This window comes from Pseudomonas sp. PDM25 (assembly GCF_019219045.1).
GTDB lineage: Bacteria > Pseudomonadota > Gammaproteobacteria > Pseudomonadales > Pseudomonadaceae > Aquipseudomonas.
Window position 1 is genome coordinate 56,444 of record NZ_JAHUWL010000009.1, and the last position, 55,270, is coordinate 111,713.

Consider the following 55,270-nt stretch of genomic DNA (forward strand, 5'->3'; position numbering starts at 1 on the left):
GTTTTGGATCGACCTTGTAGAAACCTCGTGGCTCGCCGAGGAAGTAATCCTGCACACCCAAGGCACCATTGACGTAGTCCCCGACCGCGAAGCCCGGATTACTTGATGCAACGACTTTGCCTACGCCCAATGCGCGCATCACTTCGCCGATACCGACCGGCGGGATGTAGGACTTGCCCTCGTTCATCCAGCCACGCATGGCCGGGTCCAGGGACAGGTATTCGTTTTTGACCAGGATCTGACCCGTAGCCGGTTCGCCGACCGGTACTTCTTGATAGGTGAAGGTCTCGCGGGTCGCCGCGCCCACCGGACGTTTGGCGAGCAGGAACTGGCGATTGGTCTGGGTAGTCATGACAGGCACTCAAGATGAATGAAGACTTGTTGATAGACCTTCATGAACGATGCCGCAAGTTTGGCTGATTCGGCGAATGCATATCGATCCAGTGCAGTGATAGTCGAGCCGGTGGTTTTATCACTGTCACTCATGGGCGCCCAACCGGCCTTCTGATAGTGCTGCCGCGCCGCAGGCCCTTGTGGCTAGATTGAGAACACGCGATCCCCCGCATCTTCTCTTCGAGGACATAACAATGAGCATGACGTTTTCTGGCCAGGTCGCCGTTGTAACGGGCGCCGCCAATGGAATTGGCCGCGCGACCGCCCAGGCGTTCGCCGCTGAAGGCTTGAAAGTGGTCGTGGCCGACCTGGACGCGGCGGGTGGTGAAGACACGGTGGCGCTGATTCGTACCGCTGGCGGTGAAGCCACCTTCGTGCGCTGCAACGTCACGCTGGAAAGCGATGTAAAAAATCTGATGGACGAGGTGGTCAATACCTACGGCCGTCTCGATTATGCCTTCAACAACGCCGGCATCGAGATTGAGAAAGGCAAACTGGCCGAAGGTACGGTCGATGAGTTCGACGCGATCATGGGCGTCAATGTCAAAGGCGTCTGGTTGTGCATGAAGTACCAGTTGCCATTACTGCTGGCTCAGGGCGGCGGTGCAATCGTCAACACCGCATCGGTAGCCGGCCTCGGGGCTGCGCCGAAGATGAGTATTTATGCGGCGTCGAAACATGCGGTGATCGGCCTGACCAAATCGGCGGCCATCGAATACGCCAAGAAAAAGATTCGGGTGAACGCGGTGTGTCCGGCAGTGATCGACACCGACATGTTCCGCCGTGCCTATGAAGCCGACCCGAAGAAAGGCGAGTTCGCCAATGCCATGCACCCGGTCGGACGCATCGGCAAGGTCGAGGAAATCGCCAGTGCGGTGCTGTACCTGTGCAGCGATGGCGCAGCGTTCACCACGGGGCATTCGCTTGCGGTGGACGGTGGAGTTACGGCGTTTTGAAACCAGGCAGTTAAACGTAGGAAAAAACCCGCATTCGTGCGGGTTTTTTTTCGGTTCCTTAAAGGCGCCGGACAATGTGTTTCAAATGGTTAGAACTGAGGGTTTTGGTGGCGTTGTCGCACATCAGATCGACCGCTCCTGTGATTAACTGTTTCCCGCAAAACGGACAGGAGTTTGCTTGCTCATGGAGTTGAGAATCGATCGACAGGCATTGGTGCCGGTCGTACAGCAAATCGTCGACGCGCTAGCCTGCTGGCTTCGCCGTGGCGAGGTGCCGCCGGGAACGCGTTTGCCTTCCGTGCGGCAAATCGCCCGGATCAATTTGCTCAGTCAGGCCAGCGTCGCTGAGGCCTGTGAGCGTCTGGTGGCTCAAGGGGTGCTGGCGTCGCGCCAGGGCGCCGGTTTCATTGTCGCCATGCCAGCGCTGGCCGCTCAGGGGCAACAGGATGGCCCCTGGTTCGAGGGGGTAGAGGTGAAGCAGGGCGGCATCTCGGGCGAACTCAAACTGGGATGTGGCGGACTGCCCGAGAGCTGGCGCGAAACTGACGACCTGAGCTACGCGATCCGTCAGGTCAGTCGCACCGACATGACCGGCCTGTTCAACTACAGCACGCCGCTGGGTCTGCCAGCCTTGCGCCAGCAGATCCACAAACGCCTGAAACATCTGGATATCGTGGTGGAGGAAAGCCGGATCCTGACAACGGCCGGGGCCAGTCAGGGGCTGGACCTGATCGTGAGGACCTTGTTCAAGCCGGGTGATTGCGTGGTAGTGGAGAATCCCGGTTATTCCTTGCTGTTCGATTTGCTCAGGTTGCACGGGGTCAGCATGTTCGAGGTGCCTCGAACCCCGCGCGGGCCGGACATTGAAGCGCTTGAGGCACTGCTGGTTAAGTACAGGCCTTGCGGGATCTTTATCAATAGCTTCTATCACAATCCCACTGGCAGCAGCCTGGCGCCGGCGGTGGCGCAGCGGGTTGTGCAACTGGCCAAAACCTATGGCCTTCTGGTAATCGAAGACGATGTCTATGCGGATTTTCACAGCGGCCCCGGTACGCGCCTCGCTGCGTTGGGTACCGATGACAACGTGATCTACGTGGGCAGCTACTCCAAAACCCTCAGCAGTTCGTTGCGGGTCGGTTTTGTCGTGGCCGGCGCTGAGGTCATTTCGCGGCTGGCCGAGGTCAAGATGATCAGCAGCATGGGTGCTTCACGGTTTTGCGAGTCGGTGCTGGCAAGCCTTTTAGCCAGCGGTGCCTACCGTAAACTGGTCCAGCGCCAGCGCCAGCGTTTGAGCAATGACAGGGAGGCGGCGTTGCAAGTGCTTGAAGACGCCGAGTGGGAGGTGTTCGGCAAGCCCGTCGGTGGCTTGTTCATCTGGGCGCGATCGCGGATGTCCGACTACGCTCTGGTGCGCAAACAAGCCCAGCGTTTCGGTGTCCTGTTGTCTTCTGCGACGGCATTCAGTCCCACCGCGCAGGCCAGTGACTGGCAGCGTATCAATGTGGCCTATGCCTGTGATCCGCGAGCCCGGGCGTTTTTTCAGGCCACCGCTCCGGATCGACCTCAAGCGTTCTGAAAACGACGCAAGCGTAGCTTTTTGCCATTATTCCGACGCCAGAGACTTGTGTTGATACAGGCCCGTTGCGAATCTGCGTCAACAGACTATGTCAGGGGACTAAGTGCAATGATTTCGGCCGTGCAAGGACGTTTTGCCAACCTCGGTATGGCGAAAAAACTGGGTGTCGGGTTTGTACTGGTGCTGCTGTTGACCGCCTTGGTGGCGGCCATCGGCGTATGGTCCCTGCAAACCATCAGCCAGCGCTTCGACGGACTCAAGCAGATGTCGTCGCTCAACAGCGGTTTGCTCAAGGTGAGACTGCTCGAGCAGGAATACGCCTTGCACGGCAACCCGAAAACCGCTGATGCGCTGCGCGAGGGCGTTGACGGCCTGATCGCCCTGGCAACCCAACTGAAAGCGGCGTCTGCGGCCAACGTGCCGGTGATGAATGACGTCGAGCAGTCCCTGGGGGCTTATCGCAAGGCCTTCGACGAGTTCGTTTCGCTCAGCCAGGCCAAGGACCTGGCACTGGAGATGGCCAGTTGGTCGGTGTCCAGCGTGGCCAACAACCTCGACGTGTTGCAGGCCGGGCTGGCCGATGACGGCGCCTATGCCTTGAAGGAATCCGAAGGCAAGGACGGTGGGCAGTTCATCGAACAAGCCAATCAGGTCAGCCAGGTGTCGCGGTTGATGTTGCAAGCCATGAACGAAGCCCGTGTGCGTCTTGACCAGAGCCGCAAGGGCGACGACAGCGCAGGGCAGGGCAAGATCGAGCAGGCCGACCAGGCACTGACCCAGGCCGAGCAGCTGAAAACCACGGTCAAGGATGAGGGGTACCAGACGGTCCTCAATGAAGTGGTCGGGCACATTGGCGGATTCAGCGAAAAACTCGCCGAGTACACCGGCTTGCTGGCGCAGGAAAAAACCGTCTATGAGCAACTCCATCAGCGCGCTTCTCAGGTGGTGGAGCGGGTGGATCAGGCTTATGTCGCCGAAGACCAATCGATGCAGGCGGAGCTGAAAAAGAATTCGCTGCTGATCATTGGTTCCTCGGCGCTGGCGCTGCTGGTCGGGCTGATTGCGGCCTGGGTGATTACCCGGTTGATCGTGGCACCGCTGCGCAGTGTGATCCGTGTTGCTCAACAGATTGCTTCTGGCGATTTGAGTGCGACGATTGAAGTGACCCGTCGTGATGAGATCGGGCAGTTGATGCAGGCCATGCAGCAGATGGGGGCAGGGCTTAGCAGTATTGTCAGCGGTTTGCAGGCGGGTATCGAACAGTTGGCCAGTTCCGCGCAGTCGCTGTCAGCGGTGACCGAGCAGACCAATCTTGAAGTCAGCAGCCAGAAGGAAGAAACCGAACAGGTCGCTACCGCGATGAATCAGATGACCGCCACGGTGCACGACGTTGCACGTAATGCGGAGGAGGCCGCTCAGGCAGCACAGACGGCGGACGGCAAGGTTGAAAGTGGTCAGCAGGTGGTGCGCCAGAGTATGGCGCGGATCGAACAGTTGGCGGATTCAGCCACCTCGGCCAGTTCAAGCATCGAAAGCTTGAGTGCCGAGATCCAGAACATCGGCACAGTGCTGAGCGTCATCAAGAGTGTGGCCGAGCAGACCAATCTATTGGCCCTCAACGCCGCGATCGAGGCGGCTCGAGCCGGAGAGCAGGGCAGGGGCTTTGCGGTGGTAGCCGATGAAGTGCGAGCCTTGGCCAAGCGCACTCAGCAATCGACCGAGGAGATTGAACGACTGGTGAGCGCCTTGCGTTCGGCGGCTCAGTCTTCTGTTCAGCAGATTCAGAACAGTGGCGAGCTGGTGAAGCTGGCGGTGAGTGATGCGTTGCAGACTGAGAGTGCGCTGGGGAGTATTGCAGCCGCAGTGTCTTTGATTCAGCAGATGAACCAGCAGATCGCAGCAGCTGCCGAGGAGCAGAGTTCAGTGGCTGAGGAGATTAATCGCAGTGTCACGAGTATTCGGGCCAGTGCGGATCAGTCTTCGTTGGCGATGCAGGGGAATGCGGCTTCCAGTATTGAGTTGGCGCAGTTGGGGGTTGAGTTGAAGGGGATGGTGGGGCACTTTCGGCTCTGAGGCGTACACCGATCAACTGTGGGAGCCGGGCTTGCTCGCGAAGGCGGCCTTAGAGCCGACCGGGATTTTTGATGGTGTACATATCCGTTTCTGCGGTAACGGCCACTTAGGGTTTCGCCCCTACGGCGACTCACTTTTTTTACAAGCGCCTAAAAAAAGTAAGCAAAAAAACGCTCGCCCCAAGCGTCCGGCCCCTCGCTTAGGCTCGGCGTTCCTTCGTTCCGGCATTCATCTGGGGGCATCGCCTCCGGTCGGCTTCGCTTCGACCTCCTCTCGATGTGTGCGGCTTCGCCGCACGGCGCTTCGCGCCTGCCCCCAGATGAACACCTCCACTCAGCCTTCCGAAGGGGCGGGTAGATCAAGGTCAAGAGCTGCAGGCGAGCTAACGCTCGGCCTGTTGAGTGGTGAGAAGCGAAAGGTGTACGCCGATCCCCCTTGTGGGAGCGAGCTTGCTCGCGATGGCGGCCTGACAGCCGACCAATTACTCGCAGGTGTCAGCCGGCCTGTCTTTCCTGGATGTACACGCCAAACTCAACGCAAAAAAAAAGCCACCTGTTCAGGTGGCTTTTCTGCTTTTTGTGATCAGTCGTAGATCACTTTTTTCTTCCAGTCCGCATCGGCCTCGACGTCTTTGAGGCCTTCGGTCAACTGGTTCACTTCGCCTTCTGCCGGAGCGATGTTGTCCATGACTTGTGCGTTGGCGCGAGCCAGGAGCTTTTCCAGGTATTCCAGCTGTTCGGCGTAAACCTGAGGTTCCTGCTGTTTGCGCAGGTACTGCACGCCCCGTTCGAACGCCAGGCGGGCCTGGCCGGGCTGGTTCTGTTGCAGGGCGTGCTGGCCGAGGTTGTTGAAGAACTCGATGTGCAGCAGGACCAGGATGTGGCGAACTTCGCGGATCCAGCGTTTGGCTTCGTTGGTTGGCAGGAAGCCGTCCTGTGCGGCGCGGGTGATTTGGCCGTGCAGGGCTTCGAGCAGGAAGCGTACGTCCTTGGCTTTGGCTTCGGTCTGGATCGGTGCCGGCGGGTTGTTGACCGGGATCGATTCGCCCTGGCCGACCAAGGCGCTCAGTTCGCCAATCCGTGCCTTGAGGTTGGCGCTGGTTTTTTCCAGATGAAGCAGGCGTTGGCAGACGTTCAATTCCAGGCGGGTCAACAGCAGCTTGAGTGCCGGTGTCATCAACTGGCCGGGGAAGGTCTCGGTGATTTCGCCGCAACGACGCAGTCGATCGTTGAGCTCAACTTTGGCGCGGGCCTTTTCCAGCTTATTGTTTTCCACCACATGGTTCATGTAGCCAATGGCGATCAATAGTGCGATCCCGGCTACGACTAGCAGGGTGATCATGAGTGGTGTCACCGGTAAGACCTCTTTATGGGGTTCGCGTGCGAGTGTAGTGGCTTGGCATTGGGACGCATAGCGCCGCTCGGCAAGTTGAATCGGCTACTGCACTGCCTGTATCGGCCGCGTTCCTGCTTATATAAGTAATAGCGTGCGAGGTGCACATTGCCATCATCTTGGGCGTGGGTGGACTATAACGTCTTGGCGGGTGTCAGAATATAGGCGTCAAACCCCGGTCGACGGAAAAGCCCGATTAGTGTCTAAAAGCAGGGCGAAGTCATTGATTTAAATAAATTTATATCTGGGGGTTGACGACCCCTCAATCCATCCATAGAATGCGCGCCACTTACAGCGTAAAGCACACAGCGAAACGCGGTAGGAAGTGAATGTTGTACGTGTGTCCCCTTCGTCTAGTGGCCTAGGACACCGCCCTTTCACGGCGGTAACAGGGGTTCGAGTCCCCTAGGGGACGCCATATGCGGGAATAGCTCAGTTGGTAGAGCACGACCTTGCCAAGGTCGGGGTCGCGAGTTCGAGTCTCGTTTCCCGCTCCAATTTTAAACAGCGTTGCTTTCGGGCAGGGCTGAGTGAAACCAGAACCAGCATCTTCGGATGCGGATTTGGGCACTGAAATACACACCATGTGTTTCAGTTAGCGTGTCCCCTTCGTCTAGTGGCCTAGGACACCGCCCTTTCACGGCGGTAACAGGGGTTCGAGTCCCCTAGGGGACGCCATTTGCGGGAATAGCTCAGTTGGTAGAGCACGACCTTGCCAAGGTCGGGGTCGCGAGTTCGAGTCTCGTTTCCCGCTCCATATTTAACAAAAACGCCGCTCAATGAGCGGCGTTTTTGTGTGCGCGTATAAAACCGCATCAACCGCTGAGGCTTTGAACCAGGCTTTCGAGCGCTTCAGTGGTTTTTTCATCGTGCACCATTTGCGCAGCGGCAGTCGCTCTGAGTTGGCGTGCCAAGCGGTATTCGCTGGGCGTGCAGTTTGCGAACTGCTTGAAAGCACGAGCGAAGTAGGAAGGATCCTTGAAGCCGGCCTCATAGCCGATGCTGGTAATAGGCATCTGGCTGTTGTCGAGTAGTTCTTTGGCGAAGTTCATGCGCTTGTTCAAGATGTAATCCGTGAAGCCAAGTCCATTGGCTTCCTTGAACAGGCGGCTGAAGCGAAAGGTCGTCATGCCGCAGCGCTGCGCCAAATCTCTCTGATCAATGCTGTCCCGAAAGTGCTGCTCGATGTACAGCATGATGTTGCTCAGGGCCTGATGTTTTTGGTGCCCGGAGGTCAGCCGGATGCTGTCTGGCAGGGTCGGGGAGTGGTCGATGAGCCGTGTCTTGCGGTGGTCAACAACATTCCGGCGCAGCTCGCAGAGCTGAACTACAGCAGTCAGGTAGCGATTCCTCTCGGTGACCGAGAGGGGGAGCACTATGTATTCCCAGACGCTGGAACGCATGGCCCAGACGGCCAGTTCTTCTGAGTGCTGCACGGTGAACATGGTGATTGGGATGGCCGGTGCGCTGCGTTTGATCTCCAGCAACAGTCTCAGGCCTGGTGTGTCGGGGCGATCGAAATGGATGCAGATCATGTCTGCGTGTTCCCCGATGGGCAGCACGGAGTTTTTCGCCAGTTTGCCGTCGCAGGTACCCTCGAACTGCGCGATGAGTTCTTTCGTGGATCGATCATGAGTCAGATCGAACCATAGGAGCGTTGGCCTTTTGGTCAAGTTGGACGTCATGTCTCTACTCTTGGATTCTTAGCGACTCTTTACGCTAAGCAGTATCGTCAATGTGCCATCACCTTGCAGATTTAATCTCGATATGAAAGTCGGGTTTTAGTTCTATTCGTTCTATGGGTTGCCTGGAAAGCAGCCCAGGCGACTGTTTGCTTATGTGTTTTCGATGAGCCCGGGTCTAACCGCTTATCGCTTGTGAATTAGTGACAATCGCATTTGCCCTGTCATGCCTTATTTACCCCCTCCCGTTACTTCTGCAAGGCCAATGACCCCTATTTGGCCGCTCCGCAAAAAAGTCCTAGCGATGTGCAAAATCCTCCTAACGGCTATGCCTTCACCCTGACTAAGGTTGCATCAGGCAGCGCAAAACGTACTGCTTCCGGAAAAACAACTTTCGAGTGAGGTGGGCAAAATGAACATGCAAACAATCAAGGCTTCGGTAGTGAAGTTCGCCAAAGACGAAGACGGTCTGACCATTGTGGAATACGCGGTGGCGGGTGGTTTGATTACGGTGGCTGTTGCCACAGCGTTCGTGACGCTTGGTGGCCAGGTAAATACCAAGATCACGGCGCTGTGCACTGCGGTTAAAGGTGGCGTCGCCTGCTAATTCCCGCCGGGGGACGCGTCGATGTCCATGGAATAACCGGCTGCCTCTATTTCTGATAGGGCGCCGGGCAACTTTCTTAATGGATTTCGCGTTGTCCCTGCCAACTTACGTTATGAGCGGCATGGCCGCTGGAGTGATCAAAATGACTCTGCAAACAATCAAGGCTTCGGTACTGAAGTTCGCCAAAGACGAAGAAGGCCTGACCATTGTGGAATACGCGGTGGCGGGTGGGTTGATTACGGTGGCTGTCGCCGCAGCGTTCGTAACGCTTGGGGGCCAGGTAAATACCAAGATCACGGCGCTGTGCACCGCGGTCAACGGTGGGGCCGCTTGCCCATAACAATAAGTCGCACTCGGGAGGCGCACCATGTCCATGGAATTGCTGGTTTCGACTGTTTTACTGCTAGGACTACTGGGCGTCGCGGTGGTGAGCGATCTGCTTCGCCACCGTATTCCCAACATGCTGGTCCTGTTGGGCCTTGCCCTGGGAATGGCTGGTCAAGTCTATTCAGGCGGTGTCAGCGGATTGGGTGACAGCCTGTTGGGTATGCTGATCTGTTTTGGGATGTTTCTGCCGATGTACGCCGTGGGTGGCATGGCCGCCGGTGACGTTAAGTTAATGGCCATGGTCGGCAGTTTTTTACCGATTCATTACGCATTGTGGGCTGCCATGTTTAGCCTGATTGCCGGCGGCGTATGCGGTTTCCTGATCGTGCTGTTCCGCGGTCAATTACTTCAAACCCTGGGGCGTTATTGGCTGATTGTGAGGGCGCAGGCTTATCTGGCGCCGACTTCCGATGAAGTAGCCGGCAAGCCTTTCCCTTATTCGATTGCAATCCTGATCGGCACTTTAATCAGCGTCTACTGGCAACTGGTTGCCGGCGGATTGGGAGCTTAGTCATGCACGTCATCGTCGAAAGTGATGCCTACTCCTGCGATCGGGGCGCGGTGCAACGATTGGCTCCTCAGCCATGCACAATCCGCGAGACGGGTCTGACCGACAGTTTTCTCGGTGAGTTGGTGTGCAAGCATTTGTTTGATGCCGGCGTGCTGGACATGTCGCGGCTGGTGGAGCGCCTGGCGCTGACCGGCGCGGTACTTGAAGAGGTCCTGGCGTTTCTGCGCAAGGATGGTCGTGTCGAAGTGCTTGGCCAAGGGAGCCAAACAGGCGGGCAGATGTTGCGTTATGGCTTGACCGAGCGCGGTCGCAGTGCCGCCCGCGATGCCCTGTCGCGCAGCGGCTATATCGGTGCGGCACCCTTCCCGGTGAGTACCTACCGTTCCCTGATCAAACTACAGACCATTCACCATGGTCGCATCAACGCCAACGATATGCGCAATGCCCTCGCGGGCGTAGTGCTCACGGAGGGGATGCTCGATCAGTTGGGTGTGGCGATGAACTCCGGGCGCGCAATCATGATTTATGGCCCTGCGGGTACCGGCAAGACCTATGTCAGCAGTCGGCTGATTCGTCTGTTTGCCGAGGCCATCTGGGTGCCTTATGCCATCGTCATCAACGAGTCGGTGATCGAGATCTATGACCCGCAGGTGCATCAGCGGCTCGATGACAACGCTCAGCAGAACAATCTAATGCTCAACGAAGGGATCGACCGTCGACTGCTGCGCTGCAAACGCCCGATTGTCATTACGGGCGGTGAATTGAGCATGGAGCAGCTGGACGTTCGTTATGACCCTTTCACCCGTCAGTACCAGGCTGCCCTGCAGCTCAAGGCCAGCAATGGCCTGTTCATCATCGACGACATGGGACGCCAGCGCATGGCACCCGCCGAGCTGTTGAATCGCTGGATCGTCCCGATGGAAGAGAAACGCGATTTCCTCAACCTGGGCGGCGGTCGGCATTGCGAACTGCCGTTCGATCTGATTCTGGTGTTTTCCACCAACCTCAATCCTCTGGAACTGGCCGATGAGGCCTTCCTTCGCCGGATTGGCTACAAGCTGCAGTTCGGTTACCTGAAGCCCGAGGAGTACGAAAAGATCTGGCGCCAGGAAAGCGAGCGTCTGGGCATGCCTTATGACCAGCTGCTGGTGCGTTATGTGCTGCAAAGGCTCTATGCAAGTGAAGGCATGCCCCTGGTGCCTTGCCATCCCCGCGATCTCCTGAACATGGCGCTCGATCGTCAGCGTTATATGGGCGGTTCCGGACCACTGTCACCGCAAGATTTGGAATGGGCCTGGCACAACTACTTCGTCCAGCTCAACTTTCTTTGATACGGAGATACTGACATGAGCTCTCGTACTCTTACCCTGATAGGCGTTTCCCTGGTCATGGGCCTTGGAGCTGCATGGATGGCCGACTCCTGGCTGAGCGCACGTCTCAACGCCAGCCCGGATGACCACCTTCGAAGCGTGGTGGTCGCCACGGTAGAGATTCCATTCGGGCAGATGGTCGAGGCCCAGCAGGTTACGACCATGCGCATGCCCATGGACACGATCCCGGACGATGCCTTCGACTCCAGCGAAAAAGCAGTGGGCAAGATCGCTACGTTCGACATCCTGAAGGGCGACATTGTGCGCGGTGCGCGTCTGAGTGAGCACTTGGGTGGCAGCACCCTGGCCTCTTTGATTGCCCCCGACAAACGCGCCATATCGGTACGTGTGGACGATGTGGTCGGTGTGGGCGGGTTCCTGTTGCCGGGCAACCGGGTCGATGTACTGGCGACCAAAACTACTAGTGCCGGCAGTAACAGCGCCGTGTCCAGGACCATCCTTGAAAACCTGCGTGTGCTGGCGGTGGACCAGACGGCAGGTACCGACAAGACCCAACCAGTGGTGGTGCGAGCAGTGACGCTGGAGATGTCGGCTGCCGAGGCAGAAACCCTGGTCACGGCGCAGACGGAAGGCAAGTTGCAACTGGCGCTGCGTAACCCACTGAACCTCGAGAAGAAAACCGCAGCTGTTGCGCCTGTTGTGCCGGCCATGGCTTTGGCCGCCGTCGCGGTGCCAAAACGCGTGGTACAGCGCAGCAGCGGAGAGGGTGGCGGGTCTATTACCGTTATCCGCGGGACCCAAGCCACTGTCGTCAAACGTTGACAGGGCGGTAGGGGTGCCCGGGCACCAAAGCATTGGCGGAGCCGATCCGGATCAGTATCGGTAAACGAGGGCTTGAAGATGAATAATCGTATTCAGCGGCCGTTCACTGCGACGCCATGGCGCCAGGAAGGATCGGTGAGTGTATTGATGGTGTTTGCGTTGGCGGTGATTGGCATGATGGCGGCGCTGGCTTTGGACGGCGGGCATATGATGCTGAACAAAACGCGCCTGCAGAATGCGGTGGACGCCGCCGCCCTGAGCGGCGCCAAAACCCTGAGTCAGGTGGAGGGTGGCAGCAACATTGCCAGCACGACGCGCGCTGCCGCGCTCAGTACGCTGATGCAAAATGCCAATGCCACGGGCAACAATGAATTGGCAACGGCTATTGGCAGCAACGCAGGCACATTTGCAGTGGTGGAACTGGCAAATAGCGTCTATGGCCCGTTCTCCTATCCCGGGCCTTCGGATGCCAAGTACGTTCGGGTATCGGTACCGAACTATAGCCTGACGGGGTTTTTCTGGAACTTCGCTCAGGTATTCGGCTCTGGCGGCCTGGGGGCCAAAGCGGTGGCTGCGATCGCCACCGCTGGACCCAGCCCTACCAGTCCTTGTGATCTCTCACCTTTGATGGTCTGTGGCGACCCGACTCAAAACAACCCGGGCGCTGGCATGTTCTGGGGCTTCCAGTTTGGTGATTTGCAGGTATTGAAGACGGCTGCCGGTAATTCGTCGCCCATTGGTCCAGGCAACTTTCAGTTGCTCGACTTTGGCTCGGGCGGCAGTACCGTCAGGGAGGACCTGGCCGGAGGTGGCAAGGAATGCCGCAGTGTGGGGGACAATGTCCTGACCGCCCCTGGCAACAAGGTCGGCCCTAGCTCTCAAGGCCTGAATACGCGCTTCGGCATCTACAACGGCCCGGTCAGTGCCTCGGACTATCCACCGGACCTGGTGACCACGTCCAGCAACCCCGCAATCACTTACGACGAATCAGTCTCCCCGCCACAAGCGAAGTACCAGGGGCAAACCGTCACCTCGAGCAACGGCAATCTCACCGCGGGCAGCAACGCGATATTTGACTACAACGACTGGCGTGCGAGCACTGCCGCGTGTGTGGCAGGGGGCAGTGGCTGTCAGAGCAATGGGGTGTTCGAGCGCCGAATGATGAAAGTCGTGGTGGGCAACTGCACCGGCAAACAGGGCGGTTCAACCTCGATCCCCGTGCTGGGTTTCGGTTGCTATTACGTGGTGCAGCCAATGAGCGGCGGCGGCACGGAGTCGCAGATCTTCGGACAGTTCGTGAAGGAGTGCGAGGGCGACAACGTGGCAGGCCCCTCGCCGTCAACCGATACCGGCCCGCAGATCATTCAGCTCTACAAAACCTATCTCACCGGCAGCAGCACTCCGAGCACTGACTCGTAGGAGGCGTCATGAGAATCCACGCGTTTAAACATCCGCAGCGCCAGCAAGGCCTGGCCATGGTGGAATTCACCCTCGTCCTGCCGGTGTTGCTGTTGCTGTTGCTGGCCTTCGGTGAATTCGGCCGCATGCTCTATCAATACAACGTGCTGCTGCAGGCCAGCCGCGATGCCGACCGTTTCGTCGCTAGCCAGGCCTGGAACTCGACGCTTGGTCAGGTCGCTCTGAGCAGTACGCTACTGACCCAGACGAAAAACGTTGCGGTCTATGGCGTGCCTGCCAATACCGGGACCGCTGTGGTGTCAGGGCTGACGACTGGCAACGTGGTCGTCGCCGCAGTGGGTACCGACCATGTGCGGGTCACCATCACTTATACGTTCTGCCCGGTGATTGGCGGTGGCAATTGTGGCGGCTCGATTCCGGGTTTCTTTGGTAATCAGATTGCGCTGAGCATTCCGCTGGTTGCCACTACCGTGATGAGGGCACTGTGATGAATAGAAAACACATGCGCGGCACCTATACGGTGGAGTTCGCCTTCATTGGTCTGCTGATGTTCACGCTGTTGTTCGGCGTGTTGGAAATGGGCCGCCTGTACTTCACGGTCAATGCACTGGATGAAGCCGTACGGCGTGGTACGCGCCTGGCTTCGGTGTGCAATATCAGCGATCCGGTGGTTCTGCGGCGGGCGATATTCAATGCCGCGACCGATGCAGGTGCGAGCCAGCTGATCGGTGATCTGGCCACCACCAACCTGACGTTGACCTATCTGGACGTCAATGGTGCTCTGGTGGCCAACCCCGCTGACCTGGTCAGCGTCAATGGTTTTCGTGCCATCCGCTATGTCCAGTTGAGTCTGCAAAACTTCGTATTCAATCTGTTTATTCCCGGGCTCCGCGTGCCCATTACCTTGCCCGCATTCAGGGCAACGTTGCCACGCGAAAGCCTCGGGCGTCATTCCGGTTCCGGGGAGATCACGCCATGCTGAATACCAAGGAAACACCCGTCTCCAGTTCGACCGGCAAAGCCGGGCTCAGGTTGCTGATCAGTAGCCGTGACGCCAGCTCTTTGCGCGACCTGCAGAGCGTCTGCCAACGCATGCCCAGCCTGGAGGTGAGTACTCGCCTGGTGAGCAACGGGCATGTCGACCCGCTCTACGGTCTGGACCGGATGCCTGATCTGTTGCTGTTGCGCGTTAGCGACCTGTGGCGTGAAGAGCTGTCGGCACTGTTGCAGCACCCGGCCCATGAGCGTCCGCCGATGTTGGTGTGCGGACTGCTGAGCGAACAGGAAGCCATGCGCCTGGCGATGCAGGCCGGTGCCCGGGACGTGCTGCCGGAGCCCATCGCCGAGACCGAACTGGTCGCCGCCTTGAATCGTCTGGTCACGGAAGTTCGGACCGGCAGTGGGGCAGAAGGAAAATTGATCGCCGTGATGAGCGCCAAGGGCGGCTCTGGCGGAACCCTGCTGGCCTGCAACCTGGCTCAGCAACTGAGCATCAAGGGTGGCAGCACCCTGTTGCTGGATATGGACCTGCAATTTGGCAGCGTGACGCATTATCTGGATGTGGCGCAGACGCACAGCCACCTGGAGGTGTTGCACCAGATCGACGGCATGGACAGCGTTGCGTTACGCGGTTTTTGCGGTCACTTCAGCCCGACCTTGCATGTGCTGGGCGGTCGAGCCGGTGAGCTGTCCTTGCCGCAGGATACCCAGCCCGAGCAACTGGACACCCTGTTGCAGTTGGCCCGCGCCAGCTATGGCTGGGTGGTGATCGACCTGCCGCGGCAAATCGATCACCTCACCGGCTCTGTGCTGGAGCAGGTGGATCGGGTGTACGTGGTGGTGCAACAGAGCGTCAGCCATCTGCGCGATGCCAGCTCCCTGGTGCGGATTCTTCGCGATGACCTCGGCGTGCGAGGGGATCAATTGCAGATAGTGGTCAACCGCTATGACAAGGCGGCAGCGGTCAGCCTCAAGGATATCGGCGAGGCGCTGCGCTGCACCAATCTGTCGACGTTACCCAACGACTTCAATCTGGTCAGCCAGAGTCAGAACACTGGCGTGCCGTTGGGGCTGCATGCGCCGAGGGCAGCGATCACTGCTGCACTGCGCAACATGACCGAGGACCTGGTCGGTCAACAGGTGGCCGGCAACAAAGGCTTGCTCAAACGTGCCTTCAACCGTTTTTTCGGGGGATGACCCATGATCAGCGACTTTCGTAACCGCTTGCGCAAACAGTCCGGTAAACCCGCCGCTGCCCAACCGGGCGACGACCTGTTGGATCCGGTAGAGGAAATAATGGCGTGGGAGCGTGCAGCGCCGGACGTTCTTTACGAAACCAGAAGTCAGGTCACCCCGGTGGAGGCCGAGTGGCGGGAAAAGATCTACCAGCAGTTGCTCAAGGTCATGGACCTGTCCTTGCTGGACTCCCTTGAGCAGGCCGAGGCTACTCGGCAGATTCGCGATATTTGCCTGCGCCTGCTCGATGAGCATACGGCACCAGTGAGTACCGTCAGCCGTCAGTTAATCATCAAGCAGATCACCGACGAGGTACTCGGCCTGGGGCCTCTGGAACCGTTGCTGGCCGATCACACTGTGTCCGACATTTTGGTCAACCGGCATGACTCAGTGTATGTCGAGCGCTTCGGCAAACTGCAACGGACCGATGTGCGTTTTCGCGATGATCAGCATTTGCTGAACATCATAGATCGCATCGTCTCCAGCCTGGGTCGGCGTATCGACGAGTCTTCGCCGTTGGTGGATGCGCGGCTCAAGGACGGTTCGCGGGTCAACGCGATTATTCCGCCGCTGGCCATCGACGGCCCGAGCATGTCGATCCGGCGTTTTTCCGTGGACCTGCTCAATACCGACAGCCTGATCCAGGTGGGGGCTTTGACCCCGGCCATTGCCCTGCTACTCAAGGCGATTGTCCGTGGGCGCTTGAACGTGCTGATTTCCGGCGGTACCGGCAGCGGCAAGACCACCATGCTCAATGTGCTGTCCAGTTTCATCCCGCACAACGAGCGGATCGTTACCATCGAAGACTCTGCCGAACTGCAGTTGCAACAGCCCCATGTGGTACGCCTGGAAACCCGGCCTTCGAATATCGAAGGGCGTGGCGAGGTGGGCCAGCGGGAGTTGGTGCGCAATAGCTTGCGGATGCGTCCGGACCGCATTGTGATCGGCGAAGTGCGCGGTGCCGAGGCGCTGGACATGCTGACAGCGATGAACACCGGTCACGACGGCTCGTTGACCACGATCCACGCCAACACCGCACGCGATGCGCTGGGGCGGATCGAGAACATGGTGTCGATGACCGGGGCGACCTTCCCGATCAAGGCCATGCGCCAACAGATCGCTTCGGCCATCGGAGTGGTCATCCAGCTGGAACGCCAGGAGGACGGCAAGCGTCGCCTGGTCAGTGTGCAGGAGATCAACGGCATGGAGGGCGAGATCATCACCATGACCGAAATCTTCTCCTTCGTGCGCCAAGGCATAGGCGAAAACGGCGAAGTACTGGGTGATTTTCGGCCCAGCGGCATGATCCCTGCCTTCCGCGATGTGCTGGCCAAGCGCGGCATCGAGTTGCCGCTGACGATGTTCAGGCCTGAGTGGATGGAGGCACGGCAGTCATGAGCCATATTCCTGGTGAATTCATTCTGATGTTCCTCGGCATGGTGTTTATCGCTGTGTTCCTTCTGTCCCAAGGGGTGGTGGTGCCGGTGTTCGGCGAGGCCGGCAAGATGCGCAAGCGCATCCGCGGCCGTTTGCACATTCTGGAGAAAGCCAACAATCTGCCCAACATGCAGACGGTGTTACGGCAGAAATACCTGACGCGCTTATCGCCACTGGAGGCCATGCTCGAGCAGTTGCCCTTTATGGCGAGCCTGACCCAAGTGATCGAGCAGTCCGGTCATGAATATCGTGCTTATCGGGTGCTGTTGCTCGGGCTGTTCCTGGGCGCCTGTGCAGGCATCTCGGTCTTGATGATCTCGTCAGTCTGGTGGATGGCGCTGCTGGCGGGCTTCGGAGTGTTCTGCGTACCACTGCTGAAAATATCTCGTGACCGTGGCAAACGCTTCGCTGAGTTTGAGGAAGGCCTGCCAGATGCACTGGATGCCATGTGCCGTGCGCTACGCGCTGGACACCCGTTCAACGAAACCCTGCGCCTGGTCGGCGAGGAGCATAAGGGGCCGGTCGCTCAGGAGTTCGGTCTGACCTTCGCCGATATCAACTATGGCAACGATGTACGTCGGGCCATGCTCGGCCTGCTTGAGAGGATGCCGAGCATGACGGTGATGATGCTGGTGACCTCGATCCTCATCCATCGCGAGACCGGCGGTAATCTGACGGAAGTGCTGGAACGTCTGAGTCGGCTGATTCGCGGGCGCTTTCGCTTTCAGCGCAAGGTCAAGACCCTGTCGGCCGAAGGGCGGATGTCGGCCTGGATACTGGTGGCGATTCCCTTCGTGTTGGCGATTGCGATCATAGTCACCAGCCCCAGTTACCTGCCTGTGCTGGTCAATGATCCCATGGGCCATAAGCTGATCATCGGGGCGTTCAGCGCCATGTTGCTCGGGATTCTCTGGATACGCAAAATCATCCGGATTCAGGTTTAAGCGGTATTCGCTACCGGGAGGTAGAGATCATGGACTTTTTGCTCGGGTTGTTCAGTCGGGTCACGGGGAGCGAGGAGCTGGCGCGTCTGTTGTTCATCGCCTCGATCGGTTTGAGTACGGTGCTTGCGGTCGTCGCCGTGATCTTGCTGATGATGGGGCTTCAGGATCCGGTGCAGCGTCGTCTGGCGCTGATCAAGCGTGGTCATTTAGGCAACACCGCAGGACAGGAGGCTCCGGGTAATCTGCAACTGTTGCTGGAGCGGGTCGGCCAGCACTTTGGCTCGGCCGAATCGGCTCAGACGTCCGTCACCCAGACCCTGTTGATACATGCGGGGTACCGTTCCTCGTCGGCGCTGCAGATGTACTGGGCTGTGCGCTTGATGTTGCCGCTGTTATTGATCGGTATTACGTTGCTGCTGTTGCCGATGATTCCCAAGATGTCCCTGATCATGGGGTTGCTGTTGGTGGCCATGGCGGCCGGTATCGGATGGTTGGTGCCAGCGCTCTATGTCGCCAAGCGTAAGCAGTTGCGACAAGGTCGGTTGCGTGCCGCGTTTCCGGATGCGCTGGATCTGATGGTGGTGTGCGTGGAGTCGGGCCTGGCCCTGCCCTCGACCATCGAACGGGTGGCTGAGGAGATGTCGGTCAGCCAGGCCGAACTGGCTGAAGAACTGGCCCTGGTCAATGCGCAAATCCGCGCGGGCATTTCCAGTACCGAGGCGCTCAAACAGCTGGCCCTGCGCACTGGTCTGGATGATGTACAAGGGCTGGTCAGCCTTTTGGCGCAGAGTATCCGCTTTGGTACCAGCGTGGCCGATACCCTGCGCATCTATGCCGACGAGTTCCGTGACCGGCGTACGCAGGCCGCCGAAGAGATGGGGGCGAAAATCGGCACCAAGCTGATATTCCCACTGATTTTCTGCCTGTGGCCGAGCTTCTTTCTGGTCGCTATCGGCCCTGCCATGATCGGGGTGTTGAGAGCATTCGGGTGAGGTAAACGGTCGGAGGCTGTCGAGCGCGATGGCCTTCCCCCCCCCCGAGCCTGATCTGCACTTTCCTGTCATGGATCTACACATTTCCCGCAGGCTGCGATCATTTGATTCAGAGAACCAGGCTACGAATTGCCTGGGTCCTCGGAATCAAATGATCGCAGCCTGCGACCGCTCCGGGGTAATCCGGCCAGGGTTGAATAATGTGTAGAGACCACTGCTTTCCTGCACACGACATTAAGCCCGGCTTTGCAGCCAGGCTACTCTGGACTACGCCAGAGGCTGATCACCCATAGACAGGCCTCAGTTGCTGGTGGTGATTTTCCCCGCTGCATCCTGGTCAAAAAACTCCGGAATCGGGTAGTTGAAGCTGTTCAGCCAGCGCTGCATGGCCAGGTCACGTTCGGTGGCCGAAGCGGTTTGCAGTTTAGGGGAGGCAACCACACCGCGAATCTGAAGCTGCATCCACTGTTCGGTACCTTGTTGATACGGCGAAGAGGGGCCCGGCTCAATGGCCCAGGCAGTGGTGGACAGGCACGCCATGCACACGATCAACAGCCTTTTGGTCTTCATCTCGACTCCTCGTACGTTCTACTTGATCGCACTGGAAGAGGCATCGGCTACCTCAGTCCGGCGATTCCCCTCGGAAGCCACCACCTTGTTGGCGGAGGCCTTGAGTTTTTCCGCGCGGATTTGAGCTTCTGCGAATTGCTTGGGGCTCAAGTCGGCGCGGGTCACGAGTTCGGAAGCCGCCTTCCAGTTATCCTGGTAGATCAGCAACGTCACCATATTGAGTGCCGCCAGTGTGTTTGCCTGCTTGAGTTCCATGGCGGTCATGAACTCAAAACGCGCTTCCGGGATCCGTCGCTGATTGAGGTAGACGACCCCCAGGTCATTACGCATCCTGTCGTCAGTGGGGTCCATCTTCACCGCATTCTCAAGGTGAGCGGCTGCGGCGGCGTTATCATTTTTTTCTGCGGCCAACTGGCCCAGACCATGTTCCCCATCAGCAGCCAGACAGGTGCCGAGCAGACTTTGATACAACGGCCCCGCCTCGCTACGCCCCATCAAGCGCAGCACTCGAGCCTTGCGCAGGCGAACCTGGACCAGGTTATCGGGCAATCCTTCCAGATTCGCCAGGCTGGCATACAAACGGCCTTCGTTGGCCATGTTGTCGGCCAGGTTCAGGGCCAGTTCTTGATCAGAGCCGGGCTTGGCACAGCTCGCCGGTCGCGAAGACAGGCCATTGCTGGCACAACCTGCGAGCATTATTGTCGCCGCTATTGCAATGACTGCTTTCATCGAATGTCCTCTGGCTACAACACGTTGAACGCCTGGCCAATGGCAATGAAGCTGGCCTGGCAAGTGTTCAACATCACCGTTACGAGTGAGGGCGAGGCACGTCTGGTTCAGGCTTCGGTTCATTGCGAGAGCCCACTGAGACTGTCGAAGTTGCCATTTTCCAGGAAGAACATGCGGTAGAAGTTCGGGTCGTAATTGCGCAGTTGCTCGCCAGGCAATGACGGTAGTTGTGCATTCGCAGCCAGTGGCTGGACCAGATGGGGGGTGACGATCATCAGCAGTTCGCGCTCTTCACGGTTGATGCTGTTGTCGCGGAAAAACGCGCCCAGAATCGGAATATCGCCCAACCCCGGAAACTTGTTCACCCGGGAATCGTTGTGGGTGCTGATCAGGCCGCTGATGACGAAGCTTTCGCCGTCGGCCAGAGAGATGCTGGTATCGGTACGGCGTACGGTCAGGGCCGGGACGATCGTGCCGGCGATGCTCACTGCGTTGGTGAAGTCCAGTTCACTGACTTCCGGTGCCACCTTCAGCGCGATACGGTTTTTCCCGACGATGGTCGGCGTCAGGGTCAGGCGGATACCGAACTCCTTGTACTCGATGGACACGTTATCGCTGCCTGAACTGGGCACCGGAATCGGTACTTCACCGCCGGCCAGGAAGCTCGCACTCTGCCCGCTGAGCGCTACCAGGCTTGGCCGCGCCAGGGTGTAGGCGAAACCACTACCCTCCAGCGCGTTGAGCGCCACCAGGGTATTGCCGGTAGCAAAACTGAGGTTGAACATGTCGTTGTTCACGGGCAGCGACGGCCTGACAATGCCGTTGATGGTGGGCAGGGTTCTCGGCGAGCCGAACAGGAAGTTGCCCCGGACGCCGAAAATCGAGGCGGAAGCTTCCTTGAGCTTGGTCCGGCTGACTTCAACGAAGCGGATATCGGTCTGCACCTGGCTTGGCAGCAGCGGGTCGTCGGAAGGCACCGACGGCACGCTGGTCAGCGCCGCGGTGGCCTTACCCTTGACGAACACCATGCTTTGGCGCGGCGTTTTCGAACAGGCGGTCCAGACCATCAGGCTGGTGGTCCCCGGTGCAACGCCCGTGAGTATGAAGGCGTTGTTGCTACTGTTTGCACTGGATTGCACGTCGGCAATTTTCGGGTCACCCACCGCCAGTTGTGTTATCGGAACGGGGCTGCGCAATTCACTTTGCAGCCCCTGGCCGACCTCATACGTTGTCGGCCAACTGTCCAGTTGCGAACAATTGTTCGGCGCGGCCTGAGCCGCATTCACGCTGAGGCCTGTCCAGAACAGGCCATGGATGATTCGCTTGAAAGCGGGCACGGGACGAAGGCTCATTTAATACATCCTCACTGGATAGGCCATCTTTAGGCTGACTGATTTGTCACGGATCACTTCACGGGGACCGGACTATCCCCCCCAATGCGTCAGACCACTTGTCCATGGTCTTGGTGTTATTCCTTACGTGCTACACACGAGCGAGCGCAATTCGCTGATCTGGCTGGATAGCGAGCGACCTTTGCTAAAACGGTTTTTAGTGATCCGGTTATCTGGACTGCTCGCCAGAGCGAAACTTGCGGCTATGGACGGTACTGTCCGCCGACGTGGCTCCCCCGGAAAGTAATCGGCAATGAAGGTACAGAGCCGGAAAACGCCTGACAGGATCATAGAGAGGTAACTCCTTTTGCCTATTCACCATCTGATCACTGAAGCTAACGTGAAAACTCGAGCCGTTATGACTTCTTATTGCTTCAACGTTAGTTCAATCAAACCAAAGTGCCATGATTTTTAAAAAAAACCACGGGTGCAAAGACTGGAGAAAGGCGGGCGGGAGAGCGGTGCAGGCAAGGTCATAGCGCAGTGCGGTTGCCTGATATTGACGGGTTATGCTGAGTGTCCAGTCCGTAGAACCGTACGAACGGTGGTGTGAGAGGACGGCGGCTGTAAAGCCGCCTCCTGCTCGATTCACGGGTATTTACATCGACAAAATCAACCGGCCGGCAAACAGGATCAGGATCACTCCCATGCTCCGTTCGAACCAGTGCCCCAGGCGCATGAACAGCAATCGCACCTTGCTGCTTGAAAAGAACAGCGCAACGATGACAAACCACAATGCGTTCACGAAACACATCCAGAGACCGTATAGCGCCTGAATCTTGAGTGGTGTCGTGGTGCTGATGATCGTGGTGAAGATTGCCAGGAAAAACAGTGTCGCCTTGGGATTGGTGGCATTGGTCAGAAACCCGGTGGTAAACGCTTTTAGCAGTGTTTGCTCGACCATCGGTTCGTCTGCATTTTTTTCACCCTCCGGCATGGATTTGGGTTGGCTGCGCAGCAGGCTTACGCCGAGGTACAGAATGTAGGCGCCGCCCACGACCTTGGCCACGGTCAACAGCCAAGGCGTGGTGTGCATCAATGCGCCGACGCCGAACAGGGTGTAAAGCACATGCACGGAAATGCCCGCACCGATGCCCAGCGCGGTACAGATCCCCACCCATCGACCGAAACGCACGCTCTGGCGGATGGTGACCGCAAAATCCGGTCCGGGGGCGACGACGGCCAGAAAGTGGATAGTTGCCAGCGCCAGGAACTCGCCCAGGTAATTCGAAAGCTGCATCTCAACTCCAGAAGGTAAGGGGTGATGCGTTGCCGCGATAGCCGACAAAGAATGAAAGGCTTAAGCGCGGATCGGCCACGCCCGGTGTCACCGAGTGCATGCGGCGTGAATTGAACATGATGAAATCTCCCGGATCCGGACGAATCTCCAGGGTCGGCGGGCCGAGCAGGGACGGATCGATGCCGTAATTGTCGCCGCGCATGTCGTCGAACTGCTCCGGGGAAATATCGTCGTCCCACATCTGTAGCGCGCCGCCCTCGATCGGCATGTTGAGGTAAACATTGCAGGCGAACTGCGACTCCAGACTTCGCGCCTGGAAACTGTCCGGGGCATCCTTGGCGAAAATGTCGTGATGGGCCAGAAAGCACACACCGGGTTTCACTACCCGTGAAAGCCCGACGTACATTTTGCGACCGTAGAGATTTTCCAGGTGCGCACCCGCCGGCCAGGACTCGTCGAGCATGCAGCGCAGGGTGTCGACCGGGGACGAGTAGGGCGCACAGCGACTGCGCAACTCCGCGATGTTACGGGTGGCACGCTCGAAATAATCTTCGATCAGGAGCGGCTGGTTTTCCGCTTCGTAAAACGCCATGCCAATGCGACCGATACTCGGCGCATTGATGTATCCCTCGAAGCCAGGGGCGAGGATCTTGTCGCCAATCTGAATCGCCAGCGGTCGGGGCAGAAAGCCTTTGACGCGCACGGCGAGGACTTCTTTATTGGCCAGTTTTTTTATGCACGTCTCATCGAGACGCTCGACGTCAAGCATCATGTCTTAGGTCCATCTATCAGATAGTCAACAGAACCCGCGAACGCAGGCTCCCCCGGCGTCAGGCGATGACAGGAACGGCATCGCCCAAATGCTCAATCCACGCTGTAGTGGACTGACAGCGTTCCCTTCTTCAGTGAAAGGGACGCGATCGTGACCGTGCCCAAATCCTTCAGGCTGCGTACATGGGTGCCGCCACAGCCGTAGGCGGGCAGTTCACCGAAACCGATTTCCCGGGCGCCTTCACGCATCGACATCAGGCGCGGCAGATCATGGGCGATCCACTGCTCGATGCCGTGCTGAATCATCTCGGCATCAACCTCTTTTGCCGACTCTGCCGGTTTGAATTGCACGCGTCCTTCGCCCGGCCAGTGATGAGCCTTGATCGGCATCCAGCCCATGGCCTGGACGAAGTGGCCGATCAGGTGGCCGGCGGAATGCATGCGTGAATTGAACTGGCGGCGTTGTTCGTCGACCCGAATCTGAGTCATGCCCGGTTTTACCGGATGGTCGACGAAATGAATGATCCGGTCCGGATCCTGAACAACCCGCAGTATTCGGCTTTCGCCGATCCAGCCGGTGTCAAAGGGCTGTCCACCGCCCTGGGGGTGAAACAACGTGGCGCGTAGCACCACGGCAAATTCGTTCTCGTGGGGCGTGCAATCCAGGACTTCCACATTAGCCTTGAGGTCATCACTATGGAAAAAGAGGCGAAGCGTCATATTCCATGCCCTTATTAACAATTCTATTTTTATTATATGGAGCGTGGAATTGCGTGATAATCCGTTCAAACATCAAAGGACTGTTGCGCTGTGAGCATAAATCTTCCACTACCGCTGCTCGGTGAAATGGCGATCTTCGTCAAGGTTGTCGAGACCGGCAGCTTCTCCGAGGCTGCTCGACAATTGGGTTCTTCTCCCTCAGCGGTCAGTCGCAGCATTTCGCGTCTGGAGAAGGCGCTCGCCACCCGTTTGCTGCAGCGAACCACGCGCAAGCTGCGTTTGAGCGACGGTGGCGAGGAGGTGTTCAAGCGTTGCCAGGAGATGGTCAGCGCCGCCAAGTCGGTGATGGAGATCAGCGGTCAGTTCACCCATGAAGCCGAAGGACGGGTGCGCGTCAGTGTGCCGAAGGCGGTGGGGCGTTTCGTGATTCATCCGCATATGCCGGAATTTTTGCGTCGCTATCCCAAAGTGGATGTAGAGCTGTTACTTGAGGACCGCCAGGTGGATTTGATCGACGACAACGTTGATCTGGCGATTCGTATTACAGATCGGCCACCTGCTGGGCTGGTCGGTCGGCAATTGCTCACCATCGATCACATGCTCTGTGCAACGCCGCAATACCTGGCCGAACACGGCACACCGACCCATCCCCACGACTTGCTCAACCACAGCTGCATCTATCTGGGCGAAACGCCGAGCGATGCACGCTGGAAATTCAAGAAAGGCACCAAGGCTGTCACCGTTGGCGTGCGCGGACGTTATGCGGCCAATCACACCGGTGTGCGGTTGGGCGCAGTGTTGCAGCACATCGGGATTGGCAGCCTGCCGTACTTCACCGCGCGTTATGCGCTGGAACAGGGGCTGATCGTGCAGGTGCTGCCGGACTGGACCTTTCTGGCGTCCTACCACGGCGGTGCCTGGTTGCTGCATTCGCCAACCCGGTATTTGCCCCCGAAGTTACGGGTGCTGATCGACTATCTGGTGGAGTGCCTGGAAAAGGAGCCGACCCTGAGCAAGCCGGGCAAGTTGAGTGGCTCGGTTAGGGGCGCGGCGGAGTATGAGTTGCCCGAGAGTGATGGATTGCTCTGACAGACGCCTTCGCGGGCAAGTCGAAGGGGCCCGACCAGCCACTGCATCACTTGAAGCAAGGCACAAAAAAGGCCCGCATGAATCACCATGCGGGCCTTTTGCATTTCTGACCGAGGATCAGTGCTTGCTGTCGTCTTTCGACATCGCCAGCAGCTGTTTTTCCTGGTTCCAGTCGAACGGTTCGTCGTTTTGTTCAGCTTCGAAACGACGTTCTTCCAGTGCCTGATACAAGTCGATTTCATCGTCGGGCATGTAATGCAGGCAGTCACCGGCGAAATACCACAGCAGGTCGCGCGGGACCAGGTGGGCGATTTGCGGGTAGCGGGTGATCACCTGGCACAGAATGTCCTGGCCCAGGTATTGGCTTTCGATCGGGTCGACCGGCAGCAACGCACGCAGTTCGTCGAAGCGCTCCAGGAACAAGGCATGGCTTTCTTCGGGAACCTGTTCGGCCTCACCTACGGCGACCAGGATGCTGCGCAGGTGGTCGAGCAAGACAAGATGATCGGCAACGACATTGGACACGAGATAAGTCCTCAAGAGCAAAACGGGCGCGGGAGTATAAAGCGCCCGCGCCCATTTTTACAGGTAGAAGGCACATGGTAAGCGGGATCAGCGGACCTTTCCTTTGCCCAGCGCCAGTTCCTTTTTGTCGAAATCATCGACATCAATCACCTTGCGCCGCGCCGCTTCGGCGTCCCGCAGGGTCTGCGCTTCCCTGGGCTGCAACACACCGGCTTCAAGCGCTGCGTCGATGACGTGCTCCCCAGCGACCGGTTTGACCTGGCCACTTTTGAGCGCGACATGAAGCTTTTTGCGCAGCGGTTGCGCGGCACTCAGCAGGTTACACGCATGTTGCAGGGCGCCAACCGGGTCATCAGTGGATTGCGGCCGGTAGCAACCGCCGAGCAACTCTTCCAGGGTCGGATCGCCCTTGGCGCGGCCGATCACCGCCGCCACTTCGGCGCCGAGTTTGTCCGATGGCCCTTTGTGACGACGACCGAACGGGAACACGATCACCCGCAACAGGCAACCCAACACTTTGTTCGGGAAGTTGGTCAGCAGCTCATCCAGTGCTCGTTCCGACTGCCCCAGGCTTTCTTCCATGGCCCAGGTAAACAGCGGTGCCATGTGCCCCGGTGAATCGAGGTCGTGGTAACGCTTGAGCGCGGCGGAGGCGAGGTACATGTTGCTGAGCACATCCCCCAGACGTGCCGACAGACGTTCGCGTCGTTTCAATTCGCCGCCCAGCAGCATCATGCTCAGGTCGGCGAGCAGGGCGAACGCAGCCGCCTGGCGATTGAGGGCGCGGAAGTAACCCTGGCTGAGCTTGTCGCCTGGCGCGTGTTCGAAGTGACCGAAACCAAGGTTCAGCACCAGCGTGCTGGCGGCGTTACTCACGGCGAAACCGATGTGTTTGAGCAGCAGGCCATCAAATTCAGTGAGTGCCTGATCCTTGTCTTCACGACCGGCGAGGGCCATTTCCTTAAGTACGAAGGGATGGCAGCGAATCGCACCCTGGCCGAAGATCATCAAGTTACGCGAGAGAATGTTCGCGCCTTCCACTGTGATGAAAATCGGCGCGCCGTTCCAGCTGCGACCGAGGTAGTTGTTCGGCCCCATGATGATTGCCTTGCCGCCATGAACATCCATGGCGTGGCTGATGCACTCGCGGCCGCGCTCGGTGAGGTGATACTTGAGAATTGCCGACAGCACCGATGGCTTCTCGCCCAAATCCACCGCATTGGCGGTGAGCATCCGCGCGGCATCCATCATCCAGGCGTTGCCGCCGATACGGGCCATCGCTTCCTGAATGCCTTCGAAGGCCGACAAAGGAACGTTGAATTGTTCACGGACCTGAGCGTACTGGCCAGTCACCAGGCTGGTGAACTTGGCGGCGCCGGTGCCGACCGCTGGCAACGAAATCGAACGCCCGACCGACAGGCAGTTCATCAGCATCATCCAGCCTTTGCCGAGCATTTCCTGGCCGCCGATGAGGAACTCCAACGGTACGAACACATCTTTGCCGGAGTTCGGGCCGTTCATGAATGACGCGCCCAACGGCAAGTGGCGGCGGCCGATTTCGACACCGGCGGTATCGGTCGGGATCAATGCCAGGCTGATCCCCAGGTCTTCCTCCTCACCCAGCAAGTGATCCGGGTCGTAGGCCTTGAACGCGAGGCCGAGCAGGGTGGCGACAGGACCCAGAGTGATGTAACGCTTTTCCCAGTTCAGGCGCAGGCCCAGGGTTTCCTTGCCTTCCCATTCACCTTTGCAGATCACCCCGGTGTCGGGCATGGAGCCCGCATCAGAGCCGGCCAGTGGCCCGGTCAGTGCGAAGCACGGGATGTCATCGCCGCGCGCCAGTCGTGGCAGGTAGTGGTTGCGTTGCTCGTCGGTGCCGTAATGCAACAGCAGTTCGGCCGGGCCGAGGGAGTTGGGGACCATCACGGTAGAGGCAAGGTCGCCGCTGCGGGTCGCCAGTTTCATCGCCACCTGGGAGTGGGCATAGGCGGAGAAACCCTTGCCGCCGAACTCCTTGGGAATGATCAGGGCGAAGAAGCCGTTTTCCTTGATGTAGGTCCAGGCTTCGGGAGGCAGGTCCATGGTTTGACCGATCTGCCAGTCGCTGACCATGGCGCAGAGTTCTTCGGTCGGGCCGTCGATGAAGGCCTGTTCCTCTTCGCTCAGCTGCGCTTTTGGATAGGCCAGCAGTTTGTTCCAGTCCGGGCGACCGCTGAACAGTTCACCGTCCCACCACACCGTGCCGGCATCGATTGCATCGCGTTCGGTTTGCGACATCGGTGGCAGGGTTTTCTGGAACCAGCTGAACAGCGGCGCGCTGAAAAATTTGCGGCGCAGGTCGGGCAACAACAAGGGCGCAGCCACAGCCGCGATCAACACCCAGAGAACCAGCAGCAACCAGCCTGGCGCGCGGCTGAAAGCGCCCATCGCCACCACGTAAACGGCAACGATGCACAGGGCGGGCAACGGGGCGACACGACGGTGGGCTAAATAAGCAATCCCGACAACCAGAACCAGTATCCACAACAGCAGCATATTTAATCCTCCGTGAAACCAGGGCAAAACCAACTTTCAGAGCTTAGACGGCATCCGCAAAACAGGGTGGTCAGAGCGATGTGATTGAATTCGTGGGAAACCTTCGATGAGTTTTGTAGGCCCAGTGGGCAACAGGCCGCGGAAATCGTTCGTTGGGCGGTCGGCAAAGCGCCCATGTTTGGCCGAAACGTCGTTATCTCTGTGCTGAACGTGTCGCTAGACTCGTGGCTTCCCCTGGAGATTGTTCTCATGCACGCGTATCTGAGTCCCGGCCGCTTCATCGATAGTGACCACTCGTCGGTGGTGGAGTTCGCCGAAAAACATCGCGGCAACAGTCGTGACCCTCTAGAGCAGGCGATCAATCTCTATTACGCCGTGCGCGAAGCCGTGCGTTACAACCCTTACACCTTCAGTCTCGACCCGAATACCTTGCGCGGCAGTTATGCGCTGGCAGCGGGGGAGAGTTATTGCGTGCCCAAAGCCACGCTGCTGGCCGGTGCCGCCCGGCATTGCGGGATTCCCGCGCGGATCGGTCTGGCGGATGTGCGCAATCATTTGTCGACGCCGCGGTTGCTCGAGTTGCTCAAGAGTGACGTGTTCGCCATGCACGGTTATACGGAACTTCACCTGAACGGCCGCTGGGTCAAAGCCACGCCAGCGTTCAACCAAGGCTTGTGCGACCTGTTCAATGTCGCACCCCTGGAATTCGACGGCATCAACGACAGCGTTTTCCATCCGTTCAATCGCGACGGAGAGCAATTGATGGAATACCTGATCGACCACGGCCAGTTCACCGACGTGCCTGAAGCGTTCTTTTTCGAGCACCTGGAGAAGTGCTATCCGCATCTGTTCGGCGACCAATCGCCCGTGCTGCCGGGTGACATGCAGAGCGATTTGAGTCGCGCCTGATCCGGCGTATGCTGCCTGCGCATTCATCCATAAAGAGGCGGTCATGCTGAAGATCTGGGGTCGGAAAAACTCGTCGAATGTCAGAAAACCTTTGTGGGCCGCCGAGGAGCTGGGCCTGGCCTATGAAGCCATCGATGCCGGCGGCGCCTTTGGTGTAGTCGATACGCCGCAGTACCGCGCGATGAACCCCAATGGCCGCGTGCCGGTGATTGAAGACGAAGGTTTCGTGTTGTGGGAATCCAACGCCATCGTGCGTTACCTGATGGCTCGCCACGCCAGCGGCACGGCCTGGTATCCAGAGGATCTGCAGTCCCGGGCTTCTGCCGACAAGTGGATGGACTGGACCACTTCAAGTTTTGCCGGACCGTTCCGCACGGTGTTCTGGGGCGTATTGCGTACCCCGGAAGACCAGCAGGACTGGCCCGCAATCAACGCCGCGATCAAGGAGTGCGATGGCCTGCTGTCCATGGCCAACCAGGCGCTGGCGACCCAACCCTACCTGTCCGGTGATGAGATCGGCATGGGCGACATTCCTCTGGGCAGTTTCATTTATGCCTGGTTCGAGATGCCGATCGAGCGCGCACCGCAGCCTCATCTGCAAGCCTGGTATGCACGCCTGAAACAGCGTCCGGCGTATCAGAAAGCGGTTATGACCGCGTTGACTTAATACTCACTATCGACACGCTTGACTGTACTTGTGTGGCGGCGGCAAGCACCATTGCGCTCGTGCGCCGCGGTTGTATTCGTCGCCGCCCACCCTTATTTGTCCCTTTCTTCCCTTCTTGGTGCGTAAATCCGATATGAGTTCCGCTCTGTCCATCCGGCAGCTAACCAAAACCTACGGCAACGGTTTCCAGGCCTTGAGTGGTATCGATCTGGACGTCGCCGAAGGTGACTTTTTCGCCTTGCTCGGCCCCAATGGCGCCGGCAAATCCACGACCATCGGCATTCTCTCGACCCTGGTGAACAAGACCAGCGGGACGGTGAATGTTTTCGGTCACGATCTGGACAAGAATCCTGCGCAGCTCAAGCGCTGCATCGGCGTCGTGCCCCAGGAATTCAACTTCAACCAGTTCGAAAAAACCTTCGACATCGTCGTGACCCAGGCCGGTTATTACGGCATCCCGCCGAAAATCGCCAAGGAACGTGCCGAGCAGTACCTCACCCAACTGGGCCTGTGGGACAAGCGCGATGTCCCGTCACGTTCACTGTCCGGCGGCATGAAGCGTCGACTGATGATCGCCCGTGCGCTGGTTCACGAACCACGCCTGCTGATCCTCGACGAACCGACGGCGGGTGTGGACATCGAACTGCGTCGCTCGATGTGGACGTTCCTCACTGAGCTGAACAAGAAAGGCATCACCATCATCCTCACCACCCACTACCTGGAAGAGGCTGAGCAGTTGTGCCGCAACATCGGCATCATCGATCACGGCACCATCGTCGAGAACACCAGCATGAAACAGTTGCTCAGCCAACTGCATGTGGAAACGTTCCTGCTCGACCTCAAAAACACAGTGCAAACCGCGCCGCAGTTGCTTGGTTACCCGACCAAGCTGCTCGACAGCCACACCCTTGAAGTTCAAGTCGACAAGGCCATGGGCATCACCGCGCTGTTCACCCAATTGGCGCAACAGAACATCGAAGTGTTGAGCCTGCGTAACAAAACCAATCGCCTCGAGGAGTTGTTCGTGTCCCTGGTGGAGAAAAATCTGTCGAAGGTGGCGGTATGAGTTCCGAGCTGCAACCCAATCTCGTTGCCCTCAACACCATCGTTTACCGAGAGGTCAGGCGCTTTACCCGGATCTGGCCGCAGACGTTGCTGCCGCCGGCCATCACCATGGTTCTGTACTTCGTGATCTTCGGCAATCTGATCGGCCGGCAGATCGGTGACATGGGTGGTTTCACCTACATGGAGTACATCGTGCCGGGGCTGATCATGATGTCGGTGATCACCAACTCCTACGGCAACGTGGTCTCGAGTTTCTTCGGCAGCAAGTTCCAGCGTTCCATCGAAGAATTGATGGTGTCGCCGGTGTCGCCGCATACGATTCTGATCGGTTACACCCTGGGCGGCGTACTGCGTGGCTTGATGGTTGGGGTCATTGTGACCCTGCTGTCGCTGTTCTTCACCCAATTGCAGGTGCATCACCTGGGCGTGACCATTCTGGTGGTGGTGCTGACGGCGACGATCTTCTCGCTGCTGGGCTTCATCAACGCCGTGTTTGCGCGCAACTTCGATGACATCTCGATCATCCCGACATTTGTGCTGACACCGCTGACTTACCTGGGCGGGGTGTTCTACTCGATCTCCTTGCTGCCGCCGTTCTGGCAGACCGTGTCCCTGGCCAACCCGGTGCTGCACATGGTCAACGCCTTCCGTTACGGCATTCTTGGCGTTTCGGACATCAGGATCAGCGTGGCGATCACCTTCATGCTGGTGGCGACCGTGGTGTTGTACATCGGTTGCGCACGGCTGCTGGTCAGTGGTCGCGGGATGCGTACCTGAGGAAGACCGAGTCGCCTGCTTCGTCGGAACGCCGCCCGGACCAAGCCCGCTCCCACAGTGGGTTTGTGTCGTTCACAGATCCAATGTGGGAGCGGGCTTGCTCGCGAAGGCGCCAGTCCAGACACCAAAAAAACGGCCTTCCAAGCGGAGGCCGTTTTGCGTTTACGGCATCCGTTTTTTCTGGCGCCGCCGCCACTGCCGTCCTACCCACCAGCGCCAATACATCATGGTCAGGCAATAGGCGAGCGCGCCGAGCACCAGTCCCGTCACCACCGAGCCGAGTAAAAACGGCTGCCAAAGCGTCGAGAGTTCGCCGCTGATCCATTCCCAGGTCAGCTCGTCCGGCAAATGGCGGGTGGGAACGTCCATCAGCCACGCTCCGGTCTGGTAAGTGCAGAAGAACACCGCCGGCATGGTGATCGGATTGGTCAGCCAGACCAGGCTGACCGCAATCGGCAGGTTGCCGCGAACCATGATGGCGAGAATGGCGGCGACCAGCATCTGCAGCGGAATTGGCAGGAACGCTGCGAACAGACCCACCGCCATAGCCCGTGCGACGGAATGGCGGTTGAGGTGCCAGAGGTTCGGGTCATGCAGCAGGGTGCCGAGAAAGCGTAAGGACTTGTGTTCCCTGATGCTGATCGGGTCTGGCATGTAACGTTTGAATAAGCGCCGGGGCATAAGGCTTCTCGGTCGGTTAAGGCGGCAAGTATGTCTGGATTCTATGAGCTGCCCATTCAGACTTTGTGACAATTAATAACGATGCCTGTGCGATTAGCCGGCTATGCCTAGGAGGGGACTCTCAAGGACGGGCGTATGCGCACAGGGATGATGGCGCTGGCGTTGGGTCTGTTGATCCTGCGTTTTTTACCGGTATTACCGCCGGTCTGGTTATGGATGTTGCTGCCGGTCATCGGTTTGATGTTGCTGCCGTTTCGCAGCTATCCACTGGCATTTTTGCTGTTCGGCTTCAGTTGGGCGGGCGCGAATGCGCAGTGGGCGCTGGATGATCGGCTGCCGATGAGCCTCGATGGCGAAACCCGTTGGGTCGAAGGTCGGGTGACGGGATTGCCCCAGAACAATGAGGCCGTCGTGCGTTTCGAGTTGGCCGACGCCCGGTCGCGACACGGCAAGGTGCCGCAACTGATGCGCCTGGCCTGGTATGACGGGCCGCCGGTCAACAGCGGCGAACAGTGGCGACTGGCGGTCAAGTTGAAGCGTCCTGCGGGGCTGCTCAACCCCCATGCCTTCGATTACGACGCCTGGCTGTTGGCGCAACGTATCGGCGCGACCGGGACGGTCAAGGCTGGCGAGCGGCTCAAGGAAGCCCAATGGGCCTGGCGCGACGGCATCCGTCAGCGCTTGCAGTCCGTGGATGCCCAGGGGCGAACGGGAGCGCTGACGGCGTTGGTGCTGGGGGATGGCGCCGGACTGAGTCGCGAAGACTGGCAGGTGCTGCAAGACACCGGCACGGTCCATCTGTTGGTGATTTCCGGACAACACATCGGGTTGTTGGCGGGGCTGGTGTATCTGTTGATCGCCGGGCTGGCCCGTTATGGCCTGTGGCCCAAACGCTTGCCTTGGCTGCCGTGGGCCTGTGGACTCGCGTTCGCGGCCGCTCTCGGTTATGGGCTGCTGGCCGGTTTTGAGGTGCCGGTGCGGCGGGCCTGCGTGATGATCGGCCTGGTGCTGTTGTGGCGCCTGCGATTTCGTCACCTTGGCGCCTGGTGGCCGCTGTTGCTGGCGCTCGACGGTGTTTTGCTACTGGATCCGCTGGCGAGTCTGCAACCGGGTTTCTGGCTGTCGTTCGCGGCGGTGGCGGTGTTGATCTTCACTTTCGGTGGTCGGCTGGGCCCCTGGCGCTGGTGGCAAACCTGGACCCGCGCCCAATGGCTGATCGCGATTGGCCTGTGCCCGTTGCTGCTGGTGCTCGGGTTGCCGATCAGTCTCAGCGGGCCGGTGGCCAATTTGCTCGCGGTGCCGTGGATCAGCGTGGTCGTGCTGCCTCCGGCATTGCTGGGCACGCTGTTTTTACCCCTTCCTTACGTGGGCGAAGGGTTGTTGTGGTTGGCAGGAGGTTTGATCGACCTTTTGTTCAAGGGCCTGACGCTGATGGCCGGGTACTTGCCCGCGTGGGTGCCGGTGGCCATCCCGTTGTGGGTATGGGCACTCGGCACACTCGGTGCCTTTCTACTATTAATGCCTCGAGGTGTGCCGTTTCGCGCGTTGGGTTGGCCGATGCTGCTGTTGCTGGTTTTTCCGCCCCGGGAGCGCTTGCCTGAAGGCATCGCCGAAGTCTGGCAGCTGGATGTCGGCCAGGGTTTGGCCATCCTGGTGCGCACGCGACATCACGCACTGTTGTATGACACCGGGCCACGTTTCGGCGATTTCGACCTGGGCGAGCGTGTGGTGCTGCCGGCATTACGCAAACTGGGAGCGGAGGGGCTCGATTTGATGTTGATCAGCCATGCCGACGCCGATCATGCGGGCGGCGCCCGGGCCGTTGCCAATGGTCTGCCGGTGAAACGGGTGGTCAGTGGCGATCCCCAGGCGCTGCGGGCCGAGTTGCAGGCCGAAGGCTGCGAGAGCGGCAAGCAATGGGTCTGGGATGATGTGAGGTTCCAGCTGTGGCAATGGTCTTCGGCCAGCGACAGCAATCAAAAATCCTGCGTCCTGCAGATAGAAGCCAACGGTGAGCGTCTGTTACTTACCGGCGATATAGACGCCGCAGCCGAGCGGGCGCTGCTCGACAGTCCACTGGCCGTCACCACTGATTGGTTGCAGGCGCCGCACCACGGCAGTCGCAGTTCGTCATCGATGGCGTTGCTTGCCGCGTTGCAGCCCAAGGCGGTGTTGATCTCTCGTGGCCAGGGAAATTCATTCGGTCATCCCCATCCCACAATCATGGCGCGCTATCGAAAGCGCGGCATTTCGATCCATGACAGTGCCGAGCAGGGTGCCATCCGTCTGCAACTGGGACGCTTCAAGCCGCCATGGACGATGCGTCAAGAACGGCGTTTCTGGCGCTCTGCACAGTAACCCGGAGTGATTAAACACCGACTGGATGCGACATCACGGTCTTCGGTGCGCTCACCCCCTATGTTAGAGTGGCGCACTTTTTCGAGGGGGCTGTCACTGTGTGGGAATTGGTCAAATCCGGCGGCTGGATGATGCTGCCGATCATTTTGAGTTCCATCGCGGCCATGGCAATCGTCGCCGAGCGTCTCTGGACCCTGCGAGCCAGCCGTGTGACCCCGGAGCATTTGCTCGGGCAAGTCTGGGTGTGGATCAAGGACAAGCAACTCAATAAAGAAAAACTCAAGGAATTGCGCGCCAACTCGCCGTTGGGCGAAATCCTCGCGGCTGGCCTGGCCAACTCCAGGCATGGTCGCGAGATCATGAAAGAGTGCATTGAAGAGGCTGCGGCACGGGTCATTCACGAGCTCGAACGTTACATCAACGCGTTGGGCACCATCGCCGCCATGGCCCCGTTGCTGGGTCTGTTGGGTACGGTGCTGGGCATGATCGACATTTTCAGCGCGTTCATGGGCACGGGCATGGGTACCAATGCTGCGGTGCTGGCTGGCGGTATTTCCAAAGCGCTGATCACCACGGCCGCAGGCCTGATGGTCGGTATCCCGGCGGTCTTCTTCCACCGATTCCTGCAACGCCGGATCGATGAACTGGTGGTCGGCATGGAGCAGGAAGCGATCAAACTGGTAGAGGTGGTACAGGGTGACCGTGATGTCGACCTGAATGGGGGCAAAGCGTGAAATTCCGCCGTAAACCGCGGGAAACGGTAGACATCAACCTCGCGTCGCTGATTGACGTGGTGTTTATCCTGCTGCTGTTTTTCGTGGTCACCACTACGTTTACCCGTGAAACCCAGTTGCGCGTGGATCTGCCGGAAGCGGTCAGTGGTTCCCCTGCCGAAGACCAGCAGGTCAAACACCTGGACGTTGCCATCAGTGCCGAAGGTGCCTTCTCGGTGAATAATCAGGTATTGCCCAAGAACGACCTGGCGACCCTGATGGACGCACTGCAGAAAGAATCCAGTGGCGACACCAACCTGCCGCTGTCCATCAGCGCCGACGGCAAGACTCAGCATCAGTCCGTCATTACCGCCATGGACGCCGCCGGCAAACTCGGTTTCAGTCACCTGCGCATGACCACTGTCGAGGCGGCGCCGCCCGCGCCCTGATGGCCATGTCCGATCGCTTGCTCGCCGCGTGGTACCAAGGTCATCCGGCCCTGAAGCTGTTGCAGCCGCTGGAGTGGTTGTATCGGCGCGTGGTCATTAACAAGCGCAAGCGTTTTCTGGCGGGTGAGGGCGAGATCTATCAACCGCCGGTGCCGCTGATCGTCGTGGGTAATATCACCGTCGGCGGCACCGGCAAGACGCCGCTGATTCTGTGGATGATCCAGCACTGCCAGCGCAGCGGTTTGCGGGTCGGCGTGGTCAGTCGGGGTTATGGCGCCAAGCCACCCCACTTGCCGTGGCGAGTCGAGGCGGATCAAAGCGCTGATATCGCCGGCGACGAACCGCTGTTGATCGTCCAGCGCACCGGCGTTCCGTTGATGATCGACCCGGACCGCAGCAGCGCCGTCAAAGCCCTGCTGGCGAGTGAGCCACTGGACCTGATCCTGTCCGACGACGGCATGCAGCATTATCGACTGGCCCGCGACCTTGAACTGGTGCTGATCGATGCCGCCCGCGGCCTGGGCAACCAGCGTTGCCTGCCTGCCGGGCCGTTGCGTGAGCCGGTCGAGCGTCTGCAAAGTGTCGACGCGGTGCTCTACAACGGTGCCGATGCCGATCGCGACGGCGGTTTTGCTTTCCAGCTTCAACCCACCGAATTGATCAATCTGCACAGCGGCGAGCGGCGTCCCCTCGACCACTTTCCCGCTGGCCAGGCGCTGCACGCCGTGGCCGGGATCGGCAATCCGCAGCGTTTCTTCACAACCCTCGAAACGTTACACTGGCAACCAGTCCCGCATGCGTTTGCCGACCACGCCGAATACAGCGTGCAGGCCTTGAATTTCACACCGTCATTGCCGTTGGTGATGACCGAAAAGGACGCGGTGAAGTGCCGTGCCTTCGCCGCCGCCGATTGGTGGTACCTGGCGGTCGATGCTGCGCCATCACCGGCTTTCGTGGCCTGGTTCGATACGCAGCTGATGCGCCTGTTGCCGGCTCGTCTTTTGCCTTAAATCCATTTATCCAGGGAATGCTCATGGACACCAAATTGCTCGATATCCTCGCTTGCCCGGTCTGCAAAGGCCCGCTCAAGCTCAGCGCCGACAAAACCGAGCTGATCAGCAAAGGCGCAGGCCTGGCTTACCCGATTCGTGACGGCATCCCGGTGATGCTCGAAACCGAAGCCCGCACCCTGACCACCGACGAGCGTCTGGATAAATGACCACAGCCTTTACCGTTGTCATTCCATCGCGTTACGCCTCCACCCGCTTGCCGGGCAAGCCGCTGCTGCTGATCGCCGGCAAGCCGATGATCCAGCACGTCTGGGAACAGGCGAGCAAAAGCAGTGCTCAGCGCGTGGTGGTTGCCACTGACGATGCGCGCATCGTCGAGGCCTGCAAAGGGTTTGGCGCTGAAGTGGTGCTGACCCGCGAAGATCACAATTCCGGCACCGATCGTTTGGCCGAAGTCGCCGCGAAACTGGGCCTGGCGCCCGACGCCATTGTGGTCAACGTCCAGGGTGACGAACCGTTGATCCCGCCGAGCGTGATCGATCAGGTGGCCGCCAACCTGGCCGCCCACACCGAAGCGCGCATGGCCACGCTGGCCGAGCCGATCGAAGACGTGGAAACCCTGTTCAATCCCAACGTGGTCAAGGTTGTCAGCGACCTTAATGGCCTGGCGCTGACCTTCAGTCGTGCCACTTTGCCGTGGGCCCGGGACGCGTTCGCCAAAAGCCGCGAGCAATTGCCGGAAGGCGTGCCGTATCGTCGGCACATTGGCATCTATGCCTACCGCGCCGGTTTCCTGCATGACTTCGTCAGCTGGGGCCCGTGCTGGCTGGAAAATACCGAATCCCTGGAACAGCTCCGCGCCCTGTGGCACGGCGTGCGGATTCACGTCGCCGACGCGCTGATCGCACCGCCGACCGGCGTCGATACCGTCGAAGACCTTGAGCGCGTTCGTCGCCTGCTGGAGGCCTGATGCGGGTTTTGTTTGTCTGCCTGGGCAACATTTGCCGTTCCCCCACGGCCGAAGGCGTGTTGCGACATAAACTGCGCGAAGCGGGGCTGGCCGATCAAATCGAAGTCGCCTCCGCGGGTACCGGTGACTGGCACGTCGGCAAGGCCCCGGACAAGCGCAGCCAGGCGGCGGCCAAGCTGCGCGGTTATGACCTGTCCGCCCAGCGCGCCCAGCAAGTGTCCCGCGCCGATTTCGCCACCTACGACCTGATTCTGGCGATGGACCACAGCAACCTGCGCAACCTCGAGGCTTTGCAACCGGCCAAGGGCAAAGCCGAGCTGGACCTGTTCCTGCGTCGCTATCAGTCGGAAATAGATGAAGTGCCGGATCCGTACTACGACGGCGACCAAGGCTTTGAGCAGGTACTGGACCTGATCGAGCGCGCCAGTGATTTGCTGGTGATCGAATTGAAGGGACGGTTATGAGTTTGCAGGTCCAACCCCGGGTTTCGCTCAAGCCGTTCAACACCTTTGGCGTCGATGTTCAGGCCCGGCTGTTTGCCGAGGCCCATAACGATGCCGACGTGCGTGAGGCCCTGGCCTATGCGCTGGAACATGACGTGCCGCTGCTGGTGATTGGCGGTGGCAGCAACCTGCTGCTGACGGCCGATATCCAGTCGTTGGTGCTGCGCATGGCCACCCGCGGGATTCGCATCCTGAGCGATGACGGCAGCAAAGTCGTGATCGAAGCCGAGGCCGGTGAGCCTTGGCATCCGTTCGTGCAGCACACCCTGGCGCAGGGGTTGTCGGGACTGGAGAACCTCAGCCTGATTCCCGGCACCGTCGGTGCGGCACCGATGCAGAACATCGGCGCCTATGGTGTGGAGATCAAGGACGTGTTCGCCGGCCTGACCGCGCTGGATCGCCAGACCGGCGACTTGCGTGACTTCACCCTGGAAGAATGCAACTTCGCCTACCGAGACAGCCTGTTCAAACAGGAACCGGGACGCTGGTTGATCCTGCGGGTACGTTTCATCCTGGACCGCGCCGCGCACCTGCATCTGGAGTACGGCCCGGTGCGTCAGCGCCTGACTGAGCAAGGTATCGATCACCCGACCGCCACCGATGTCAGCCAGGCGATTTGCAGCATTCGCAACGAAAAGCTTCCGGACCCGGCAGTGCTCGGCAATGCCGGCAGCTTCTTCAAGAATCCGTTGGTGCCAGCGGCGCTCGTTGCGCAACTCAAAGGTGAATACCCGGATCTGGTGGCCTACGCGCAACCCGACGGGCAGATGAAACTGGCGGCGGGGTGGCTGATCGAGCGGGCCGGCTGGAAAGGTTTCCGTGAAGCCGATGCCGGCGTGCATAAATTGCAGGCATTGGTGCTGGTCAACTACGGCAACGCGACCGGTCTGCAATTGCTGAACCTGGCGCAACGCATCCAGAAAGACATTTCAGAACGTTTTCATGTCGACCTGGAAATGGAGCCCAATCGGTATTGAGGCTACGCTTTCAAGACTGATCCAAAAGCCCTGCACACGTTTAACGGTGCAGGGCTTTTTTGTTAATGCTGGGTTAACTTAGCCACCTAACGATGCAAACGTTTGCTCCACCAAAGGCCCGATGCAGACGCTACCGTCCGTATAAGAGAGCCCATTTAGCCTGAGCCGATCTGCGTGATACCAACCGCCAACCCTGGGCGGCAGATTGCTCGACCCCATAACCAATAATATGCGGGCGTGCCCATGATTACCCTGAAGCTCAATGGTCAAGACCATCAACTCGACGTCACCGAGGACATGCCGCTGCTCTGGGCAATCCGCGACGTGGCCGGTTACAACGGCACCAAATTCGGCTGCGGCATGGGCCTCTGTGGCGCCTGCACCATCCATATCGACGGCGCCCCGGCGCGCAGTTGCATCACGCCGATCGGTTCAGTGGTCGGCCAGAACGTCACCACCATCGATAACCTGCACGCCGACCCGGTCGGGCAAGTCGTCCAGCAAGCCTGGCTCGACACCGCCGTGGCCCAGTGTGGTTTCTGCCAGGGCGGGCAGATCATGTCCGCGACGGCGCTGCTCAAGACCAACCCGAACCCCAGCGACGAACAGATCGAAGAGGCGATGGTCGGCAACATTTGCCGCTGCGGCACGTACAACCGCATCAAGACCGCCATCCACCAGGCATCCACTCACCTGAAGGAGGCCAAGGCATGAGCCAGTTACCGAATGATTTCGCGCTGAGCAACCTCAGTCGTCGCGGTTTCCTCAAAGGCGTTGGCGCCACCGGTGCGTTGGTTTTGGTGGCGAGTTGGGGCTGGCAAGATGCTTTGGCTGCGGAGAAAGACAAGAAATTCGGCGCCGATGGCATGCCCAACGGCTGGATCGACGATCCCAAGGTTTACGTCAGCATTGCCGCTGACGGCAGGGTGACCGTGGTCTGCAACCGTTCGGAAATGGGCCAGGGTGTGCGCACCAGCCTGACGATGGTGGTGGCCGATGAACTGGACGCCGACTGGGCGATGATGAAGGTGCAACAGGCGCCGGGCGACGAAGTGCGCTTCGGCAACCAGGACACCGATGGCTCGCGCAGCATGCGCCACTGGTACGAACCGATGCGTCGCTGCGGTGCTGCTGCGCGGACCATGCTTGAACAAGCCGCTGCCGAACAGTGGAAAGTGCCGGTCAGCGAATGCCATGCGCAACTGCATAAAGTCATCCATAAACCGAGCGGTCGTGAGCTGGGTTACGGCGCCTTGGCCGCCGCGGCGGGTGCGTTGGCTGTGCCGGCGCGTGACAGCCTGCGGCTCAAGCAGCCGTCGGAGTTCCGTTACATCGGCAAGGAAGGCACCAAGGCCATCGACGGTGCCGACATCGTCAATGGCCGCGCCATTTACGGTGCCGACGTTCATTTCGACGGCATGCTCTACGCCACCATTGCACGCCCTGCGGTGTATGGCGGCAAGGTCAAGTCCGTCGACTCCAGTGCCGCGATGAAAGTCCCGGGCGTGATCAAGGTCGTGCAGATCGAAGGTCATCCGCTGCCGTCGGAGTTTCAGCCGTTGGGCGGCGTGGCCGTGGTCGCCAGTAATACCTGGGCGGCGATCAAGGGCCGTGAAGCGCTGAAAATCGAGTGGGATGATGGCCCTAACGCCAGTTACGACTCGATCGCCTACCGCAAGGAAATTGAGGCAGCCTCCCTCAAACCCGGCAAAGTGGTGCGCAATACCGGCAGCATCGACGAAGCCATGGGCAGCGCCGACAGCACGCTCGAAGCGTCCTACTACCTGCCGCACCTGACGCAAGCACCCATGGAACCGATGGTCGCCATCGCCCGCTTCAAGGACGGTGTGTGCGAAGCCTGGGCCCCAAGCCAGGCCCCCCAAGTCACCCGCGAACGCATCGGCGAGCGCCTCGGCATTGCGTTCGATAACGTCACCTTTAACGTCACTTTGTTGGGCGGCGGTTTTGGGCGTAAATCCAAACCGGACTTCATCATCGAAGCGGCCATCCTCGCCAAGGAATTCCCCGGCAAGGCCGTGCGGGTGCAATGGACCCGTGAAGACGACATCCACTGCTCCTATTTCCACACGGTGTCGGCCGAGTACCTGAAAGCCAGCCTGAACAAGGACGGCCTGCCGTCCGGCTGGTTGCACCGCACCGTGGCGCCGAGCATCACCGCGTTGTTTGCGCCGGGCATGAACCACGAGGCAGCCTTCGAACTGGGCATGGGTTTCACCAACATGGCTTACGCGATCCCCAACGTGCGCCTGGAAAACCCGGAAGCGGCGATTCACACCCGGGTCGGCTGGTATCGCTCGGTGTCGAACATTCCTCACGGTTTTGCGATTCAGAGCTTTGTCGATGAACTGGCGCACAAGGCCGGCCAGGATCCGCTCAAGTACCAGATCAAATTGCTGGGCCCGGACCGGCAGATCGATCCGCGCACCTTGAGTGAAGAGTGGAACTACGGCGAATCCCCCGAGCGTTATCCGATCGATACCGCGCGGATGCGCACGGTGCTGGAAACCGCTGCCAAAGCCGCCGGTTGGGGTCGTGAGTTACCCAAGGGCCGAGGTTTGGGGCTGGCGGTGCATTACAGCTTCGTGACCTATGTGGCGGCGGTAATCGAGGTTGAAGTCAAAGACGACGGCACGCTGATCGTGCACAAGGCCGACATCGCAGTGGATTGCGGTCCGCAGATCAACCCCGAGCGGATTCGCTCGCAGTTCGAAGGCGCCTGTGTCATGGGGCTGGGCAACGCGGTGCTGGGGGAAATCAGCTTCAAGGACGGCAAGGTCCAGCAGGACAACTTCCACATGTACGAAGTGGCGCGTATGTCCCTGGCGCCCAAGGAAGTTGCAGTTCATCTGGTCACACCGCCAGGCAATGTGCCACTGGGCGGTGTCGGTGAACCGGGCGTGCCACCGATTGCGCCAGCACTGTGCAACGCAATCTTTGCCGCCACCGGCAAGCGCATCCGCAACTTGCCGGTTCGCTATCAGCTGCAAGGTTGGCAGAAGGCACAAGCCTGATGGACAGCGTCGATCTGAACGTCCTGCGCAGCGTGCTCGAATGGCGCCGCGCCGGTCGGCGGGTGATGTTGTACAGCGTGGTCCAGACCTGGGGCACCGCGCCGCGGGCACCTGGCGCCATGCTGGCGTTGCGTGAAGATGGTGTGGTGATTGGCTCGGTGTCCGGTGGTTGTGTCGAAGACGATTTGATTGCCCGGCTGCATGACGGTCGGATTCCCGCCGATGGGCCGCCGGTGCAGTTGATCACTTACGGCGTCACCCGTGAGGAGGCGGCACGCTTCGGTTTGCCGTGCGGCGGCACCTTGCGCCTGACCGAGGAGCGGGTCGGCGATCCGGCTTGGGTCGCCGAGTTGCTGGCGCGCTGCGAGGCGCATGAAATCGTGGCTCGCTCGCTCAGTGTCGAGACGGGTGAAGTCACGCTGCAACCGGCTGACAAGACGGATGTCCTGACGTTCGATGGTAAGACGCTACGGGCCATTTACGGCCCGCGTTGGCGGCTGTTGCTGATCGGTGCGGGGCAGTTGTCCCGGTATGTCGCCGAGATGGCACGGCTGCTGGATTTCGAAGTACTGATCTGCGATCCGCGCACCGAGTTCGTTTACGGCTGGGAAGAGCAGCACGGGCGATTTGTTTCGGGTATGCCCGATGACGCGGTGCTCAGCATCCAGACTGACGAGCGCACGGCCATCGTCGCACTGACCCACGATCCTCGCCTCGATGACATGGCCTTGCTCACTGCTTTGGACTCCAGGGCGTTTTATGTCGGTGCACTGGGGTCGCGGGTCAACAGCTTGAAGCGCCGGGACAATCTGGCTCAGCTAGGCTTGTCACAAGAGGCTATCGCTCGGCTGCACGGTCCGATCGGTTTGCACATTGGCAGCCACACACCGGCGGAAATCGCTTTGTCGCTGCTGGCCGAAATTGTCGCGATCAAGAACGGTGTCGAGCTCAAGCAGAAGAAGCTGTTGCAGGAGGGCGTATGAGCGAATCCATCGGCGTCATTGTGCTGGCAGCGGGGCAGGGCCGTCGGTTTCGACAGGAGGCCGGTGCCGAGCGGGACAAGCTGGTGGCGGATTGCACGGGGCGCGACGGCGCTGTGCATTCGATGATCGAGCAAGTGCTGGTGAATTTGCCGGCGTCTCTTGAGAAGCGCGTCCTGGTGACCACGGTGGATCGACCGCAAGTGATCCGCATGGCCAAGGCTTATGGTTGCGAAATTGTGCTGATTGAATCGACCGGCATGGGCGACAGCATCGCGGCCGGGGTGGCGGCATGTCCGCAGCTCGGTGGCTGGCTGATTGTGCTGGGGGATATGCCGTTCATCTTGCCGTCGAGCATCGAGCGGGTAGTGGCGAGTATTTCCGACGATTGCATCAGCGTGCCGGTGCATGAAGGCGAGTTCGGGCACCCGGTGGGATTTGGGCGCAGCTTTGGTCCGGCGTTAATGGCGTTGTCCGGCGATCGAGGGGCCAAGGCGTTGTTCGCGCAGGCGAGAGTAGTCGAGGTGGTCGTGGACGATCCTGGGGTGTTGTGGGATGTGGATGTGCCAGAGAAATTGAACTTCCAGTAGCCTCGACATAGATCCAATGTGGGAGCGGGCTTGCTCGCGAAAGCGGTGAATCAGCTTGCATCAATGTCGAATGTGAAACCGCTTTCGCGAGCAAGCCCGCTCCCACATTGGATCACGGTGATATTTACGGGCATAAAAAAAGCCCCGCCTGGATCACCAGGCGGGGCTTTTTAGTGGCCGATGGAATCAGACGAGAGGTTTAGGCTCGTGTTCTTTTTCCAGGGCTTGCTCGTGTTGCTCTACCGCTTCCTGAACGGAGCGCGGTGCTTCTTCGATCACTGATTCAGCGGGTTCGGCAGCAGCGATTTCAGCAGCCGGGGCAGGTGCTGCCTCGATGACTTCAGCGACAACCGGTGCTGGTTCGACAGCCGTTGGAGCAGCAGCGGCAGCCAGTTCGGCTTCCTTCTGCAGACGTTCCTCTTCACGCTTGCGACGACGCACTTCACGTGGGTCGTTCGGCGCACGGCCACTTGGCGTCAGGGCGCTGACAGGGGCGGCTTCGACTTGCGGTGCGGCCACTTCGGCAACAACCGGCGCTTCAACCACCGGAGCAGGCTCGGCAGCAGCAACCACTGGCTCGGACACCATGGCCTCGGCTTCTGGCGCTTCGGCGACAGGTGGCTCGGCAACCCAGTTGAACGCCGTTTGCTCTTCGCGAACTTCACGGACAGCTTCGGAGACTGTTTCGCTGGCTGTTTCGGCAGCCGGTTCTGCGGCAACTACTGGGTCAGCGGCAGCTTCGAATACAGGCTGTGCTTCACGAACCGGGGCCACTTCGATTTCCGGAGCGGCGGTGGCTTCGACCGGAGTCGTTGCTTCAACCACTGGCGCTTCCACTGGAGCCGTTTCCAGAGTGGCGGCAGTTGCGCGTTCGGCTTGCTCGTTAGCCTGTGCTTCGGCTGGAGCGCTGATCACGGTGCTGGCAACGGCTGCGGTAACAGCCAGGCCGGCGGCCAGATCGGCTGCGCTTGGCGCTTGGCTGGTTTCAGCAGCTTCATTACCTTCGGCGGACTCGGATTCTTCCGAGCCTTCGATCACGTTACCGTTGGCATCGCGTTGACGCTCGCGACGGTTGCTGCGACGACGCTGTCCACGGGAGCGGCGGCGTGGGCGATCGCCTTCGGCGCCGTCCTGACCGTCTTCCTGCAGTTGCTCTTCGTTGGTAACCAGTTCTTCTTCAGCTACAGCGGCAGCGGCAGCGGCTTGGGCTTGCTCGGCACGTGGCTGACGTTCTTCACGCGGTGGGCGTGGAGCACGTTCTTCACGTGGCTGACGAGCTGGACGTTCTTCAACGGCAGCAGCGGTAGCAGCGGCGGCCGGAGCGGCATCCAGAGGCTCACGCAATTCACGAACCGGACGCTCTTCACGATCGCCACGTGGCTTGCGATCTTCGCGAGGAGCGCGCGGTGCACGTTCTTCACGAGGTGCGCGTGGTGCGCGCTCTTCACGTGGAGCGCGTTCTTCGCGGGCGACTGTTACTGCTGGCGTTTCCTCGCGGGCTTCGCGTGGCTCACGTGGTGCGCGCTCTTCACGCGGTGCACGTTCCTCGCGAGGCTTGCGTTCTTCATCGCGGCGACCGTTACGGTTGCGGCTCTGCTGACGACCGTTGCGACGCTCTTCGTTGCGGGCCGGACGCTCGGTGGTTGCCGGTTTTTCAACCACCACCGGAGCAGCAGGCTCTTCCTTGGTCGCGAACAGGCTGACCAGCGACTTCACCAGGCCTTTGAACAGGCTTGGCTCTGGCGCGGCGACCGGTGCGACAACTGGGGCGGCAGCGACGACTTCGGTCGGAACCGGAGCGTTGGCGCGGGCCGGAGCTGTCTTGACCGCGGCTTCCTGGCGAACCAGGGTGCGGGTCGCAGCGGCTGGCTGGACTTCTTCGACTTCGGCAGCGGCAGCAGCGATTTCGTAGCTGGACTGGCCGACCGCGGCTTCCGGGCTGTCATCGCGCAAACGCTGCACTTCGAAATGCGGCGTTTCGAGGTGATCGTTCGGCAGAATGACGATGCGGGCACGGGTGCGCAGTTCTATCTTGGTGATCGAGTTGCGTTTTTCGTTGAGCAGGAACGCGGCGACCGGGATCGGCACCTGGGCACGAACTTCGGCAGTGCGGTCTTTCAGGGCTTCTTCTTCGATCAGGCGCAGAATCGCCAGCGACAGCGATTCAACGTCACGGATGATGCCGGTGCCGTTGCAACGCGGGCAAACGATGCCGCTGCTTTCGCCCAGCGATGGACGCAGGCGCTGACGGGACATTTCCAACAGGCCGAAGCGCGAGATGCGACCGACTTGCACGCGAGCGCGGTCGGCTTCCAGGCATTCGCGGACTTTCTCTTCCACGGCGCGCTGGTTCTTGGCAGGGGTCATGTCGATGAAGTCGATGACGATCAGGCCGCCGATGTCGCGCAAGCGCAACTGACGGGCGATTTCTTCGGCGGCTTCAAGGTTGGTCTGCAGAGCGGTTTCTTCGATGTCGCTGCCTTTGGTGGCGCGCGCCGAGTTGATGTCGATGGACACCAGGGCTTCGGTCGGATCGATAACGATGGAACCACCGGAAGGCAGTTCAACGACGCGCTGGAAAGCGGTCTCGATCTGGCTTTCGATCTGGAAACGGTTGAACAGCGGAACGCTGTCTTCGTAGAGCTTGATCTTGCTGGCGTACTGCGGCATCACCTGGCGGATGAAGGTCAGGGCTTCGTCCTGGGCTTCAACGCTGTCGATCAGCACTTCGCCGATGTCCTGGCGCAGGTAATCGCGGATGGCGCGGATGATCACGTTGCTTTCCTGGTAGATCAGGAACGGCGCGGAGCGATCCAGCGAGGCTTCTTTGATGGCGGTCCAGAGTTGCAGCAGGTAGTCGAGGTCCCACTGCATTTCTTCGCTGCTGCGGCCCAGGCCGGCAGTGCGAACGATCAGGCCCATGTCGGCTGGAGCAACCAGGCCGTTCAGGGCTTCACGCAGTTCGTTGCGCTCTTCACCTTCGATGCGACGGGAAATACCGCCGGCACGCGGGTTGTTCGGCATCAGAACCAGGTAACGACCGGCCAGGCTGATGAAGGTGGTCAGGGCTGCGCCCTTGTTGCCACGTTCTTCTTTTTCGACCTGAACGATGACTTCCTGGCCTTCGCTCAGGACGTCCTTGATATTGACGCGGCCTTCGGGGGCTTTCTTGAAGTATTCGCGGGAGATTTCTTTGAGGGGCAGGAAGCCGTGGCGCTCAGAGCCGAAATCGACAAAGGCAGCCTCAAGGCTTGGTTCGATGCGAGTAATCCGGCCTTTATAGATGTTGGCCTTTTTCTGCTCGCGTGCACCGGATTCGATGTCCAGGTCGTAGAGGCGTTGGCCATCTACCAGTGCAACACGCAACTCTTCGGGTTGAGTTGCGTTAATCAGCATTCTTTTCATGTAGTACCGTCGGTTTCCGGGCTGCCGGAAACGGCGTTCGGCACACACGACTTCTCATGGTCGGTGTCAGGTGCGTCAGGAGTGGTTGGACACTCCAGTGTCTAGCGATGGCGGCCAATGTGGGCCGGCGTCGCGACGTACGCGTCCTGCTTGCTGTGGCTACTTAAGCACTCAGTCAGGAGGAGGAATCAACCAGCGGCTGTGGACGAGATGAAGCGTCTTGATAAAGCCTATTGCTACACAGTCCAGCGGTTGTGCATCTCCACCCTACACGTATCCCTGATAATTCGGGTGCTGCCGCGCGCAGAATCCGCAGCGGGTTGGCATTTACCGTGAGCTCCGAAAGGGGAGGTCACGCATCATGGCTAATTTAGGCGTTGTTTCCGAAGCGTTCGCTCGGGGTTGTTCGTAGCTGACTGCACTTTGTGAACTGGCCGTGAATATTTGCTCGCAAGGCGAGTGAAAACTCTGCTTTGCGGCATGCTTCAGGCCTCATGTCACCTGCGCTCGTTACAACTGCGAACTCTACCGTTTCGTAGCGAAAGCCCCGTAGGACGGCCTCTCGTCCTCGTGAATTGCGTTGGTCAGGGCCGGTTTTTGACCGTTAGTCCGCTGTCCAGGCCACTTTTGGCGGCGTTCGCGACTATAGCAGCAATGATTAAGTGCTTCAATTCCATAAAAAATTGTTATCATCCGCACCATGACGACTACTGCCCCTTCGACCCCAGCCGTACAACTGCTGGAGGTCTCGCCGGAATATGCCGGCCAACGTATTGATAACTTCCTTCTCGCTCGGCTCAAAGGCGTGCCCAAGACCTTGATTTACCGCATTTTGCGCAAAGGCGAAGTGCGAGTGAACAAAGGTCGGATCAAGCCCGAATACAAGCTGCAGGCGGGTGATATCGTGCGCGTGCCGCCGGTTCGCGTGCCTGAGCGTGACGAGCCGGTGCCACTGGCCCAAGGCCTGCTGCAGCGCCTCGAAGCCTCGATTGTGTTCGAGGACAAGGCGTTGATCGTGATCAACAAGCCTTGCGGTATCGCGGTTCACGGCGGCAGCGGCTTGACTTACGGGGTGATCGAAGCCTTTCGTCAGTTGCGTCCCGATTGCAAGGAGCTCGAGCTGGTTCACCGTCTCGACCGTGACACCTCCGGCCTGCTGATGATCGCCAAGAAGCGCAGCATGCTGCGTCACTTGCACACGGCATTGCGCGGCGATGGCGTCGACAAGCGCTACATGGCGCTGGTTCGCGGCAACTGGGCGGCCTCGATCAAGCAAGTCCGGGCGTCGCTCGGCAAAAGCAATCTGCGCTCCGGCGAGCGTATGGTCGAGGTCGACGAGGAGGAGGGCAAGGAGTCGGTGACCGTGTTCAAGGTCCTGCGTCGTTTCGGCGACTTTGCCACCCTGATCGAAGCCAAGCCGATTACTGGCCGGACTCACCAGATCCGCGTCCACACCCTGCACGCCGGGCATTGCATCGCTGGTGACACCAAGTACGGCGATGAAGGCTTCAGCAAAGAAATTCGTGACCTGGGCGGAAAGCGCCTGTTCCTGCACGCCTACCTGCTGACCGTGCCGCTGCCTGATGGCGGTGAGCTGAAGTTGCAGGCGCCGGTCGACGAGATGTGGGCCAAAACCGTGGAGCGCCTGAGTGCACCCATCTGATTACAAGCTGCTGATTTTCGATTGGGACGGCACGCTCGCCGACTCCATTGGTCGGATTGTCGAGTCGATGCATATCGCGTCCGAGCGCTCCGGTTTTCAGTTGCGCGATGATTTTTCCGTCAAGGGCATCATCGGTCTTGGCTTGCCGGAAGCGATTCGCACGTTGTATCCGGAAATTGGTGACGACGAACTGGTGGCCTTCCGTCAGTACTATGCTGATCACTACATCGCCTCAGAAGCCGTGCCTTCGCCGTTGTTCGAAGGGGTGGTCGAGTCGATGGAGGCGTTTCGTGCCGAGGGTTATCACTTGGCGGTCGCGACCGGCAAGGCTCGTCGCGGTCTGGATAGGGTGCTGAAGTCTCACGGCTGGGAGGATTATTTCGATATCACCCGCGCGGCCGACGAAACCGCCAGCAAACCCCATCCGTTGATGCTTGAGCAGATCCTCGCTCACTGCGAGGTTCGCCCGGAGCAGGCGCTGATGGTGGGCGATTCGTCCTTTGACTTGCAGATGGCACGTAATGCCGGCATGGATTCGGTGGCCGTCAGCTATGGTGCGCAATCGATCGAAGCGTTGAAATTATTCGAGCCGGTACTGGCTATTAATCGTTTTTCAGAATTGCGTGCCTGGCTGAGTCAGCGGGCTTAATAGGTTTTTGTTGGGGAAAATGTCATGACCGACGAATGGACAGCGCCCGCCAAGGCGAGCGCAGAGAGCGGTGACGAGAAAAGCTGGAAGCTGCTGGAAAAAACCTTGCTGGCCAGCGTGCAGGAGCAGCGCCGGTCCCGTCGCTGGGGGATATTCTTCAAGCTGTTGACCTTTGTGTACCTGTTTGGCTTGTTGATCCTGTTCTCGCCTTTGATGGACATGGAAAAAGCTGCCACCCTCAGTGGAAACTACACCGCGCTGATCGACGTAACCGGCATGATCGCCGACAAGGAACCTGCCAGCGCTGACAACATCGTCGGCAGCCTGCGTGCAGCGTTCGAGGACAAGAAGGTCAAGGGTGTCATCCTGCGAATCAACAGTCCGGGCGGCAGTCCGGTGCAGTCGGGCTACGTCTATGACGAGATCCGCCGTTTGCGCGGCCTGCATCCGGACACCAAGCTTTACGCGGTGATCTCGGATTTGGGTGCTTCCGGTGCTTACTACATCGCCAGTGCGGCGGATCAGATCTACGCCGACAAGGCGAGCCTGGTGGGTTCCATTGGTGTGACGGCGGCCGGTTATGGCTTTGTCGGAACCATGGAGAAGCTGGGTGTCGAGCGTCGCACTTACACCTCTGGCGAGCATAAATCGTTCCTCGATCCGTTCCAGCCGCAGAAGCCTGAAGAAACTCTGTTCTGGCAGGGCGTGCTCGATACCACTCATCAGCAGTTCATCGGCAGCGTCAAGAAAGGTCGTGGCGACCGCCTCAAGGACAAGGAGCATCCGGAGTTGTTCTCAGGGTTGGTCTGGTCGGGCGAACAGGCGCTGCCGCTGGGCCTGATCGATGGTCTGGGGAATGCCAGTTCGGTGGCGCGTGATGTGATCGGCGAGAAAGAGTTGGTGGATTTCACCGTTCAGGAATCGCCCTTCGACCGCTTCTCGAAAAAACTCGGTGCCAGCGTGGCTGAACATCTGGCGATGTGGATGGGCTTTCAGGGGCCTTCGTTGCGCTGATTTTCTGGCTGCATAAAAAAACCGGCTTTTGCCGGTTTTTTTAAGTCAAAAGATCTTTAAGGTATCTGCACGCCTTCGGCCAGTAACATGTCCACCAGGCGAATCAATGGCAGGCCGATCAGGCTTGTGGCGTCAGAGCCTTCGGTGCTTTGAAACAGGCTCACCCCCAAGCCTTCGGCTTTGAAGCTGCCAGCGCAGTCGTAGGGCTGTTCGGCGCGCAGGTAGCGTTCGATGCGTGCCTGATCGAGCGAGCGCATGTGTACGGTGAACGGCACACAGTCGACCTGGCATTCACCCGTCTGGCTGTTGAGCAGCGCCAGGCCGGTAAGGAAGGTCACACTGGCGCCGCTCGAAGCCAGCAATTGTTCGCGGGCTTTTTCGAAGGTGTGCGGTTTGCCGATAATCCGATCGCCAAGTACGGCGACCTGGTCGGAGCCGATGATCAGGTGAGCGGGGTGACTGCTGACCAGTGCGCGTGCTTTTTCCTCGGCGAGGCGCTTGACCAACTCGACGGCAGACTCGCCCGATCGGTGGCTTTCGTCGATATCCGGCGAGCTGCAGGTAAACGGCAGCTGCAAGCGGGCCAGCAATTCCCGGCGATAAACCGAGCTTGAAGCGAGTAATAAAGGCAGCATGCGCATCTCCAAAAGGCAGGGGCGAATTCTAGCGGAGGCTTGCAAGTGACGGACAGGGCTGAATTTCCTTTGACATGGCTGGGGGCATCCCTATAATGCTGCGCCTATGTTGAATGACCCGATTCCACCTCACGTTGACCCGCGCAAATTGGCTGATCGTGGCACCACCCTTCAAGGTGAAATGCTGCTGGCCGATTTGGAGAGACTCTGCGACCCGCTTTCCGACACTGTCGGTACGGTGCAGGCTAAATTCGTTTTTGAACGAGATGAACGTAAGTCTGTGGTAATCCACAGTTTTATCGACGCCGAAGTCAAAATGGTTTGCCAGCGTTGTCTTGAGCTGGTCACCCTGCCGATCCATAGCGAATGCAGTTATGCTGTGGTGAAGGAGGGTGCGAATACCCAGTCGTTGCCGAAAGGTTATGACGTGCTGGAACTGGGCGAAGATCCTTTGGATCTGCAGTCACTGATCGAGGAGGAGCTTCTGCTCGCCTTGCCCATTGTGCCTGCTCATCATCCGGAAGAATGCCAGCAGCCGGCGGGTCTCGATGAGCCCGAACCGAGCGAGGACGAGGTAACGCGGTCCAACCCGTTCAGTGTATTGGCGCAGTTAAAGCGTGACCCAAACGTTTAGGAGTTAATCAATTATGGCTGTTCAGCAGAACAAAAAATCCCGCTCTGCCCGTGACATGCGTCGTTCGCACGACGCCCTGACGGCAAGCACTCTGTCTGTAGAAAAAACCACCGGTGAAATTCACCTGCGTCACCACGTATCGCCAGAAGGCGTATACCGTGGCCGTAAAGTGATCGACAAGGGCGCTGACGAGTAATCACTTGTCTGCTCAAGTCATCGCGATTGACGCAATGGGCGGGGACTTCGGTCCCCGCAGCATTGTTCAGGCCAGCCTTGCTTGTCTGTCTGCTACGCCCTCGCTGCACCTGACCCTCGTCGGTCAACCCTCCCTTCTTGAAGAATTGCTCTCTGGCCAATCGGCTGTGGATCGCTCGCGCCTGTCGATCGCGCCGGCGTCCGAAGTCATCACCATGGACGAAAAACCTGCCCAGGCCCTGCGCGGCAAGCCCGACTCGTCGATGCGCGTGGCGCTGGAGTTGCTGCGAGACGGCAAGGTGCAGGCTTGTGTCAGTGCCGGCAATACCGGTGCGCTGATGGCGCTGTCGCGGTTTGTGCTCAAGACCTTGCCGGGCATTGATCGGCCGGCGATGGTGGCGGCGATTCCGACGCAGAAGGGTTATTGCCAGTTGCTCGACCTGGGTGCCAATGTCGATTGCAGCGCCGAGCATCTGTTGCAGTTCGCTGTGATGGGGTCGGTGGCAGCGGAAACCCTGGGCATCGTTCGTCCGCGAGTGGCGCTACTGAATATCGGCACCGAAGACATCAAGGGCAATCAGCAGGTCAAGCTGGCTGCAACATTGTTGCAAAGTGCTCGTGGTATCAACTACATCGGCTTTGTCGAGGGTGACGGTGTGTACCGTGGCGAGGCGGATGTGGTGGTCTGTGACGGTTTTGTCGGCAATATCCTGCTCAAATCCAGCGAAGGCCTGGCGACCATGATTGCCGCGCGCATCGAAGCCTTGTTCAAGAAAAACCTTGCGTCGAAAGTGGTCGGTGCTCTGGCATTGCCGCTGATGAAGCGCTTGCAGGCTGATTTGGCGCCTGCGCGGCATAACGGCGCAAGCTTCCTCGGGTTGCAGGGGATTGTGGTGAAAAGCCATGGTTCGGCGGGGGTTCAGGGCTTCCAGAGTGCGATTCAGCGTGCCTTGATCGAGATCCAGGAAAACCTGCCGGAACGTATTCACGGTCGCCTGGAGGATTTGTTGCTTTAGGCGTTTTCGTCGGACAATGCTTAAATGTGACCGCTCAGTTCAATTTGCCATCCAACTGTCAGTTTCTTGCGTCCCCAAGCGGGACGTCAATTCTCCGACGACAAGATCATTAGGGGCTTGTTACATGTCTGCTTCCCTCGCATTCGTCTTTCCGGGACAGGGTTCGCAGTCCCTCGGCATGCTGGCCGAGTTGGGCGCACAACATCCGGTTGTCCTCGAAACATTCAAAGAAGCTTCCGATGCTCTGGGTTACGACTTGTGGGCACTGACCCAGCAAGGGCCGGAAGAGCAACTCAATCAAACCGATAAAACCCAGCCGGCCATTCTGACCGCCTCGATTGCCTTGTGGCGTCTGTGGCTGGCTGAAGGCGGCGCGCGTCCGGCTTATGTTGCCGGTCACAGCCTGGGCGAATACAGCGCTCTGGTCGCTGCAGGCAGTCTGAGCCTGGGCGACGCGGTGAAGCTGGTTGAACGCCGTGGTCAGTTGATGCAGGAAGCCGTTCCGGCCGGGCAAGGTGGCATGGCTGCCATTCTCGGTCTGGACGATGCTGATGTGCTGGCAGCCTGTGCCGAAGCGGCTCAAGGCGAAGTGGTCAGTGCGGTCAACTTCAACTCCCCTGGCCAGGTGGTCATCGCCGGTGCCAAGGCAGCGGTCGAGCGTGCCATCGAAGGCTGCAAGGCTCGTGGTGCCAAGCGCGCCATGCCGTTGCCGGTCAGCGTGCCGTCCCATTGCGAGCTGATGCGTCCGGCAGCCGAGCGTTTCGCCGAGTCGATCGCAGCGATCGACTGGCAGGCGCCGCAGATTCCGGTGGTTCAGAACGTCAGCGCCACTGTGCCGGCCGATCTGGAAACCCTCAAGCGCGATCTGCTCGAGCAGCTTTACAAGCCTGTACGCTGGGTCGAATCGGTTCAGGCGCTGGCCGCCAAAGGTGCTACCCAGTTGGTCGAATGCGGCCCTGGCAAAGTGCTGGCTGGCCTGAACAAGCGTTGCGCCGAAGGCGTGTCAACATCCAATCTCAATACCCCCGACGCCTTCGCTGCCGCTCGCGCAGCGTTGGCCTGAATCAGGAGAAGCCTGCATGAGTCTGCAAGGTAAAGTTGCACTGGTCACTGGCGCGAGCCGCGGTATCGGCCAGGCTATCGCCCTGGAACTGGGTCGTCAGGGCGCCATCGTTATCGGCACCGCGACGTCTGCCTCGGGTGCCGAGCGCATTGCGGCAACCCTGGCGGAAAACGGGATTCAAGGCACTGGCCTGGAACTCAATGTCACCAGCGACGAATCCGTTGCGGCAGTACTGGCGAGCATTACATCGCAGTTCGGTGCGCCGGCGATCCTGGTCAACAATGCCGGTATCACCCGCGATAATCTGATGATGCGCATGAAAAATGACGAATGGCATGACGTCGTCGATACCAATCTGAACAGTCTGTTCCGCCTGTCCAAGGGTGTTTTGCGCGGTATGACCAAAGCCCGTTGGGGACGAATTATCAGTATTGGCTCTGTTGTGGGTGCCATGGGCAACGCAGGCCAAGTAAACTACGCAGCCGCCAAGGCCGGTCTGGAAGGTTTCAGCCGTTCACTGGCGCGTGAAGTCGGTTCGCGTTCGATTACGGTAAACTCGGTGGCCCCTGGGTTCATCGACACCGATATGACCCGCGAACTGCCCGAGGCACAGCGTGAAGCCTTGCAGACGCAGATTCCGCTGGGCCGTCTGGGACAAGCTCAAGAGATCGCGTCTGTGGTCGCTTTTCTTGCATCCGACGGTGCGGCTTACGTTACTGGGGCTACAATCCCGGTGAACGGCGGGATGTACATGAGTTAAATGTGACGGATCGCTTCAAAAAAATGTCATACGAGCTGTCTAAAATCCGTTATAAAGCTGCAATCTATTTATAGGCAGAGGGTCGTCGGGTTTGAGGAGTGAAGCTTTCAGTTGAAAAACTGAAAAGTCTTTCTATACACTTACCCACTGGCCAGCTGCCTGAATTTGTCCATTAGGAGTGAAAACAAGGTATGAGCACCATCGAAGAGCGCGTCAAGAAAATCGTTG

The 55,270-nt window shown here is 59.3% G+C and carries 56 protein-coding genes, 4 tRNA genes and 1 pseudogene (2 of these 61 cut by a window edge); 46 read left to right on the forward strand and 15 right to left on the reverse strand.

Going from position 1 to position 55,270, the window contains the following annotated elements:
• Both KW848_RS18215 and KW848_RS18220 read right to left on the reverse strand, forming a co-directional pair.
• Positions 1–352: the 5' portion of an NADP-dependent oxidoreductase gene (locus KW848_RS18215; RefSeq protein WP_218537638.1), read on the reverse strand. 653 nt of this gene lie to the left of the window's left edge; the window shows 352 of its 1,005 coding nt (coding positions 1–352); the start codon lies at positions 350–352; its stop codon lies off the left edge, out of view.
• Entirely contained in the window at positions 349–486 is a 138-nt protein-coding gene (locus KW848_RS18220) for a hypothetical protein (RefSeq protein WP_218537639.1), read from the reverse strand. Before KW848_RS18220 ends, KW848_RS18215 begins: the two co-directional genes overlap by 4 nt.
• A 101-nt stretch (positions 487–587) precedes the next feature.
• Between KW848_RS18220 and KW848_RS18225 the strand changes: the two genes are divergently transcribed.
• The 4 genes and pseudogenes from KW848_RS18225 to KW848_RS32475 all read left to right on the forward strand — a co-directional run bounded on the left by KW848_RS18225 (position 588) and on the right by KW848_RS32475 (position 4,998).
• Complete coding sequence (locus tag KW848_RS18225) at positions 588–1,349, forward strand: SDR family oxidoreductase (RefSeq protein ID WP_150657097.1); 762 nt, start codon at positions 588–590, stop codon at positions 1,347–1,349.
• Positions 1,350–1,533: 184 nt separating this feature from the next.
• Positions 1,534–2,925 (forward strand): PLP-dependent aminotransferase family protein, encoded by a 1,392-nt coding sequence (locus KW848_RS18230; RefSeq protein WP_218537640.1) that lies wholly within the window; start codon positions 1,534–1,536, stop codon positions 2,923–2,925.
• Between the two features lie 987 nt (positions 2,926–3,912).
• A pseudogene (locus KW848_RS32470) lies at positions 3,913–4,137 on the forward strand (HAMP domain-containing protein); the annotation flags it as partial.
• On the forward strand, positions 4,135–4,998 hold the full coding sequence (locus tag KW848_RS32475) for a methyl-accepting chemotaxis protein (protein ID WP_375154723.1): 864 nt from the start codon (positions 4,135–4,137) through the stop codon (positions 4,996–4,998). The pseudogene KW848_RS32470 and the gene KW848_RS32475, both read left to right, overlap by 3 nt.
• 582 nt (positions 4,999–5,580) lie before the next feature.
• Here KW848_RS32475 and KW848_RS18240 read toward each other — a convergent pair.
• Positions 5,581–6,339, reverse strand: a complete 759-nt coding sequence (locus KW848_RS18240) for a hypothetical protein (protein ID WP_218537641.1) — start codon at positions 6,337–6,339, stop codon at positions 5,581–5,583.
• A gap of 393 nt (positions 6,340–6,732) precedes the next feature.
• Here KW848_RS18240 and KW848_RS18245 point away from each other — a divergent pair.
• From KW848_RS18245 to KW848_RS18260, 4 genes are all read left to right on the forward strand, one after another.
• Positions 6,733–6,808, forward strand: a tRNA-Glu gene (locus KW848_RS18245).
• A 3-nt stretch (positions 6,809–6,811) separates the two neighbouring features.
• Positions 6,812–6,887 (forward strand) — tRNA-Gly (locus KW848_RS18250).
• 105 nt (positions 6,888–6,992) lie between these two features.
• Positions 6,993–7,068: transfer RNA gene (locus KW848_RS18255), tRNA-Glu, on the forward strand.
• Between the two features lie 3 nt (positions 7,069–7,071).
• A tRNA-Gly gene (locus tag KW848_RS18260) sits at positions 7,072–7,147 on the forward strand.
• Between the two features lie 58 nt (positions 7,148–7,205).
• Here KW848_RS18260 and KW848_RS18265 read toward each other — a convergent pair.
• The gene (locus KW848_RS18265) at positions 7,206–8,075 is read right to left on the reverse strand and encodes a helix-turn-helix transcriptional regulator (protein WP_218537642.1); all 870 of its coding nucleotides are present in this window, start codon (positions 8,073–8,075) and stop codon (positions 7,206–7,208) included.
• Positions 8,076–8,484: 409 nt separating this feature from the next.
• Between KW848_RS18265 and KW848_RS18270 the strand changes: the two genes are divergently transcribed.
• The 12 genes from KW848_RS18270 (at position 8,485) to KW848_RS18325 (ending at position 18,757) form a co-directional block, all read left to right on the forward strand.
• Positions 8,485–8,679 carry a Flp family type IVb pilin gene (locus KW848_RS18270; RefSeq protein WP_008152440.1) on the forward strand — a complete coding sequence of 65 codons (195 nt, stop codon included), beginning with the start codon at positions 8,485–8,487 and terminating at the stop codon, positions 8,677–8,679.
• A gap of 142 nt (positions 8,680–8,821) precedes the next feature.
• On the forward strand, positions 8,822–9,019 hold the full coding sequence (locus KW848_RS18275; RefSeq protein ID WP_218537643.1) for a Flp family type IVb pilin: 198 nt from the start codon (positions 8,822–8,824) through the stop codon (positions 9,017–9,019).
• A gap of 27 nt (positions 9,020–9,046) precedes the next feature.
• Positions 9,047–9,577, forward strand: a complete 531-nt coding sequence (locus tag KW848_RS18280) for a prepilin peptidase (RefSeq protein ID WP_218537644.1) — start codon at positions 9,047–9,049, stop codon at positions 9,575–9,577.
• A 2-nt stretch (positions 9,578–9,579) separates the two neighbouring features.
• The gene (locus KW848_RS18285; protein WP_218537645.1) at positions 9,580–10,908 is read left to right on the forward strand and encodes an AAA family ATPase; all 1,329 of its coding nucleotides are present in this window, start codon (positions 9,580–9,582) and stop codon (positions 10,906–10,908) included.
• Between the two features lie 15 nt (positions 10,909–10,923).
• The gene (gene cpaB, locus KW848_RS18290) at positions 10,924–11,730 is read left to right on the forward strand and encodes a Flp pilus assembly protein CpaB (RefSeq protein WP_218537646.1); all 807 of its coding nucleotides are present in this window, start codon (positions 10,924–10,926) and stop codon (positions 11,728–11,730) included.
• Between the two features lie 78 nt (positions 11,731–11,808).
• A complete protein-coding gene (locus KW848_RS18295; protein WP_218537647.1) occupies positions 11,809–13,149 on the forward strand; it encodes a TadE/TadG family type IV pilus assembly protein in 1,341 nt (446 codons plus the stop codon).
• A gap of 8 nt (positions 13,150–13,157) precedes the next feature.
• Positions 13,158–13,637: a TadE/TadG family type IV pilus assembly protein gene (locus KW848_RS18300; protein ID WP_218537648.1), complete on the forward strand. Its 480-nt coding sequence runs from the start codon at positions 13,158–13,160 to the stop codon at positions 13,635–13,637.
• A complete protein-coding gene (locus KW848_RS18305) occupies positions 13,637–14,131 on the forward strand; it encodes a TadE/TadG family type IV pilus assembly protein (protein WP_111451745.1) in 495 nt (164 codons plus the stop codon). The genes KW848_RS18300 and KW848_RS18305 overlap by 1 nt, the downstream gene beginning before the upstream one ends.
• Entirely contained in the window at positions 14,125–15,345 is a 1,221-nt protein-coding gene (locus KW848_RS18310; RefSeq protein WP_218537649.1) for an AAA family ATPase, read from the forward strand. Before KW848_RS18305 ends, KW848_RS18310 begins: the two co-directional genes overlap by 7 nt.
• Before the next feature lie 3 nt (positions 15,346–15,348).
• Positions 15,349–16,782 (forward strand): CpaF family protein, encoded by a 1,434-nt coding sequence (locus KW848_RS18315; RefSeq protein WP_111451747.1) that lies wholly within the window; start codon positions 15,349–15,351, stop codon positions 16,780–16,782.
• A complete protein-coding gene (locus tag KW848_RS18320) occupies positions 16,779–17,765 on the forward strand; it encodes a type II secretion system F family protein (protein ID WP_218537650.1) in 987 nt (328 codons plus the stop codon). Before KW848_RS18315 ends, KW848_RS18320 begins: the two co-directional genes overlap by 4 nt.
• A 29-nt stretch (positions 17,766–17,794) precedes the next feature.
• On the forward strand, positions 17,795–18,757 hold the full coding sequence (locus tag KW848_RS18325; protein ID WP_218537651.1) for a type II secretion system F family protein: 963 nt from the start codon (positions 17,795–17,797) through the stop codon (positions 18,755–18,757).
• Between the two features lie 300 nt (positions 18,758–19,057).
• On the opposite strand, the gene KW848_RS18330 is transcribed toward KW848_RS18325, so the two are convergent.
• The 6 genes from KW848_RS18330 to KW848_RS18355 form a co-directional block, all read right to left on the reverse strand.
• The gene (locus tag KW848_RS18330) at positions 19,058–19,327 is read right to left on the reverse strand and encodes a DUF3613 domain-containing protein (protein WP_218537652.1); all 270 of its coding nucleotides are present in this window, start codon (positions 19,325–19,327) and stop codon (positions 19,058–19,060) included.
• An 18-nt stretch (positions 19,328–19,345) separates the two neighbouring features.
• On the reverse strand, positions 19,346–20,056 hold the full coding sequence (locus KW848_RS18335) for a tetratricopeptide repeat protein (RefSeq protein WP_192411021.1): 711 nt from the start codon (positions 20,054–20,056) through the stop codon (positions 19,346–19,348).
• Between the two features lie 119 nt (positions 20,057–20,175).
• A complete protein-coding gene (locus tag KW848_RS18340) occupies positions 20,176–21,408 on the reverse strand; it encodes a type II and III secretion system protein family protein (RefSeq protein WP_192411020.1) in 1,233 nt (410 codons plus the stop codon).
• Between the two features lie 637 nt (positions 21,409–22,045).
• Entirely contained in the window at positions 22,046–22,687 is a 642-nt protein-coding gene (locus KW848_RS18345; protein WP_218537653.1) for a LysE family translocator, read from the reverse strand.
• Between the two features lies 1 nt (position 22,688).
• Entirely contained in the window at positions 22,689–23,459 is a 771-nt protein-coding gene (locus KW848_RS18350; RefSeq protein ID WP_218537654.1) for a 2OG-Fe(II) oxygenase, read from the reverse strand.
• 92 nt (positions 23,460–23,551) lie between these two features.
• Positions 23,552–24,178, reverse strand: a complete 627-nt coding sequence (locus KW848_RS18355) for an alanyl-tRNA editing protein (protein ID WP_218537655.1) — start codon at positions 24,176–24,178, stop codon at positions 23,552–23,554.
• Positions 24,179–24,268: 90 nt separating this feature from the next.
• On the opposite strand from KW848_RS18355, the gene KW848_RS18360 reads away from it, so the two are divergent.
• Positions 24,269–25,267, forward strand: a complete 999-nt coding sequence (locus KW848_RS18360) for a LysR family transcriptional regulator (protein WP_218537656.1) — start codon at positions 24,269–24,271, stop codon at positions 25,265–25,267.
• 117 nt (positions 25,268–25,384) lie between these two features.
• Here KW848_RS18360 and KW848_RS18365 read toward each other — a convergent pair whose 3' ends face one another.
• Positions 25,385–25,792, reverse strand: coding sequence for a PA2817 family protein (locus KW848_RS18365; protein WP_008152400.1), 408 nt, complete (start codon positions 25,790–25,792; stop codon positions 25,385–25,387).
• Positions 25,793–25,879: 87 nt separating this feature from the next.
• A complete protein-coding gene (locus KW848_RS18370) occupies positions 25,880–28,327 on the reverse strand; it encodes an acyl-CoA dehydrogenase (protein WP_218537657.1) in 2,448 nt (815 codons plus the stop codon).
• Positions 28,328–28,576: 249 nt separating this feature from the next.
• Here KW848_RS18370 and KW848_RS18375 point away from each other — a divergent pair, with 249 nt between their 5' ends.
• The 4 genes from KW848_RS18375 to KW848_RS18390 all read left to right on the forward strand — a co-directional run bounded on the left by KW848_RS18375 (position 28,577) and on the right by KW848_RS18390 (position 31,745).
• Positions 28,577–29,236, forward strand: coding sequence for a transglutaminase family protein (locus tag KW848_RS18375; RefSeq protein WP_218537658.1), 660 nt, complete (start codon positions 28,577–28,579; stop codon positions 29,234–29,236).
• A 43-nt stretch (positions 29,237–29,279) separates the two neighbouring features.
• Positions 29,280–29,903, forward strand: a complete 624-nt coding sequence (locus KW848_RS18380) for a glutathione S-transferase family protein (RefSeq protein ID WP_111451760.1) — start codon at positions 29,280–29,282, stop codon at positions 29,901–29,903.
• Positions 29,904–30,036: 133 nt separating this feature from the next.
• Entirely contained in the window at positions 30,037–30,969 is a 933-nt protein-coding gene (locus KW848_RS18385; protein ID WP_192411014.1) for an ABC transporter ATP-binding protein, read from the forward strand.
• Positions 30,966–31,745: an ABC transporter permease gene (locus KW848_RS18390; RefSeq protein WP_192411013.1), complete on the forward strand. Its 780-nt coding sequence runs from the start codon at positions 30,966–30,968 to the stop codon at positions 31,743–31,745. The genes KW848_RS18385 and KW848_RS18390 overlap by 4 nt, the downstream gene beginning before the upstream one ends.
• A 162-nt stretch (positions 31,746–31,907) precedes the next feature.
• Here KW848_RS18390 and KW848_RS18395 read toward each other — a convergent pair whose 3' ends face one another.
• A complete protein-coding gene (locus KW848_RS18395) occupies positions 31,908–32,426 on the reverse strand; it encodes a DUF2062 domain-containing protein (RefSeq protein WP_218537659.1) in 519 nt (172 codons plus the stop codon).
• Positions 32,427–32,561: 135 nt separating this feature from the next.
• Here KW848_RS18395 and KW848_RS18400 point away from each other — a divergent pair, with 135 nt between their 5' ends.
• The 12 genes from KW848_RS18400 to KW848_RS18455 all read left to right on the forward strand — a co-directional run bounded on the left by KW848_RS18400 (position 32,562) and on the right by KW848_RS18455 (position 44,008).
• On the forward strand, positions 32,562–34,784 hold the full coding sequence (locus tag KW848_RS18400) for a DNA internalization-related competence protein ComEC/Rec2 (protein WP_218537660.1): 2,223 nt from the start codon (positions 32,562–32,564) through the stop codon (positions 34,782–34,784).
• Positions 34,785–34,882: 98 nt separating this feature from the next.
• Entirely contained in the window at positions 34,883–35,518 is a 636-nt protein-coding gene (locus KW848_RS18405) for a MotA/TolQ/ExbB proton channel family protein (protein ID WP_165934036.1), read from the forward strand.
• Positions 35,515–35,946 (forward strand): biopolymer transporter ExbD, encoded by a 432-nt coding sequence (locus tag KW848_RS18410; RefSeq protein WP_008152382.1) that lies wholly within the window; start codon positions 35,515–35,517, stop codon positions 35,944–35,946. The genes KW848_RS18405 and KW848_RS18410 overlap by 4 nt, the downstream gene beginning before the upstream one ends.
• Positions 35,946–36,956: a tetraacyldisaccharide 4'-kinase gene (lpxK, locus tag KW848_RS18415; protein ID WP_218537661.1), complete on the forward strand. Its 1,011-nt coding sequence runs from the start codon at positions 35,946–35,948 to the stop codon at positions 36,954–36,956. Before KW848_RS18410 ends, lpxK begins: the two co-directional genes overlap by 1 nt.
• Before the next feature lie 23 nt (positions 36,957–36,979).
• The gene (locus KW848_RS18420; protein WP_007945752.1) at positions 36,980–37,165 is read left to right on the forward strand and encodes a Trm112 family protein; all 186 of its coding nucleotides are present in this window, start codon (positions 36,980–36,982) and stop codon (positions 37,163–37,165) included.
• The gene (gene kdsB, locus KW848_RS18425; protein WP_008152377.1) at positions 37,162–37,926 is read left to right on the forward strand and encodes a 3-deoxy-manno-octulosonate cytidylyltransferase; all 765 of its coding nucleotides are present in this window, start codon (positions 37,162–37,164) and stop codon (positions 37,924–37,926) included. The genes KW848_RS18420 and kdsB overlap by 4 nt, the downstream gene beginning before the upstream one ends.
• The gene (locus KW848_RS18430; RefSeq protein WP_111451767.1) at positions 37,926–38,390 is read left to right on the forward strand and encodes a low molecular weight protein-tyrosine-phosphatase; all 465 of its coding nucleotides are present in this window, start codon (positions 37,926–37,928) and stop codon (positions 38,388–38,390) included. Before kdsB ends, KW848_RS18430 begins: the two co-directional genes overlap by 1 nt.
• Positions 38,387–39,406: a UDP-N-acetylmuramate dehydrogenase gene (gene murB / locus KW848_RS18435; RefSeq protein WP_218537662.1), complete on the forward strand. Its 1,020-nt coding sequence runs from the start codon at positions 38,387–38,389 to the stop codon at positions 39,404–39,406. Before KW848_RS18430 ends, murB begins: the two co-directional genes overlap by 4 nt.
• A gap of 243 nt (positions 39,407–39,649) precedes the next feature.
• Positions 39,650–40,120, forward strand: a complete 471-nt coding sequence (locus KW848_RS18440) for a (2Fe-2S)-binding protein (RefSeq protein ID WP_218537663.1) — start codon at positions 39,650–39,652, stop codon at positions 40,118–40,120.
• Entirely contained in the window at positions 40,117–42,438 is a 2,322-nt protein-coding gene (locus tag KW848_RS18445; protein WP_218537664.1) for a xanthine dehydrogenase family protein molybdopterin-binding subunit, read from the forward strand. Before KW848_RS18440 ends, KW848_RS18445 begins: the two co-directional genes overlap by 4 nt.
• On the forward strand, positions 42,438–43,421 hold the full coding sequence (locus KW848_RS18450) for an XdhC family protein (protein WP_218537665.1): 984 nt from the start codon (positions 42,438–42,440) through the stop codon (positions 43,419–43,421). The genes KW848_RS18445 and KW848_RS18450 overlap by 1 nt, the downstream gene beginning before the upstream one ends.
• Complete coding sequence (locus KW848_RS18455) at positions 43,418–44,008, forward strand: NTP transferase domain-containing protein (RefSeq protein WP_218537666.1); 591 nt, start codon at positions 43,418–43,420, stop codon at positions 44,006–44,008. The genes KW848_RS18450 and KW848_RS18455 overlap by 4 nt, the downstream gene beginning before the upstream one ends.
• Positions 44,009–44,194: 186 nt before the next feature.
• Here KW848_RS18455 and rne read toward each other — a convergent pair whose 3' ends face one another.
• Entirely contained in the window at positions 44,195–47,413 is a 3,219-nt protein-coding gene (gene rne, locus KW848_RS18460) for a ribonuclease E (RefSeq protein ID WP_218537667.1), read from the reverse strand.
• A 700-nt stretch (positions 47,414–48,113) separates the two neighbouring features.
• Here rne and rluC point away from each other — a divergent pair.
• Genes rluC through KW848_RS18475 form a run of 3 tightly spaced genes read left to right on the forward strand, consistent with a single transcriptional unit; the run spans position 48,114 to position 50,739 of the window.
• Positions 48,114–49,076 (forward strand): 23S rRNA pseudouridine(955/2504/2580) synthase RluC, encoded by a 963-nt coding sequence (gene rluC / locus KW848_RS18465; protein ID WP_008152351.1) that lies wholly within the window; start codon positions 48,114–48,116, stop codon positions 49,074–49,076.
• Positions 49,063–49,725, forward strand: a complete 663-nt coding sequence (locus KW848_RS18470; protein ID WP_192411004.1) for an HAD-IA family hydrolase — start codon at positions 49,063–49,065, stop codon at positions 49,723–49,725. The genes rluC and KW848_RS18470 overlap by 14 nt, the downstream gene beginning before the upstream one ends.
• A gap of 24 nt (positions 49,726–49,749) precedes the next feature.
• Positions 49,750–50,739 carry a S49 family peptidase gene (locus KW848_RS18475; protein WP_218537668.1) on the forward strand — a complete coding sequence of 330 codons (990 nt, stop codon included), beginning with the start codon at positions 49,750–49,752 and terminating at the stop codon, positions 50,737–50,739.
• Between the two features lie 56 nt (positions 50,740–50,795).
• Here the strand turns inward: KW848_RS18475 and KW848_RS18480 are convergent, their stop codons facing one another.
• Positions 50,796–51,374 (reverse strand): nucleoside triphosphate pyrophosphatase, encoded by a 579-nt coding sequence (locus tag KW848_RS18480; RefSeq protein WP_218537669.1) that lies wholly within the window; start codon positions 51,372–51,374, stop codon positions 50,796–50,798.
• 106 nt (positions 51,375–51,480) lie between these two features.
• Here KW848_RS18480 and KW848_RS18485 point away from each other — a divergent pair, with 106 nt between their 5' ends.
• The 6 genes from KW848_RS18485 to acpP all read left to right on the forward strand — a co-directional run.
• Positions 51,481–52,008, forward strand: a complete 528-nt coding sequence (locus KW848_RS18485; RefSeq protein WP_218537670.1) for a YceD family protein — start codon at positions 51,481–51,483, stop codon at positions 52,006–52,008.
• 13 nt (positions 52,009–52,021) lie between these two features.
• A complete protein-coding gene (gene rpmF, locus KW848_RS18490) occupies positions 52,022–52,204 on the forward strand; it encodes a 50S ribosomal protein L32 (RefSeq protein WP_008152339.1) in 183 nt (60 codons plus the stop codon).
• 4 nt (positions 52,205–52,208) lie between these two features.
• The gene (plsX, locus tag KW848_RS18495) at positions 52,209–53,219 is read left to right on the forward strand and encodes a phosphate acyltransferase PlsX (protein WP_081757410.1); all 1,011 of its coding nucleotides are present in this window, start codon (positions 52,209–52,211) and stop codon (positions 53,217–53,219) included.
• Positions 53,220–53,343: 124 nt separating this feature from the next.
• Positions 53,344–54,282, forward strand: coding sequence for an ACP S-malonyltransferase (fabD, locus tag KW848_RS18500; RefSeq protein ID WP_008152335.1), 939 nt, complete (start codon positions 53,344–53,346; stop codon positions 54,280–54,282).
• Positions 54,283–54,298: 16 nt separating this feature from the next.
• On the forward strand, positions 54,299–55,042 hold the full coding sequence (gene fabG, locus KW848_RS18505; protein WP_111451777.1) for a 3-oxoacyl-ACP reductase FabG: 744 nt from the start codon (positions 54,299–54,301) through the stop codon (positions 55,040–55,042).
• Between the two features lie 191 nt (positions 55,043–55,233).
• Positions 55,234–55,270: the beginning of an acyl carrier protein gene (gene acpP, locus KW848_RS18510; protein ID WP_003442511.1), read on the forward strand. Its footprint extends 200 nt past the window's final position; only the first 37 of its 237 coding nucleotides appear in the window; it begins with the start codon at positions 55,234–55,236; its stop codon lies beyond the right edge, outside the window.

Excerpts from the sequence above, each read along its gene's own strand:
- KW848_RS18220 (WP_218537639.1), bottom strand. The coding sequence starts at position 486 with ATGAGTGACAGTGATAAAACCACCGGCTCGACTATCACTGCACTGGAT.
- KW848_RS18225 (WP_150657097.1), top strand. The coding sequence starts at position 588 with ATGAGCATGACGTTTTCTGGCCAGGTCGCCGTTGTAACGGGCGCCGCC.
- KW848_RS18230 (WP_218537640.1), top strand. The coding sequence starts at position 1,534 with ATGGAGTTGAGAATCGATCGACAGGCATTGGTGCCGGTCGTACAGCAA.
- KW848_RS32475 (WP_375154723.1), top strand. The coding sequence starts at position 4,135 with ATGGGGGCAGGGCTTAGCAGTATTGTCAGCGGTTTGCAGGCGGGTATC.
- KW848_RS18240 (WP_218537641.1), bottom strand. The coding sequence starts at position 6,339 with ATGATCACCCTGCTAGTCGTAGCCGGGATCGCACTATTGATCGCCATT.
- KW848_RS18265 (WP_218537642.1), bottom strand. The coding sequence starts at position 8,075 with ATGACGTCCAACTTGACCAAAAGGCCAACGCTCCTATGGTTCGATCTG.
- KW848_RS18270 (WP_008152440.1), top strand. The coding sequence starts at position 8,485 with ATGAACATGCAAACAATCAAGGCTTCGGTAGTGAAGTTCGCCAAAGAC.
- KW848_RS18275 (WP_218537643.1), top strand. The coding sequence starts at position 8,822 with ATGACTCTGCAAACAATCAAGGCTTCGGTACTGAAGTTCGCCAAAGAC.
- KW848_RS18280 (WP_218537644.1), top strand. The coding sequence starts at position 9,047 with ATGTCCATGGAATTGCTGGTTTCGACTGTTTTACTGCTAGGACTACTG.
- KW848_RS18285 (WP_218537645.1), top strand. The coding sequence starts at position 9,580 with ATGCACGTCATCGTCGAAAGTGATGCCTACTCCTGCGATCGGGGCGCG.
- cpaB (WP_218537646.1), top strand. The coding sequence starts at position 10,924 with ATGAGCTCTCGTACTCTTACCCTGATAGGCGTTTCCCTGGTCATGGGC.
- KW848_RS18295 (WP_218537647.1), top strand. The coding sequence starts at position 11,809 with ATGAATAATCGTATTCAGCGGCCGTTCACTGCGACGCCATGGCGCCAG.
- KW848_RS18300 (WP_218537648.1), top strand. The coding sequence starts at position 13,158 with ATGAGAATCCACGCGTTTAAACATCCGCAGCGCCAGCAAGGCCTGGCC.
- KW848_RS18305 (WP_111451745.1), top strand. The coding sequence starts at position 13,637 with ATGAATAGAAAACACATGCGCGGCACCTATACGGTGGAGTTCGCCTTC.
- KW848_RS18310 (WP_218537649.1), top strand. The coding sequence starts at position 14,125 with ATGCTGAATACCAAGGAAACACCCGTCTCCAGTTCGACCGGCAAAGCC.
- KW848_RS18315 (WP_111451747.1), top strand. The coding sequence starts at position 15,349 with ATGATCAGCGACTTTCGTAACCGCTTGCGCAAACAGTCCGGTAAACCC.
- KW848_RS18320 (WP_218537650.1), top strand. The coding sequence starts at position 16,779 with ATGAGCCATATTCCTGGTGAATTCATTCTGATGTTCCTCGGCATGGTG.
- KW848_RS18325 (WP_218537651.1), top strand. The coding sequence starts at position 17,795 with ATGGACTTTTTGCTCGGGTTGTTCAGTCGGGTCACGGGGAGCGAGGAG.
- KW848_RS18330 (WP_218537652.1), bottom strand. The coding sequence starts at position 19,327 with ATGAAGACCAAAAGGCTGTTGATCGTGTGCATGGCGTGCCTGTCCACC.
- KW848_RS18335 (WP_192411021.1), bottom strand. The coding sequence starts at position 20,056 with ATGAAAGCAGTCATTGCAATAGCGGCGACAATAATGCTCGCAGGTTGT.
- KW848_RS18340 (WP_192411020.1), bottom strand. The coding sequence starts at position 21,408 with ATGAGCCTTCGTCCCGTGCCCGCTTTCAAGCGAATCATCCATGGCCTG.
- KW848_RS18345 (WP_218537653.1), bottom strand. The coding sequence starts at position 22,687 with ATGCAGCTTTCGAATTACCTGGGCGAGTTCCTGGCGCTGGCAACTATC.
- KW848_RS18350 (WP_218537654.1), bottom strand. The coding sequence starts at position 23,459 with ATGATGCTTGACGTCGAGCGTCTCGATGAGACGTGCATAAAAAAACTG.
- KW848_RS18355 (WP_218537655.1), bottom strand. The coding sequence starts at position 24,178 with ATGACGCTTCGCCTCTTTTTCCATAGTGATGACCTCAAGGCTAATGTG.
- KW848_RS18370 (WP_218537657.1), bottom strand. The coding sequence starts at position 28,327 with ATGCTGCTGTTGTGGATACTGGTTCTGGTTGTCGGGATTGCTTATTTA.
- KW848_RS18375 (WP_218537658.1), top strand. The coding sequence starts at position 28,577 with ATGCACGCGTATCTGAGTCCCGGCCGCTTCATCGATAGTGACCACTCG.
- KW848_RS18380 (WP_111451760.1), top strand. The coding sequence starts at position 29,280 with ATGCTGAAGATCTGGGGTCGGAAAAACTCGTCGAATGTCAGAAAACCT.
- KW848_RS18385 (WP_192411014.1), top strand. The coding sequence starts at position 30,037 with ATGAGTTCCGCTCTGTCCATCCGGCAGCTAACCAAAACCTACGGCAAC.
- KW848_RS18390 (WP_192411013.1), top strand. The coding sequence starts at position 30,966 with ATGAGTTCCGAGCTGCAACCCAATCTCGTTGCCCTCAACACCATCGTT.
- KW848_RS18395 (WP_218537659.1), bottom strand. The coding sequence starts at position 32,426 with ATGCCCCGGCGCTTATTCAAACGTTACATGCCAGACCCGATCAGCATC.
- KW848_RS18400 (WP_218537660.1), top strand. The coding sequence starts at position 32,562 with ATGCGCACAGGGATGATGGCGCTGGCGTTGGGTCTGTTGATCCTGCGT.
- lpxK (WP_218537661.1), top strand. The coding sequence starts at position 35,946 with ATGGCCATGTCCGATCGCTTGCTCGCCGCGTGGTACCAAGGTCATCCG.
- KW848_RS18420 (WP_007945752.1), top strand. The coding sequence starts at position 36,980 with ATGGACACCAAATTGCTCGATATCCTCGCTTGCCCGGTCTGCAAAGGC.
- kdsB (WP_008152377.1), top strand. The coding sequence starts at position 37,162 with ATGACCACAGCCTTTACCGTTGTCATTCCATCGCGTTACGCCTCCACC.
- KW848_RS18430 (WP_111451767.1), top strand. The coding sequence starts at position 37,926 with ATGCGGGTTTTGTTTGTCTGCCTGGGCAACATTTGCCGTTCCCCCACG.
- murB (WP_218537662.1), top strand. The coding sequence starts at position 38,387 with ATGAGTTTGCAGGTCCAACCCCGGGTTTCGCTCAAGCCGTTCAACACC.
- KW848_RS18440 (WP_218537663.1), top strand. The coding sequence starts at position 39,650 with ATGATTACCCTGAAGCTCAATGGTCAAGACCATCAACTCGACGTCACC.
- KW848_RS18445 (WP_218537664.1), top strand. The coding sequence starts at position 40,117 with ATGAGCCAGTTACCGAATGATTTCGCGCTGAGCAACCTCAGTCGTCGC.
- KW848_RS18450 (WP_218537665.1), top strand. The coding sequence starts at position 42,438 with ATGGACAGCGTCGATCTGAACGTCCTGCGCAGCGTGCTCGAATGGCGC.
- KW848_RS18455 (WP_218537666.1), top strand. The coding sequence starts at position 43,418 with ATGAGCGAATCCATCGGCGTCATTGTGCTGGCAGCGGGGCAGGGCCGT.
- rne (WP_218537667.1), bottom strand. The coding sequence starts at position 47,413 with ATGAAAAGAATGCTGATTAACGCAACTCAACCCGAAGAGTTGCGTGTT.
- rluC (WP_008152351.1), top strand. The coding sequence starts at position 48,114 with ATGACGACTACTGCCCCTTCGACCCCAGCCGTACAACTGCTGGAGGTC.
- KW848_RS18475 (WP_218537668.1), top strand. The coding sequence starts at position 49,750 with ATGACCGACGAATGGACAGCGCCCGCCAAGGCGAGCGCAGAGAGCGGT.
- KW848_RS18480 (WP_218537669.1), bottom strand. The coding sequence starts at position 51,374 with ATGCTGCCTTTATTACTCGCTTCAAGCTCGGTTTATCGCCGGGAATTG.
- KW848_RS18485 (WP_218537670.1), top strand. The coding sequence starts at position 51,481 with ATGTTGAATGACCCGATTCCACCTCACGTTGACCCGCGCAAATTGGCT.
- rpmF (WP_008152339.1), top strand. The coding sequence starts at position 52,022 with ATGGCTGTTCAGCAGAACAAAAAATCCCGCTCTGCCCGTGACATGCGT.
- fabD (WP_008152335.1), top strand. The coding sequence starts at position 53,344 with ATGTCTGCTTCCCTCGCATTCGTCTTTCCGGGACAGGGTTCGCAGTCC.
- fabG (WP_111451777.1), top strand. The coding sequence starts at position 54,299 with ATGAGTCTGCAAGGTAAAGTTGCACTGGTCACTGGCGCGAGCCGCGGT.